The sequence below is a fragment of the Lactococcus nasutitermitis genome (genome assembly GCF_018403765.1).
GTDB classification, from domain to species: Bacteria; Bacillota; Bacilli; order Lactobacillales; family Streptococcaceae; genus Lactococcus; species Lactococcus nasutitermitis.
In genome coordinates, this window is the sequence record NZ_BOVQ01000003.1 from 229,059 (window position 1) to 286,729 (window position 57,671).

Sequence of the window (57,671 nt, forward strand, 5' to 3'; positions counted from 1 at the left end):
ACCATCGGAATCAAAATTCCAAGCGCTGTCAGCAACCCTCCAATAGCGAGATTCTTAGAGGGATTTTTTCTTTTTTGTTCCATATTGTGATATTCCTAACTTATTTATTTCTTAATTATAACAAGTTCCAGTTTCTTAAGCAAGTTCACTTTAGAAAATATTTTTTTATTCCTTTTGAATGTTCGTAATTTCCTAATATTTCCCTTTCTGAATTCCATTTTTATTTAAAATTCAAAAATATATGATTATAAAAACATCAAAAAAGAGAGCAAACCACTCACTCTCTTTCAAATTATTCGATGACATTATTCTGTTTAGTCATTTTTTCTGCCGTTGATCCCCCAACCCAGCAGTAATGATTGGATGGTACTCTTTTGTCTTTGAACGTGCATCCTTCAATAATTTTTGCCATGCCCGCCAAACGCTTGCTTCCGAATACCTCTCTGCTAATTCATAAGAACGCGTAGACATTTCTTGAAGTTTTTTAGGGTTTGTAAAAAGCTCAACCATTTTATCCGCCATCTCTTGAATTCCCTCATAAGGGAGCACATACCCATTTTCTCCATCAATTATTAATTCATTAGGCCCATAGTTCACATCATAAGTTAATCCAACCATACCATGACTGATAGCTTCCATCAATGATAAATTAAAGCCTTCCATAACAGAAGCTAAACCATAAATCTGTGCTTTTTTCTGTACAGCAGCCACATCAGTAGCATAATCATATTGATGAACAGCCTCTTCCATATGATATTCTTTAATTGCAGCATCAATCGCTTTCTGTGCAGCATCATTATCTCTATGATCTACGTAACCATAAAAATCAAGAGTAATATCTGGTACAGTTTCTCTAGCAATTCCAATTGCCCGTATGATATGATCAATCCGTTTTTCTGGAGCAACACGAGCTGTTACAAGCACGCTGTGTGGATCACGCTGTGCCATTGGAATCCGCTCTTCTTCAAATATACTATCAGGAACAATACCAACAGGGATTGTAAATAATTTAGTAGATGGCTTAAAACGTGCTTTTACATCACGTGTCTGTTTTTTTGTTGCTGAAATAACCGCATCATATCCATTTGCATTTGTGAGACTAAATTCATAAAAATTATTCATTACTGAGTGCATTGGATCTTGCGCATCTCCAGCGTGTGAATTATGCAGATGAAGAACTGTATAAGCCGGACGTTCCATATGCAATAAAGCCCAATCTGCCAAATGAGTTCTATCCATAATAAAGATATTGAGCTTATCATCCTGCCAATACTCTTCATTTAGACGATTGAGAAAATGTAAAGTAAGCTCCTCAATATTAGAGAACATGTATACTGTTCCATCTTCTTCAATCAAACGCCAATTCGTTTTTATATATTTTTTATTAGCATCATATCGATTATAGGTTTCAATTACTGGTTTTCCATCAATATCATACCATACTTCTGTACCAATCTTATTATCTGGTGTGTACCATTGTACCAAACTAACAAAGCCACGAAAATCATAAAAATCTACACGATAGAGATTACCAAAACCATCAAAATATTCAATCGCATTCACACGTTCCATACTATCATCTGTAAAATAACGAACACGAGCAATCAACTGTTGTCCTCGTAAAATAATATAACGTCCTTGTGCTGGTTCCTTATTGTAACTCAGATTATCAACTCCAAAATCTAAATCTTCTACATGAATAATCTTTTCTACAACTTTCTGGGTTCTTTGAAAGTAATCAAACATCACAAGTGTCTCATCTTCATTCACACCAACATCTGCTAAGAAGCGATGAATACTAGGACTCCACTCTCGAAAGACCAATTTAAAAGGTTCTTTATATTTACGAAATAATGCAGCACGTTTTAGCTGAGCATGCTCAATTCCTGAATTTTTTTGATTAAATGATGAATTGATGAAAAATAACATATTTTCTCCATTTCTTATTTTTATTTTTAACTCTTACTATTTATCTCTTACAAATAAATTATCAGCAATAACTTTATTATTCAACCAACGTCCCCAAGAACTTTCTTTGCTAAATTCTTGAGCTTTTTCATATGCTCCATGAGAAAGTTCTTTCCATTTTTCTTCTGATTGAATGGTATCAACCAATTTATTTGCAGCCATATCAATAGCTCCATAGGATACTAGATATCCATTTTTCCCTTCATCAATCAATTCTAATGGACCATACTTAACTTTATAAGAAATAATAGGAACTCCATAACTCATCGCTTCCAGCATATTCATTCCAAAAGCTTCCCCCTCTGAAGTATTAATCAAAAAACCAGCATTTGATATTTCAGTAGTCAAATTCTCGTCGGTTTGATAGCCTTTAAAATTCACAGCTTCTTTAACCCCAAGAGTTTCAGTGAGTTTTTCAAGCTCTTTTTGTAACTCATAAGGTGATGCATAACCCAATATTTCTAATTTTAATGTTGGAATTTTTTGATATGCTTTAGCAAAAATTTCAATCACATCAGCTGGTTTTTTTTCGCCAGATATTCTCCCTAGATAAATTATTTTATTACGGTCATGTGTAATTTTTTCTGGAGTTTTTACTTCTTCTGAGAATGTATCAGGAAGTGCTAATATGTGTTTAAACTTAAAATATTTTCCAATTTCAGATTTTTGCTTCTCAGTTGGCACAATAATCCCATCAAATTTATCTTTATATGTTGTAAAAAGGGGTTCCTGGTAATCAACGACTTGTCGTGACCCACCCGCTTGATTATTATTTTTTCCATGTGGATTATGAAGAAATTGCCATTTTCCAACTGCTCCATTGATTGCTGCTACCGCAGGAACAAGCGATGGGCGATCATTGATAAAAATACTAGGTGCTTGCACTGCAAGTTCATTCATAAAGAAAATGAAAAGTTCTTGTTCCGTATTAAAACGATATTTTTTTCCTTTATAATCAAGTAATTTATACATTGTAGGATTCAAAACACCATTAATATTCATATGAGTAATTTCAATTTTAGCTTTTCCTTGATAATCAAAAAATACTTGAGCCCCTAATGTATTATCTGGATGAAAATATTGTGTAGAGGATTTAAAACCCCGACGATCCCAGATATCTTTAGCAACCATTGCTCCCATATCATTATAATAATCCATTGAACCTACTAAACCAACTGTAGCAGAAGCAATATTAACCTTAGCAATCACGCGCCCTGCATGTTTAATTAGAGATTCATTTGCATCAACTCCCTCGATATGATAAGCATTTTTATCAATTACAGAGGTATAGCGAACATCTACATCCTTTTCTTCAGTATTAGTGATTTCTTGGAAATAATTATACATATTGATGATGTCCTTGTGACTTAATCCCACACGTCGTAAATCCCCAGCAAGTTGCGGATTATAATTCCGCGTCAAAATTTTAGCATCAACACCATAATCATGAAACATCTTTAAGCGTTTAATAGCAGAAAATTCTGTTCCTGAATTTAGTGTAAAAATATTTTCATTTACAAAATAGTTCATTATTATTCCTTTTCTTTCTTAATCAGTTAGTTATAACAATTATTAAATAGCACTTTTATGCAGTCGTTAAATGTAAATTTGATTGTTGCAAATCTTTATGCTGTTTTATAATCTTTTCAGGTTCCGATATTGTTTGAATATAAATCTTCTTCTCCTCAATACTTTCAGGAGCTGTAGGTTCTTCATAAACAAAATCATATTTTTCTGGCTCAACTGGTGCATCTATTCCTTTTACCGGACTAATAATGATATTTGTTTCAAGCTCACTTGTCAATGTAGCAAGTGGATGCTCTGGAAACATCATGGCGTTATCACTCTCATCTACAACAAAGTTATTGGCTACACGTACAAATTTCTTCACTTTCTTAATACAATTTATGAGTGACGAATTACCTGTAATGACTGAAAAAATTTGTTTCGTATTTTCTTCTAAAGCTTGCTGAAAATACGTTTTTGCATCATCATCATTTAAAAATGAATTTTCAAAAATAATATTTCTTGTTGAAATTTTTGTTTCTTTCTCTAAAATTAGAAGTTTTTGATTTAATTCTATAATGCTATTATCATAATTCTTCTTTGTATTATGGAAATGTTCAACAAAATCCTCTAAATGTGTATTTATCAAATTTAAAATAGGTTGATAGTACTTTTTCTGAATCAATATTTTTAATTCATCAGCAGTCTTTAACCGAGTAAGTTCTGATTCATCCATTTGTAAAGTATTTGCTAAAAAATTAATATTACGATGTGTGCTACTATAAATATCTGTATAGTCTCCAAACGAATTAATCAAGTCAATCATCATTTGAAGTCCATCTTTTGACTGAGAACTTTCCATAATATCATCGTTCAAAGTTTTAGAGATTGTTAAATATTTCTTATAGCTTTGAATAACTGAAGTAAACACTTTTTCTCGTTTTAGATATTCTTCTTTCCAGTCATTTACTCTTACTGATACTTTTTTGAGAATTTCTTCTACTTCACTTCCTCGATAAGCAATCGTACTATTGCCAAGCTCTGCAATTCTTTTCCCTCCAACTTTAACAAATATAGAAAGTTGGCTTTGATAATCTTTTAGATTTTGATTAAATTCTTTAGCAATTTTTTCTAATTCTTCATACAAAAAATTATACTTTTCCAACCATACAGATAATTCTGCTTTAGAAGTATTTTCTTCTGGTACATTATATTCATCTACAAAGTTATGGCCTGTCGCTTCATTAATGGGGAAAGTCAAAATATCATTTTGAATTAAAAATTCTTTCATTGTCAATATAGCTTTTTCAAATATTTTTTGATTTGCAGAAGCTTTTTCAAACAAAGTTAAAGATTTTTTATAGTCTTCTACTATTTTTCCATAATATTCTTTTTCTACATTGTATTTTGTAAGTTCACTATTGTAAATTGCTTCAATAATTTTGTCAGATTTGACAAGAGTTTGATAGTTAGCGACTAACTCATTATAGAATTTTTGAATACTAAATAATTTTTCTTTTGTATCATCATGCAAAGAACCAAAAGCATCGTAAGTCTGAGAATATCCTTTATAATCTTCTACCCAAACCATGTATTCTCCACTAAGAAAATGATATTCTTCCTGACCTTTCTGAAAAGTGGTTTCAATCTTTTCAAAACTTTCAGTTATTTTTCTCTTACTGACACTCATTTTTTGCATCTGAGTATCTAATTGTGTCTTTGCATCTCTACATGTATCTTCTGCTTTCACCTGCTTTTCCACTGCCACATTTAACCATTCTTGTATATCATCAAGAGCTTCTTTTACAGCTTTTTCTTTTTCCTGAACTTGTTCTAAATTTAATTTAGTAGCCTCATAATCAGCACGTACACTATTGTATTGCTTTGTTTTTTCTTCATACTGCTCTGCTATGGGTCCGTAAGCTTCATCTGCTCCCTCATACATATGCTTAATACGATCATAGCTCACAGTTATTTTTTGATAATTACTTTCAGCTTGTCCTCGCTGTTGGTTAAGCATATTATATTTTGAATTTAATACTTCCAAAACAGCTCTAAGCTTTCTTTGTCCCTCTGCCGAATTATCCAAATATTGATTAGAATTTTTAGCTGCTACTTGATTTTCATCAAAAAGTTTTTTTACAATGTTGTAACTTTCACTGACTTGCTGAAAAACATCTTTCCGAAAATTAAATTTCTCTTCCAAAGGTTTAAACTTTTCATTTAATTTTTCAATTTTACCTTCTGCTTCTTTTAATGCTTTCCCACGGAAATTTAAAATAATTTCATTAGCATCACTTGAGTTTTTAACTTCATCATAGTTTCGTTTTAATTCTATGTATTTAGAGTACTCAGCATCATAAATTACTTTTTCTTTTGTATATGGCTCAGAAATTTCCTGATATTTTTCTTGATGTTCTTGATACTTTTTTGCCATCATTTCAAAACTTGGGTTTATAAAATCAATTAATTCTTTTTGAACTTTTAAGTTACCTTCCAAGCTTGACAGTTGTCCATTTATTGTATTTAATTTCTCTTGTGTTGATGCTTTTGCTAATTTTACTCTACCAAATTCTTTATTTAGCGTTTCCCACTCATTTTTTACAGAATTTGCATAATGATATTTTTGTCGCGTTTCTTCGAGTATTTTTTTCTTTTGAGAAAAACTGTTTTCAAGTAGTTGATATACTGAATTAAATCCCTCAAACTTCTTTTTAGCTTCTTCAAATAATTCTGTATTTTTTTCTAAATCTTGTTTGACTTGAAAATACTCCAGACTTTGAACACCCTCTTTATTTGTAAGTTGTAGTATTTCTTTTTGGTTCTGCTTTAGAATAGTTTCTTTTTCATTAAAAAGTTGCTGAGCTTGCTCCATTTCTTTTACTACTTGAGAATACTCCTCTGAAATTTTTTGATAATCTTTCACATTTTTCAAGTAAGTATTTCTTGTATTTTCAAATGTAGCCATTTTGGAGATATAAAGCTTTTTTTTCTCACTCATCTCTCTTGATAATGATTCAAGTTGCATTTGAGAGGCTAGTAGCTCATCTCTTATTTTTTCATAAGTTGAATATTTCTCTTGATAGCTTTGATATTGTGTACGATACTTTTCAATCGCTTGTTTGTGACTAACTAAATCAACAGGATATACTGTTTGTTCTTCTGCCATATTTTTCTTCTCTACTTCTAATTGTTTTCCTACTATTTCTGAAACTTTCAAAGATTCTTTCTCCGAATTTTTATCGAATAAACCACTCAAGAAATTAAATAGATTGTCTTGCTTTTTAGTCATAACTTACTTAAATCTTTCATAAAATAATCTTTCATTTACCCATACTTTCATATGAATAAATGAAAATAATAATGCCAAGCAAACAAAGTTATAAAATTTTGTTTGCTAAAAAATGTTGCTTCACTCCCTAATTTATCTATTTAATCGAGCTGTAAATCTGAAAGTATGTTATTTTACTTTAAAGAGTAAAAATAAACCATTGATTGATAAGTTATATCAAATACTTATAAAAAAATTTCCCTACAATAATTTCATACTGTAGGGAATTCGCAACTCCCTTTATCAGAAAAGAATCAACTATTCTAATCCACTAAAAGTGAGATTAACTTCTTTTACGACGTTTGATTTCAGTTAATGTCAACGTTCCTACTAATAAACCAAATCCAAGTAAAGCAAGTTCTTCAGATGTGCTATTATCCGTACCTGTCTGTGGTAATGCACTCGCATCCATTCCACTGGCAGTTACTGTACTAGCAGAAGCTGGTGTACCAAGAACTGCTGCTTTCATAGCATTACCTGCCGAAGCAAGTGTCTTAGTTGCAGCATTCGTATTACTCATACCTGTGTTATTCTTGCCAGTATCATGTTTTTCTGTGCTATAAAGAGTATTAGCAATTGTTTGAGCAGCTGTTTCATCAGCAATCGCACGTTTTGCTTCTGCATTTGCAAGGGCTGCATCACTATTTGCTGCAGCAACTTCACTTGCGGCTTTACTTGCATAACTGTTTGCCAAAGAAATATTTCCTGCTGCAATAGCACTACTTGCTAAAGCAGCATCACTCTTAGCGGCTGCGGCTTCACTATTTGCTTTAGCTGCATCACTTGCGGCTGCGCTCTTAGCAGCATTAGCATCACTATTGAGACCTGCCAACGCTGAATTATCAGGATGTTGGTTAGCGATTGAATTCGTTACATTCGCTGCGGAACTTGCTGCGGAAGTGGCACTATTAGCATCAGAAATATCTGTATTTGCCATAGAATTTGCGTTTGAAGCTGTGTTAGAAGCACCAGATGTTGCTGATGATACAATATTTTTAGCTTCATTGGCATCACTTGCAGCACGACTCGCTTCTGATTGTGCGAGACTTGCATTGCTACTTGCTACACTGGCATCAGAACTTGCTGCCGCTGCTTCGCTTGCTGCTTTAGAAGCATAACTGTTAGATTCAGAAGCATTACCTGCGGCGGCTGCACTACTTGCAAGAGAAGCATCACTCTTAGAAGCATTTGCTTCACTGCTGGCCTTAGAGGCTGCACTTGAGGCAATACTTGCATCAGAACTTGCTGCATTTGAAGCTTGTGAAGCATCACTTGCAAGAGAGGCGAGCGAGCTATTATCTGGATTTTGGCTTGCAAGAGAATTTGTAACAGAATGTGCAGAGCTTGCTGTGCTGTTAGCATTATTAGCTTCACTAGCAGCATTACTTGCTTTTGAGCTTGCTCCTGAACCTACAATACTTGTAGCTTCACTTGCGGCATTACTTGCTTCACTTGCTGCGGAGCTTGCCTTACTTGCCTCGCTTGAAGCTTTGCTTGCTTCACTAGATGCTTTACTTGCATCACTTGAAGCAGCTGAACTATCTCCTGCAGCAGCTTCACTAGAAGCTTTATCTGCGTCTGATTGAGCTGCGGAGGCATCAGAACTTGCATTTGAAGCTTCGCTATTGGCAACACTATTCGCACTTGAAGCTTCACTAGCAAGATCAGAAAGAGAAGAATTTCCTGGATCATTACTTGCTAGGCTACTTGTAGCATCATTTGCGCTTGAAGCTGTACTTCCAGATTCACTAGCAGAACTTGATGCATTGCTTGCATTAGAAGATGCATCTGAAGCCACATCTGCTGGGTTGCTACTGCTTGTTGAACCATCTGATCCGTTTGAGCCGCCGGATGTTGAACCGTCTGATCCGTTTGAGCCGCCGGATGTCGAACCGTCTGGTCCATTTGAGCCGCCGGATGTCGAACCGTCTGATCCATTTGAGCCGCCGGATGTCGAACCGTCTGATCCGTTTGAGCCGCCGGATGTCGAACCGTCTGATCCGTTTGAGCCGCCGGATGTCGAGCCGTCTGATCCGTTTGAGCCGCCGGATGTCGAACCGTCTGATCCGTTTGAGCCGCCGGATGTCGAACCATCTGATCCGTTTGAGCCGCCGGATGTCGAACCGTCTGATCCATTTGAGCCGCCGGATGTCGAACCGTCTGATCCGTTTGAAGCATTTGATGAAGCTACATAACTAGATGCAGTTGAAGCATCGGAAGCTGCTTGACTTGCTGCTGAGTTTGCAAGACTAGCATCAGAGCTAGCTATTGCTGCATCGGAACTTGCCGCTGCGGCATCACTTGCTGCTTGACTTGCTAAACTATTAGCAGTTGAATTATCTCCTGTGGCAGCTGCACTACTTGCTTCTGCTGCTTCACTGCTTGATGCGCTCGCTTCGCTACTTGCTTTAGAGGCTGCACTTTCAGCTTCGCTCGCATATGAACTTGCTGCATCAGAAGCTTGTGAAGCATCACTTTCAAGAGAAGCGAGTGAGCTATCATTTGGATATTCACTTGCAAGAGAACTTGTAACAGAATGAGCTGAATTTGCAATACTATTGGCATCATTAGCTTCACTGGCAGCATTGCTTGCTTTCGAGCTTGCTCCTGAACCTACAATGCTTGTAGCTTCACTTGCGGCATTACTTGCTTCACTTGCTGCGGAGCTTGCCTTACTTGCTTCGCTTGAGGCTTGGTCTGCTTCACTTGAGGCTTTACTTGCATCACTTGAAGCGGCTGAACTATCGCCTGCTGCAGCTTCACTTGAAGCTTTATCTGCATCTGATTGAGCTGCTGAAGCATCTGAGCTTGCATTTGATGCTTCACTATTGGCAACACTATTCGCACTTGAAGCTTCACTTGCAAGATCAGAAAGAGAAGAATTGTCTGGATCATTGCTTGCTAAGCTACTTGTAGCATCGTTTGCACTTGAAGCTGTACTTCCAGCCTCGCTGGCAGAACTTGATGCATTGCTTGCATTAGAAGATGCATCTGAGGCAACATCTGCTGGATTTGAGCTTGATGTTGAGCCATCTGAACCTGTTGAGCCGTTGTCAACTGGTGTCCATTGTGCATATAGATAAAGGTTTGTGTAAGTCAGACCTGAAACGGCTTGACCGTCTGTGTATGCTGTACCTGTACCGTCAGCAGCTGTGTTCCAACCAGCAAATGTATAACCAGAATTGCTGAAAGTATTTGAAGCCAGTGTCACATTTCCGCTGCCGTCTGTAACAGTGTAAGCCATACTACCTGCTCCACCATTGGCATCGTATTGAACGATTGCGTAGATTGGAATAACATTACCATCACCTGTACCTGAATCTCCAGTCAATGGGTCTCCAACACTAAAGGTAGAGTAGAGGTATTCTCCAGCATATTGAGAAAGGTCAAGATTTGTAAAGTTAATCTTATTCTTTAGAGAATTTCCGTTAGCATCAACTACTACGTCTTGTTCAACTGTTGCAATCAGAGTCATCGTTGATGTATCTGTGCTTGTTGGGTCTGTTGTTGCGTATAGGTAGAATGTTCCGTCTTGCGTTGTACTAGGTTTATCAGAATTAAAGATTGATAGAACTGCACGAACATTTTGACTTGTGCCTGAGATACCAGCACCTGCGCCACCATCTACCGCATCATTGACATTGACATTGGTAATGTTGTAGTCAGCAGTACCTGTAAATTCTTGGTTGTCCTCACCATTTGCTACATCTGTTGCAGCTTGACTCGCTGCTGAACTTGCTACGTCTGCAGCACTTGATGCAACATCTGCAAGTGAACTTGCTGCTGATGCATCGTTAGAGGCGGCCGTATTTGCGGCTGTTTCTTTGTCACCAGCGCTACTTGCAATTGCTGTGTAGCTGCTTGCTGCTGAAGTATTACCTACTGCAGCAGCTGAGCTTGCTGCTGATGCGGCCGAACTTGCAATCGTTGCGTAAGAGCTTGCTGCTGCAACATCACTTGATGTTGCAGTTGAAGCAGAGTTTGCAGCGTTTGCAGCTGAACTTGCTAATGAAGCAGCACTCGAAGCAACAGACTTATCAGAAGCAACACTCGAATTAGCTGGATTCGCTGATGCAATACTGTTCGCAAGACTTGCTGAACTTGATGCGTTTGAAGCATAACTATTTGCAAGCGATGCAGAGCTTGATGCAGCTGAGTTGTAGTCGCCTTGATATACAAAGCTTACTGTAGCTGTTGTTGGCGTAATTGTTGCCGTATTTGCAGCGGCATTAACGAGCGTGTAACCTGAAATCGTTGGTGCTACTACTGTTTCATCGGCATACTTGCTATAATCGTAAGTACCAATTACTGTACCATCTGAAGTCACAGCGTTAATCACACCTGTAATAGGATTTGTGTTATATTGATAAACAACTGTTGTGTAACCTGTGTTTGTATAACCTTCATTGACACCCTGTGTTGCGTTAAGTGTACCTGTAACTGAGAAAGTTTCTGGAACAAAGGTATTATCTTTTTGACGGTCTGTTGTGAGAGCTACTTGACCTGTATAGTAGTTATTTGCTGTTTGCAGACCTTGAGAAATCTCAGCAGATGGGTCATTGAGTGTTAAACCAAGTGCCATTGTTGCTTGGCCTGTTGCACTATATTTTGTAGCTGATGGGTCTGTAATTGCTGCATAAGCATTTTGCATCGTAGTCTCAATAGAGTTGGTAGCTAACGTACCCGGAACAGTATTGAGAAGTGCTGTATCAGCAGTCAATACTGTACTCAAGTTTTGAATACCTGCATTGATACCTGACATCGGTGTCCCAATAACTGTTGTATTAAGGAATCCGCCATAAACAAGACCTTGACCATTAACGAGTGTATTTTCAGCTTTTTGAACCGAGTTATAAGCTGCTGTTAAAGCGTTTTGCGCTCCTGTTGCTGAAGTATCAAGCCTAGCTGCAGTGAGTAATGATGTTACTTGCGCAACATTCATCTGCGTCAAGTTTAATACTATATAACCTGGTCCCCAATTTTGTTGACTTGTTGAATTTACTCCAAAAAGATTTAACGCCCCAGAAAGTAATTGTGCGGCAGTTCCTGTTCCAACGTAATATTCAACAGTTGGAATATAGTTTTGAACATTCCAAGCTGGTGCTTGAATTGACGTTGTAAAGTTACTGATTGCCGAATTCAAATTGTTGAGATTATTTTGACCGTTACTTTGCAAACCTGTGATGGCATTGTCAACTGTATCAATAAATGCTGTTAAGATATTATTGACATTAGAATCAACGGCGGTCGTAAAGCTATGAGTACCTCCGTTAATCGTGTAAGTACCATCGCCATTATCTGTAACAGGAGCGAGGAAGTTTTCACCAAAGACACCATTGAGTCCTGTGAAACCTTTAGCCGCTGTAGAACCTGCTGTATTGATGGTTGCAGCTGCTGCATTAACATTTTGTTGATAAGCTTGCAATGCAGAAATGACAGCTTGCAATTCACCAATCACTTGATTTGATTCATTTGTAATAACGGGTGCTAATACTTGGGACGGTACTGGATTTGGAATAGCATTTTGTGGTATTAAATCACCAAGTCCAATACTTTCTGTAAATGAATTAACGGCAGAAATTGTTCCGATAAATCCATTTAATGAACTTTCTGCTGCAGATAACGAAGCAACATAAGCATTCAAGGAAGCATTATTTGCTACATTGGATGCTGCCATGCTCTTATCAGCTGCGGTCAGAATCGGATTTGTAGTTGTTGCGACAATCAGGTTAGATGCACCAGCTGCTGCGAGCATTGCATTTTCAGTCAATTGAGCTTCATAGAGTTTTTCATAGAGTGACTCAAGAGCGGAGTTGATATCGTTGTTAATCTTTGTTGCAGGTGCAACTGCTTGACTTGTCAACTGAGCGATGTTCTGCGCTCCATTTGAGCCAGGTGCATATGTTGAATTTGTACCTGATGTGAATGCTGAGTTCAAGAGTGATTGAGCTGCTGAGTTAGCTGTATAGCTTAACTGTACGAGAGCAGCATTACTTGCTTGAGATGTATAGTAACCCTCAACTTGAATACCTAAGTTGTTTGATGCTAAGTCGGCAATCATAACATTGTTATTTTGAATTGCTTGGTAAGCATTTGATACTTGAGCAGCTGTGATGTTGTTGATGAGTTCAGCAGATGATGTTGCTGTGGAATTAACATCAGATACAACAGAATTGACAACTGCGTTTGCACTTGAAGCAACTGCAGAGGCTGATGAAATCGCTGGAACAAGTGAAATCATTGCTGAAACAGCACTTGATGCCATCGCAGAAAGAGAGTTATATGCACTTGAAGCTGCGATATAAGCTGCTGATGATGTTGCACCATAAGCAGCATAAGAAGCTACCAATGATGCTTGAAGTGACATCCCATTTTGTGCATAGATAGCATCTGATGCAGTGGTTGTTGATACATTTGCTAATGAATTGAAAGTACTTGTTGCGCTTGATGCTGTGCTTGCTTCTGCTGAGATATTGGCGATATCTGTTGCTACAGATTCAGCAGATGATGTTGTTTGTGCATCGATATCTGCTGCTGTATTACCTTGTTCATCGAGAGTTGCTGCAATAGAAGCCGTTTCAGTATTTGCTAGAGAAATCAATTTCTGGTAAGCTGTTGCTGCAGCTGAAGCGGCAGCTGTATTGTTTGCAACTGCTGAGCTTTCAAGAACAAGATAAGAATTTTCTGCACTTGCTGCTGTATTATAGACTGCTGTTACAGAAGCAATCTGAGTATTTGTCGTTGTGAGTGCAGCTGAATTTGCATTATAAGTACTTGTTGCGGAACTTGCTGTTGAACTGGCCGTTGCGTAGGCTGCAGCGTAACTCGAGGCAAGCATTGAATAACCTTGCGTATAACCAACAGCACCTGTATAAGCTGCTGAACCTGCATAGTTTCCAATAATACCAACATTTCCATCAGATAAAGCAAAAATGATTTTTCCAAAAAGTGCTGTATTGGAATCAAGTGGACTATTATTTGTTACAACATTATAAGCTGCTGCTGCTGAGCTGGCTGCTTGTGATGCCGTCAGCCAACCAAGATTTTGCAAAAGTTGCATTTCTGTTGCATTAGAAGAAAATTCTGTATAGCCTGATGTGGCAGCTGCATTCCAGTAAGCCTCAGAACCAGTTTGTGCTTGGAATGTTGGGTCAGCAAATCCTGAAGAAGGATTTGTTGGAACTCCAAGAACCGTATTTACTGCGTTATTCCATGCTGTACCTGCTGCTGAACTTGCTACTGAAGCATTTTGTGATGCCACAGCAGACATACTTGAATTGTAAGATTTTCCTGCTGATTGCACTGCTGCTGTACTTGAAGCTGATGTTGCAGTACTTGAAAGTACTGGTAAAGATGCTGCAAGTGATGATGCTGTTGATGACAAGCTAATAAGTGTTGCTTGTGCATTTGATGCGGCAACGGCATAAGAACCTGCAACTGACAAAGCACTCAAAGCAAGAGAATTATTTGAAGACAAAATTGTGCTTGCAGAAGCTACAACAGACCCTACTGATGAAGAAAGGGCACTATAAGGAAGCGCATTGTATGAGCCTCCAGCAATTCCCAAAGCGTTGACTGCGTCAGAATGTGCTGCGTTTGCCACGGAAGCTTCTTGAGAGAGAACATCATCTCCTCCAGCAGATACTAGAACATTTGCAACTGAATAGTAGTTTGAAGTCAAAGAACTATTGACAGATTGAAGTGATGCGATAGATGAAGCATTCGCAGAAGCTGCTGATGAACCAATCGCTGCACCTTGAGAAGTACCAATAAAGTTTGATGATGTCAAGCTTGTATAGTAGCTTGAAGCTCCTTCATTGATTGTTGAGTAAGTCCCCCCAGCTAGTTGAACGTTTGCTGTGTTGCTATTATTTGTATTGCCGTTTGAATCTGCTGAGGCTTGTACCGTAATATTTGCTACGGAGATGCCTGCTTGAGAATTATCAGATGGAGCAGAAACTGTCCATGTGTAAGAGCCACCAGAGATGACATTTACACCATTTGAAGATGTGATTGTTGTTGTTTGTTTGATGTCAACGCTGACTGCACTTGAAACTGCTTGTGATGATGTTGCTGAGCCTGCTTGGATAGCTCCGTTAGAGTTCAAAGCTGTCGTTTCGGTTGTGTTGACAGGTGCAGCATTAGATACTGCATTGTTAGGATCATTGTTGGTCGTGATGTTAACCGCACCAGTCCCATTGGTGTTGTTAGGATTTGCTGTTTCAGCATTTCCTGAAGTTCCAGAATTTCCAGATGTGTTTTGTTTCAACTGGCTTGAGTCGCTGTTTACTGTTGTAGCATCTGTGTAGCTTGATGGATTTGCTGAAATAGCAGAACCTGCGTTTGCAGTTGCAATTGAGTTGGCAGCGGAAACGTTATCAATTCCTGCTGTTGCATCTGAGCCTAGATTTCCTGTTGCTGTGTTATCAGTTCCTGCCGAATTAGCAACATTGGAACCAGCAACTGTCGTCGTGCCGTTTTGTGTCTGAATCTGACTCGCATGAGCACTGATTGAAGACACCATTCCACCACCAGCTACGAGAGCTAGGATAGAAGAAGCATAGAGCCAATGCTTACCAGATTTCCATGTACGAAAATTTTCATGCACTTTGGCATCTTTAGGAATTTTAAAGTTATTTCCCATCCGTTTTTCTCCTTTTTGGATATTTTTTCCTTCCCAATGAGACTATCCACTATAATCTTTTTCATGCCACTTTTCTCTTGGGATTTTATAAAAGTGTCATGCTTTTCAACTTGTTTTTAATCTTGCAAGTAAGACTAAAAATAGGTTGAAAAGGAATACAATCAATGCTAAAAGGCTTGCCTTGTAAGCTTTCTCTTGCGCATATGCGCAAGAGAAAAAGGGAACCTTTTTCAAATTATGAAAATCATTACATTGTATTTTATGGATTACAATTTAATTTTAGTCTATTTCTTTCTAAAAGTCAACAGTCTTTTTCATATTTAATTATTTTTAATTTTCTGATTTTTTTATATAAAAAAGTAGTCACTATTATTATAGTGACTACTTTTTAAAAATAATTTTTTATTTATAGTTCTTTTTGTCCTGCTCTGCTGAAATTGTCAACATCTGCTTGGATTTCTTTGATGAATGTTTCAAGAGGGATAACTTTGGTTTCTTTTGAGCCATAACGACGGATATTTACTGTGCGTTCTGCTGTTTCGCTGTCTCCGATGACAATCTGATAAGGAATTTTATGGGTTTGTGATTGGCGAATCTTGTAGCCCATTTTTTCGTTTGTTTCATCCACTTTGACACGGAATCCTTTATCTTGTAGAGCGTGTTGGATTTCCCAAGCGTAGTCTGCATGAATTTCGTTGTTGACTGGAATGATTGTTGCTTGTGTTGGAGCGAGCCATGTTGGGAAGGCGCCTTTGTAAACTTCGATAAGATAAGCCGTGAAGCGTTCCATTGTTGAGACGATACCTCGGTGTATCATGATAGGGCGATGATTTTGTCCATCTGCGCCAACGTATTCGAGTTCAAATTTTTCTGGAAGAAGGAAATCAAGTTGGATGGTTGAAAGCGTTTCTTCATTGCCAAGTGCTGTTTTAACTTGGACATCAAGTTTAGGTCCGTAAAATGCGGCTTCGCCTTCTGCTTCAAAGTATGGAAGGTCTAGTTCGTCCATTGCTTGCTTGAGTTGAGCTTGTGCTGACTCCCACATCTTGTCGTCTGGATAATATTTTTCTGTATCTTTAGGGTCACGATAGCTCAAGCGGAAACGATAATCTGTGATATTAAAATCAGCATAGACATCTGTCATCAATTTCAATGTCCATTTGAATTCGTCTTTGACTTGGTCTGGTGTGACGAAAGTATGTCCATCATTGAGGGTCATTTCACGAACACGTTGAAGTCCTGAGAGAGCACCTGATTTTTCATAACGGTGCATCATACCGAGTTCGGCGATACGGACTGGTAATTCACGATATGAGCGAATATGATGTTTGTAAATCTGGATATGACTCGGACAGTTCATTGGACGAAGTTCTAATTCTTCTCCTTCACCCATATCCATTGGTGGGAACATATCTTCGCGATAATGGTCCCAGTGACCAGATGTTTTATAGAGGTCAAGATTTGCCATAACTGGTGTGTAAACGTGTTGGAAACCGGCATTGACTTCGCGGTCAACAATATAACGTTCTACAATACGGCGAATCGTTGCGCCGTCTGGCATCCAATAGGCAAGTCCTGAGCCGACTTCTGAATCGGTAAAGAAAAGGTCAAGTTCACGTCCGAGTTTACGGTGGTCGCGTTCTTTTGCTTCTTCACGGAATTTGAGATTGGCAGCAAGGTCTTCTTTTGTGAACCAAGCCGTCCCATAAACACGTTGCATCATTGTGTTATCAGAATTTCCGCGCCAGTAAGCCCCTGCAACATTGAGTAAATGGAAGAATTTTACAAATCCAGTGGATGGTACATGTGGTCCACGGCAAAGGTCAGTGTATTCTCCTTGCGTATAAATCGTCAAACCGCCTTCGTCTTCATTGTGTTCTTCAATGAGTTCGAGTTTATAAGGGTCATTTTTGAAAATTTCTTTTGCTTCTGCTTTGCTGACTTCACGACGAACAGATGGAAAATTTTCTTTGGAAATCTTTTTCATTTCAGCTTCAATAACGGCGAGGTCTTCATTTGTGATTTGTCCTGCTTCATTGTCTGTATCATAGTAAAAACCGTCTTGAATAGCAGGTCCTACTCCTAAATGAATATCTGGGAAATGACGGCGTGCCGCTTGAGCAAATAAATGCGCTGCGGAATGACGCAAAATACCAAGTGCATCCTCATGCTGAGGAGTTACAATCTCAAATGTCGCATCTTCATTGATAGCACGTGTCACATCAAGAATTTTTCCATTGACTTTACCTGCGAGGGCTTTTTTTGCCAAACTTGGAGAGATGGACTTTGCGATATCAAGAGTTGAACTTCCTGCTTCAAATTCTTTTACTGCGCCATCTGGAAATGTAATTTTAATCATGTTGATTACCTTTCTATATTTCATTCTATCTATATGATAGAAAAATTTTGTAAATAAAAAACGCAAACCTTGTCCTAAAAAGGGCGCAAATTTGCGTGTTACCACCTTTGTTTAATTTCTATAAGCCTTAAAATAAATCTTACAAAAATTTTCTCATCGTTGACGTATCGTGTCAGGGACGCTTCTCGTTTCCAAAAAGGATTATTTGAGTAGTATTTTTAGTCGTCCCTTGTGAACTCACACCAGCCGTTCACTCTCTGTAAAGTTATAGCTAAAAACTTGTCTCTGATATTATTTTAAGCTGTTATGCTTTTTTTGTCAAGTTTTTTATGCTGTTCTTATTATCTTATCTTTTTCTTATAATAAAAAATGAGATATAAAAAGAGCGAGAAATTTTACGCTCTTTTATTTTATAATACTTTTTGTTATGTGTTTTAGTGCATAGATTGGGTGATAAATCAACATTCTTGGGCCAGAGAAGCACATGATTTTTTGGATTTTTTCTCGCATATCTTTTCGGTAACAATGCACAGGACATTTTTTACAGGTTGTTTTTTGCTCGCCAAAGCGACAGAATGACAAACGTGTTTGTGCATAATCTGCTAGCGTTTGACAGTCTTCACACAGTTCATTTTTTGTATTATGGTGTTTGCGACAATAGAGCTGTATCATGAGAGATACTGTTGCTTTTTCTTCACGAATTTTTGGACCGTTATTGATTTTCTTAGACATTTTAGTGTCTTTGTTCGATATTTCTTTTTGTTTTATATTCTAGAAAATCTTGGGCAACGGCGGGTTCAAAGTCTTGAAGTTGCTTTACAACTTGATTTTGGATGGTTTCAATCTCAATTTTTTCAAAAGGAAGTTCAGCAATCACTTTTTCGACTACTTTTGTGACGTTATTTGCTATCATGTTGGCATGGAGAGGCTTGTCTGCATATTTTCCAAAGATAGCTGCTTTGAAAACTGCTGTTTGAATACGAAATGAATCCCAATCGACAACGTGTCCATTGCGTTTGATAACTACTTTATTGGCTAATTTTACTTGCATTATGATACCTCTTTCTTATTTTTCTTTAATACTATTATAACAAATTTTTCATTATTTTTAATGAAATATCTGTTTATTTTTTAGATTTAGAAAGTTTCAACTACTAAAACCACATTTAGTATTGTTACAAAGGCGCCAATGAGGAGTAAAAGCCACTTTGTGTACCATACATTTTTGTATTTCCCCATCACTTTTTTTGAACTTGTGAGGTAAATCTGCAAGAAAATTGTGATTGGAAGTTGAATACTGAGAAAAACTTGTGAATATATCAGAATATTGAAAGGTGAAACTAGAAAGCTCAAACCACAAATAGCAACTGTTGCTCCTATGATTGTAATCAAAACGCCCAAACGACTATGTGGGTCTTCGGCATCGTAAGGTTCGCTGAAAAGTCCTGCAAAAATTGAACCTCCTGCCATTCCTGCTGTCACCGATGATGCCACTCCTGCAAATAAGAAGGCAATGGCAAACAAAATAGCGGCGGCTGGTCCAAGTAAAGGAATTAACATTTCCTGCGCTTGATTGATTTCGGTGACGACACGTGGAAAGAATAGCGCAGCGGCAATAATAATGAGGGCGGAATTAATCACCCACCCTAAAAACATTGAAAAGAGTGTATCGAAAAATTCAAATTTTAGTTGACGTTGAATGACTGCTTCATTTTGTAAATTCCACTGCCGACTTTGGATGACTTCGGAATGTAGGAAAAGGTTGTGGGGCATTACTACTGCTCCGAGTGCTGACATAATGATAGGAATGGATTTCCCACTCACAAATGGTACGACCATTCCCTTTACTGCCTCTCCCCAGCTGATATGCGGTATGATAAATATTTCGAGTAAAAGTGCAATACCAATCATACTCACAAAACCAATGATGACTTTTTCAATTTTTGAATATGAATTGCTGAATAAGAGCCAGATGACAAGGACTGCTGTAAGTGGTGAGCCGACGACAATCGGGATGTGGAAAAGCATTTGTAGTGCTAATGCTCCACCAAGGATTTCAGCAACTGCTGTGGAAATGGAAGCAAGTACTGCGGTTCCTAAAATAATACGACTTATTGTTGGACGTAAATGTTCTGTCGCATTTTCTGAAAGACATTTTCCTGTGACTATTCCTAAATGAGCGACATTGTGTTGGAGGAAAGTCAACATTATAGTTGAAAGTGTGATGACCCAAAGTAATTTATAGCCAAATTGTGAACCGGCGGCAAGGTTTGCTGCCCAATTACCAGGGTCTATAAAACCTACTGCTACTATCAGTCCTGGACCGACATAGCGCAAGAAATTAAGTGCTGGATATCGTTTATCCTGAAGAATTTTACTAATTTTCATATTAAGTTTATTATAACACAAGTCAGAAAAAACAGTTTCTTACTAAAAGAAACTGTTTTTTTATTGCTTTATTTAGTCAGCAATGATAAAACGTTCGTCGTCTTCTACGAAAGTTTTATCTCCTGCTGGTGCTTCGATTGAACCAAATACAAGTTGTCCGCGGAGTTTCCAGTTTTCTGGGATATTCCATTCTTTAGCGACTGCTTCGTCAATCAATGGATTGTAATGTTGTAAGTTAGCTCCAAGTCCAATTTCTGAAAGTGCTGTCCAAGCATTAACAGTGATAATTCCTGAACCTTGCTCTGACCAAACTGGGAAGTTTTCAGCGTAAAGTGCAAATTGTTCTTGCAATCCTTTTACAACTGCTTGGTCTTCAAAGAAGAGTGCTGTTCCAAATGCTGCTTTGAAACCTTCAAGTTTTGTTTTTGTACTATCCCAAGCTGATTCAGGCGCTCCTTGTGCTTCCATAGCTGCTTTAAGTTCTGTAGCTACGATTTCTCCCCAAAGTTTGTCTTGAGCTTCTCCTGTTAGAATAAGAACACGTCCTGTTTGTGAATTAAAGGCTGTTGGCGAGAAACGAACGGCTTCTTTGATTGTTGCGATTGCTTTTTCTGCTTCTACATTTTTTCCTAGAGCGTAGATTGTGCGGCGGTTTTCAAGTGTTTTTAAGAATGACATAATAAATCTCCTAAGTATTTTTTTATAGTAGATGAGAAGTTATCCCTCATCGTTTACATTTGTAATTTTAACAAATTTATATTTCTCTGTAAAGAAATTTGATTTCTTTTTTTATTATAAAAAAATAGATTTCTTAAAAGAAATCTATTTTCATTATTATTTTGTTCCAAATAAACGGTCGCCTGCATCACCAAGCCCTGGAACGATATAGCCGTGTTCATTGAGATGGTCATCAAGAGCGGCAGCGTAGATATCAATATCTGGATGTGCTTCTTGGAGGGCTTTCACTCCTTCTGGTGCTGCAACGAGACAGACGAATTTGATATTATTAGCATTGCGTTTTTTCAAACTATCAATCGCTAGAATAGCTGAACCACCTGTGGCGAGCATTGGGTCAACAAGGAAAATCTGACGGTCCGCAATATCTGTAGGTAATTTTACTAAATACTCAACAGGCTTGAGTGTTTCTTCATCACGATACATTCCAATATGTCCAACACGAGCAGCTGGAATGAGTTTCAGAATTCCATCAACCATGCCGATGCCTGCGCGAAGAATTGGGACAATCGCTAGTTTTTTACCTTGAAGTTGCTTCACTGTTGCTTTGGCAACTGGCGTTTCGATTTCAATGTCTTCTAAGGGGAGGTCACGAGAAACTTCGTAAGCCATAAGCATTCCGATTTCATCAACGAGTTCGCGAAATTCTTTGGTTGAGACTTCTTTGCGACGTAGGATTGAGAGTTTGTGTTGAATAAGTGGGTGTTCAACGACTTGAAAATTTGACATTTTGAAAAACCTTTCATATCTATTTACTTTATTTTATCATTTTTGTGGGAAAATGTCTGTGTTTTTTTGATGTTATTTTTTTAAAATAAAAGTACCTTGTTAGGGTACTTTTATGGATAGTGGATTTATTTTTTACATCATGCCACCCATCATTGATGGGTCCATAGCTGGGGCTGCGGGAGCTGCAGGTTCTGGTTTATTGGCTACAACAGCTTCTGTAGTCAAAATCAATCCTGCGACGGAAGCAGCGTTTTGAAGGGCTGAACGCGTAACTTTGGCTGGGTCAACGATACCTGTATCAATCATATTTTCCCATTTGCCTGTAGCAACGTTAAAACCGATTCCTGTTTCACTTGATTTTAATTTGTCAATGATGACAGAGCCTTCGTAGCCACCGTTTGCGGCAATTTGGCGAACGGGCTCTTCAAGGGCTTTGAGGACAATGTTGACACCTGTAGCAATGTCGCCTTCAACTTCAAGTTTTTCAAGACTATGAGACACATTGACAAGAGCTGTACCACCACCAGCAACGATACCTTCTTCAACGGCGGCACGCGTTGCGTTGAGTGCGTCCTCGATACGAAGTTTCATTTCTTTGAGTTCTGTTTCTGTGGCTGCGCCGACTTTTACAACGGCAACGCCGCCAGCGAGTTTTGCGAGACGTTCTTGAAGTTTTTCACGGTCGAAATCGCTCGTTGTTGTTTCGATTTGTGCTTTGATGATAGCTACACGATTGGCAATGGCATCTTTACTACCTACTCCTTCAACAATAGTTGTGTGTTCTTTATCAACCGTTACTTTGCTTGCTTGTCCAAGAGCTTCAAGTGTTGTGTCTTTGAGTTCAAGTCCGAGCTCGTCTGTGATGACTGTGCCACCTGTCAAGATAGCGAGATCTTCAAGTTGGGCTTTACGACGGTCTCCGAAACCTGGTGCTTTGACGGCAACAACATTGAATGTTCCACGAATTTTATTGAGCACGAGAGTTGGGAGGGCTTCGCCATCAACGTCATCAGCGACAATCAAAAGTGGACGGTTTGTTTTCAGGATTTCTTCAAGGAGTGGTAAAATTTCTTGGATATTTGAAATTTTCTTGTCCGTGATAAGAATATATGGATTGTCAAGGTTGGCAACCATTTTTTCATTGTCTGTAACCATGTATTGGCTGAGGTAACCACGGTCAAACTGCATTCCTTCGACGACTTCAAGTTCTGTTTGCATTCCTTTTGATTCTTCAATCGTAATGACGCCGTCATTGCCGACTTTTTCCATTGCATCTGAAATGTATTCACCGATTTTTTCTGAGCGTGATGAAACGGCGGCAACTTGAGCAATTGCCTCTTTGCCAGACACTGGAATAGCGAGTTCTTCGAGCGCTTTGACCGCTGTTTCTGTGGCGAGTTCAATACCGCGACGGATACCGACTGGATTCGCACCAGCGGTCACATTTTTCAAGCCTTCGCGAACAATGGCTTGTGTGAGAACTGTAGCAGTTGTTGTTCCATCTCCTGCGACGTCATTGGTTTTGCTTGCCACTTCGCTGACGAGTTTTGCGCCCATATTTTCAAAATGGTCTTCAAGTTCGATTTCTTTGGCAATCGTAACACCATCATTTGTGATGAGTGGGCTGCCGTATGATTTTTCGAGAACAACGTTGCGTCCTTTTGGTCCAAGGGTTGTTTTTACTGTATCTGCAAGGATGTCAATGCCGCGTACCATGGCGCTGCGGGCATCTGCTGAAAATTTGATTTCTTTTGACATTTTATTTTTCCTTCTATTCCTATATTATTCTACGATTGCTAGAATGTCAGATTCTTTAACGATGAGCACTTCTTCGCCATCAATCTTGACTGTTGTGCCGCCGAATTTTTCAAAGATGACTTGGTCTCCAACTTTGACTGTGGGGGCAATGACTGTGCCATGATTGGTCGTTCTACCTGCTCCTACGGCAATAACTTCTGCAGTTTGTGGTTTTTCTTGAGCTGCAGATGCCAGCACAATCCCACCTATTGATTTTTCTTTTTCTTCTTTGATGCGCAAAACCACGCGATCAGCTAAGGGTTTCAACATGAATTTATCCTCCGTAAGTTAATTTTTTAGTTTCATTAGCACTCTTTGTATTAGAGTGCTAAATTACAATTCTTATTTTACCGCGAAGGTCAAAAATAGTCAAGGAAAAACTTTTATTTTTTTCTCATAAAAAATTCTGCCTGATTTGACAGAATTTATGCTTTAAATTTTTTGACAGTTCTGTCAAAAAGGGAGTTCTTCGGCATCAAGTGTAATTTCTTCTGAATTTGTGTGATTGGCACGACGTGCGATTGTTGCACGGCTTTCGAGCAGGTCATAAGTGAGTCCAAGCACTTCTGTGATGTAACGTTTTTGCTCTTGCTTATCAGTATAACTGCGCGTTCTAATTTCGCCTTCAACAGACACTAAGATTCCTTTTTGCGCATATGTCGCAAACGTTTCTGCGGTTTTCCCCCAGAAAACAACAGAGATGAAGTCGGCTTCGCGTTCCCCATTTTGATTTTTAAATCGTCGGTTGACAGCTACTGTTGTGCGTGTGACGCTTTTATCTGTTGGTGTTTTGACGATTTCAGGTGCGGCAACAACCCGACCAATAAGCATTGTTTTATTCATATTTTTTCCTCCAAAAAGTGTTGCTACTTTTATATACGGAAAAATTTATGATATGTCACAAAAAAATCTTGATAAAATCAAGATTTTTTTATTAGTTGTGCCACATTGTGGTTGGTTCAAAAGCTAGTCCTGCTGTCAAATCATCTGAAAGTTCCATAATTCCGCGGACTTGAGGTGCATTTGGTAATTCTAATTCACGTGCGGAGCAAAGCATTCCAAAACTTGGTACACCACGCAATTCGCCTGGGAAAATCAGCGCACCATCTGGCATCATACTTCCTGGTAATGCCGCAACTGTTTTCAATCCAAGGCTTGCATTTGGCGCACCGCAAACGATTTGTACATTTTCTTCCAAACCAACATTGACCTGGCAAATATGCAAATGGTCACTGTCTGGGTGTTCAACCATTTCAACGATTTCGGCAACGACAAACTTTGGCTGAGCATCGTAAGTCAATTTATCAGCAAAACCTGATTTTTCCAAGGCTGTGTTGAGTTTTTCCACGTCATCAGCACTCAATTTGACTTCACCATTTTTTGACAACTCTGTCAAACTTTTTAAGAGTGATTTTGCTTCAAAAATGTTCCAGCCAACTGTTTCTCCCGTGTCTTCCTGATAAACACGCGCGATATTTTCTTTGCGCTCAAAAGTCACTTTTTTTCCTTCGTCATTTGCCACAACAAGCAGTAAAACGTCGCCCACGTGTGTGTTGTAACTTGCAATCATTTTCTCATTTTTCCTTTATTTTTTGTTCAATTTTTTTTGACAAAACTGTCAAAACTTATTTTGCTGTTGCCAAAAATGCGTTCACTTCTTCTTTTGTCTTGCGCAATTTATTAACCAAACGCGCTGTTTCTTTGCCATTTTCAATCACGACAAAACTTGGAATTCCCATAATCTCCCATTCAACTGCGAGGTCCATGTATTCATCACGGTCCACTTCAACGAATTCAAATTCAGGATTTTCAGCTTCAATTTCAGGCATTTTTGGCTTGATAAATGAACAATCTGGACACCAACCTGCTGTGAAAAAGTACACGCGCTTCCCGTCAGTGCTCACTAAATTCGCCAACTCTTCAATATTTTTTGGAATAATCATCTTAATCTCCTTTTTTTACAAAATCTCGTCAATAGAACTTTCTTCAAACTCAGTCACAACCAGAGTTTTCGCGTCAATTTCAAAGGAAATATTTTTGACAGAACTGTCAGAAATATTTTCATCAGAAACAATCACACCGCCTTTAAAAATTGCTTCAACATCAGGGTCGTCAAAAATCCAGACAGCTTTGATAGACTTGTCAGAAAAATGCGTGCGTACTGCATCCGTCAAATCTCTGCGCAAATTATCCGCCATCTCCTGATAGCCATGATAAACGATATGAGCTGCTCCAGCTGTGGCAATCAGCCCCAAACCAAGTTTCAAATATTTGTTCATAATGAAATTTTACCACAAAATAGGCTATAATAGTAAATAGAATTACCTAAAAATGAGAGGGAACTAAGAAAATGACTTTATTTGACAAAATTAAAGAAATCACAGAACTCCAAGCAGGCAGCGGATTTGAAGCACCTGTACGCAATTATTTAAAAGAAAAAATGCTCAAACTCGGCTACACACCAGAATTTGATGGACTTGGCAGCATTTTTGTTGTCAAAGAAAGTAAAACGCCAAATGCGCCACGTGTGATGATTGCTGCACACATGGACGAAGTCGGCTTTATGGTCAGTAGCATCAAGCCTGACGGTACTTTCCGCGTTGTCACGCTCGGTGGTTGGAATCCGCTTGTCGTCAGCGCACAACGTTTCACACTTTTCACTCAGAAAGGTAATAAAATCCCTGTCGTTACAGGTGGCTTACCACCACATCTGCTCCGTGGAACTGGTGCAACTCCAAGTATTCCAGCGATTTCCGACATCATCTTTGATGCAGGATTTACCGATAAAGCTGAAGCGGAAAATTACGGCATCGCGATTGGTGACGTGATAATCCCTGAAACAGAAACCATTCTCACAGCAAATGGCAAAAACGTCATGAGCAAAGCTTGGGACAATCGTTATGGCTGTCTGATGGTACTTGAACTTCTCGAATTTCTCCAAGACAAAGAACTGCCTGTCACATTGATTATTGGTGCAAATGTCCAAGAAGAAGTCGGTTTGCGCGGTGCAAAAGTCTCCACCACCAAGTTCAATCCTGACCTATTTTTTGCCGTAGATTGCTCACCAGCAAGCGATACTTTTGGCGATGATAATGGCAAACTAGGAGCTGGCGTCACAATGCGCTACTACGACCCCGGCCACATCATGTTGCCCGGTATGAAACAATTTCTCATTGAGACTGCCAAAGAAAATAACATCAAAACGCAAGCCTACATGGCAAAAGGTGGGACTGACGCTGGTGCTGCTCATCTGTCAAATGAAGGCATTCCATCAACAACCATTGGTGTTTGCGCCCGTTATATCCACAGTCACCAAACAATTTCCAGTCTTGACGATTTCGTACAAGCACAAAACTTTATCCGTGCGATTGCCACAAGTCTTAACGCTGAAAAAGTCGCTGACATTAAAAATTACTAAAATAAATGTGCAATAAAAAATCATCTCACTTTATAAAGCGAGATGATTTTTTTAATTTTTACTTGAAGATTTTGAAGTAGAAGAGCTTGATGATGGTGAAGTCTGTAACTTCACACCTGGTAAAATCTTGCTCCAAGCATTTGCTAAATCACTTGTTGAACCACCGATTGCAAAGTTATACTGTGTCGTTGGCGCTCCTGATTTTGTCGCCCAGTAGCTGGTCGTTGTTGCTCCGCCAACTGTCACTCCTTTGAGTGGTCCACTTGTCAGCTTGCCCGGTTTTTCGCCTGTAGAAACCAAAACTTTGCTCTTTGTCACATTAGAATCCGTTGCTGGGTCTGGGAATTTCTGACCTGCTCCAAAAATAGATGGGTCTGCTGCATTGATACTATTTACCAAGTTCGCCATATAAGTACCGTTACTCGAATAAGCAGTATTAGCAGCCATAGCGCTGTTATTATCATGACCAACCCAATCGCCAAGTGTAACAGTTGGTGTTGAAAGCATGAGCCAACCATCTGTGTAAGCATCCGTCGTCCCTGTTTTGCCACACCATTCTACACTCGTTGCCAAACTTGGATTAAGCTGAGAAAGAGCACCATAAAAAGTCGAAGTTTGTTGTCCCACGATGACATTATGCAATAAATATTCCATAATAGTCGAAGTCGCTTCAGAATAGACTTGCGTTGGTTTATTTTCATGCTGATAAATCACGTGTCCTGTATCGTCTTTGATACTTTGAACAACATAATATTTATTATAAATACCACCATTTGCCAAAGTTTGATAACCATTTGTGTGTTGGACAACTGTTGGGTCAACACCGCCACCTAATGGCAAAGATTCTACAGAATAATCTTTGATTTGATAGTCCATTTTTGTCATATAAGGTTCAGCAGATTTACCCGATTTCAAAATATCTTGATAGGTCCAGTAAGCTGGAATATTCCAAGAAACATCAAGTGCTTCTCCCAAATTCATCATCGTATTTGAACCTGTACTACCAACGTGCATGATTGGTTGGCCAGAAGAATAACTGGCAGGATAATTGCTCAGCATCGTCGCAGTTCCCATCATCCCCATATCAATCGCAGGGCCATAAGCCAAAATAGGCTTAATCGAAGAACCAGGTGAGCGTTCTGTATCGAAAGCATGATTGTTTTGATTTTCCGCATAGTTCAATCCGCCGACAAAGCCAAGTACAGCTCCTGTTTTATTATCCATGAGGACATTTCCAGTTTGAACTTCTCCTGTCCCGTCTTGTAAAACGCCACCATAATTTGCTACTGCATCTTGCATGGCATTATAAACACCTTGATTGATGGTTGTTGTGATGGTATAGCCATTATTTTGTAAATCCTGCTCGGCTAAATCTTGATAATGTTGTTTTGTACTATCATTGCCAAGCGCTGTTGCTGAGACTTTATCGGTCTTAATCAGGTAATTATACACATCCGCCACAGCTTCACTATAAACAACATTATATAAATAACCATGTGCTGTTGAATTTACTGGTGCAGGTTGCAAAAATTCTTTAGAAATATCATAGTTTTCGTAGGTTTGATAATCTTTTTTACTGATATATCCACCGCGATAGAGATTAAAAAGAACATCTTGATAACGCGCTAAACCATAGGACATATCTGCTTTTGACTTTAATGAACCATCTGCATTATAGGGCGAATAAACAATCGGACTTTGAGGTAAACCAGCAATAAATGCCGCTTCTGGCACGGTCAACTGACTTGCTTGCTTGCCAAAAATCCCTTGCGCTGCTGATTCAATACCTGCAATATTTTGTCCTTTATTATTTCTACCAAATGGTGACACATTGAGATAATCTGTCAAAATCTGGTCTTTGCTCAGATATTTATTTAATGCACGCGCATAAACAATCTCGCTGGCTTTACGTTGAAAGGTCACACTATCACCGAGAACTTGCTGTTTGATGAGCTGTTGAGTTAAAGTTGAACCTCCTGAACTCATTCCACCACCAACAGAACCTAAAATACCTCGAAAAACGGCTTTGGGAACAACACCGTCATTTGTTTTAAAAGTATCATCTTCCGTAGCAATCAGTGCATTTTTCACATTTTGTGAAATTGCTGCACTTGAAACATTCACACGAATAAGATCACTTGAAATGTCTGAAATTGATTGTCCATTACTGTATTTCATCATGGAAACGCCATGAATATTGTTAATCTCTGAAAGTAATTTCGTCTTATTTGGTACTTTTGTCACTTCAACAAGTCGAGCAAAATAACCTGCTCCAGCGGCAACACCAAAAACACCAGCTATCACAAATATAATAGCAAAAATAACGGTTACACCACGAAATACACTAAATACAGTGGAAAGAACACCTTTTCCTTCTGAATCATCTTCATTTTCTGAAGAATTTTTTGCATTTTTAGAAGAAGAATTTCTACGCTGCGAACGTTTAGAACGAAGTTTTTGCTCCAAACGCGCCCGAGTTTCTTCTTGTAACTGTTCGTCGTCTTTCTTCATAAGGTTTATTATACCAAAATAAGCTTAAAATTTCGCCCACTTTACTAAATTTTTTGATATAATGTTACATAGCGCTGTTTTTTGAATAAAAAGACGGCAAAATCTTATAGAAAGGATTTTTTTATGAACATTTTTGACGAACTAAAAGAACGTGGTTTGGTTTTCCAGACAACTGACGAAGAGCTGCTCCGCAAGGCGCTGACGGAGGGAACTGTTTCCTATTATGGTGGTTTTGACCCAACGGCTGATAGTCTTCATTTGGGAAATCTTGTGTTGATTTTGACAATGAGACGGCTTCAACTGGCTGGTCACAAGCCTTATGCACTCGTTGGTGGCGCAACTGGTTTGATTGGTGACCCTTCATTTAAGGATGCTGAACGCTCATTACAAACCAAGGAAACCGTACAAGAATGGACAGGAAAAATCCGTGCGCAGCTTGAACGTCTCCTTGACTTTGACAATGGCGACAATAAAGCAGAAATGACGAACAATTATAACTGGTTTGAAAATCTGACATTTATTGATTTTTTGCGTGATGTTGGAAAACATTTTACGGTCAACTACATGATGAGTAAGGAATCTGTGAAAAAACGGATGGAAACTGGGATTTCTTATACTGAGTTTGCTTATCAAATCATGCAAGGTTATGATTTTTATGAACTCAATCAACTGCACAATGTTACTTTACAACTTGGTGGGTCTGACCAATGGGGCAATCTGACGGCTGGTGTTGAACTCATTCGTCGTAAAGCAAATCAATCTGCTCACGTTATCACAACGCCGCTGATTACAGATAGCACAGGTAAAAAATTTGGGAAATCTGAGGGAAATGCGATTTGGCTAGATGCTGAAAAAACTTCTCCTTATGAAATGTATCAATTTTGGCTCAATACCAATGATGATGATGCGGTCAAAATGTTGAAAATCTTTACTTTCCTTTCTCTTGAGGAGATTGAAGAAATTCGTGTGAAGTTTGATGAAGCACGTCACGAACGTTTTGCACAAAAAATTCTTGCAAAAGAAGTCGTTACATTGGTTCACGGCGAGAAAGCTTACGCACACGCTGTAAAAATCTCTGATATTCTTTTTGGAAATGGTGATTTGAAGGAACTTAAAGCAGATGAGATTTTGACAGGTTTAAAAGCTGTTCCACGTTATGAAATCAAGTCAACAGATGATTTGGCGCTTGTTGAGTTGTTGATTAGTGCTGGCATTGAAAAATCAAAACGTCAAGCACGTGAAGATATCACAAATGGTGCGATTTATATCAATGGTGAACGTGTCACTGAACTTGATTATGTCTTGAACGATGCTGATAAGATTGATGAAAAATTGACTGTTATCCGTCGTGGAAAGAAAAATAATTTTGTATTGACTTATTAAAAGAACTCTTTTGAGTTCTTTTTTTATAATCTATATAAAAAAATTAACATTTTCGTCTATATTAAGGAAAAAATATGTTATAATATGGCTTATTCAAAATAAATGAGGTTGATTTCGCAATGTCTGAATTAGATTTCAAGGAACAGTTAAAAAAAATGCGTGAACTTTATCTGGAAAACCACCCGATAGATAAAGGAGAAAATGAAGTTTTCACGCCGCTTTCCATTGAAGAAAAAGAAAAAAAATTGTTGGATGCGCTTGAACATTTAACAAGTAAAATTGCTTATATAAAGAATGAGATTGCTAAAAATGATTCTTCTTCAAAATCTCTTGATGATTTGAAGGAACAACTGGAAATCTTTGAAAATAAGCGTGTTTTATTTGAACAAAAACTTGATTTTATCAAAAATGGCGATTATGACGATGCACGTCGCGAAAAGCTCAAACGTCAACTTACAGAGCTTGAACTCAAACGCTGCAAATTAAAACTGAGTCAAAAAGATTGTTCAAAAGTGAACCAAAAAATCAAGCAAAAAAGTGAGCTTTTTAAGAAATTAAAATAAGTTTATTTTTATAATGTTGTTCAAATTTCAAGTTAATCATGGCTTTTTATCTGCTTGAATTCAGTCGTTTATTTTTTATCAGAAAGGAAATTTATGCTCCATTCCATTTTTTATGTCATCATTTTCCTTCTTGCTCTTGTACTTTCTAATGTTATCAATAAAGTGTTCCCAAAAGTTGCTCTGCCTTTAATTCAAGTTATGCTGGGTTTACTTTTGGGTTTTTTGGGCGCTGCGGAGGTTTTAAATGTTGAGCCGGAAGTTTTTCTTGGCTTTATTATTGCTCCACTTCTGTTTCGAGAAAGTGAGGAAGCGGATGTTAAGCACATTTTCAAGCATACAAAAACTATTCTGGTGCTGATTTTACCTCTTGTTTTTATCACGGCACTTGGTTTGGGTTGGCTGGCACATTCGCTTTATTTGACACTTCCTTTGGCCGCTTGTTTCGCGTTAGGAGCGAGTTTAGCGCCAACGGATGCTGTAGCTGTCGGTGCGCTCTCTGAAAATTTTAGTTTTCCTAAGCGGATTACCAGTATTTTAAAAGGTGAAGGATTGCTCAATGATGCTTCTGGTATCATTGCTTTCCAGATTGCAGTTGCGGCGTTGATGACTGGTGAATTTTCTTTACCCCATGCGACGGTTGATTTAGTGATTTCAGCTTTTGGTGGTGCAGCGATTGGTTTATTTCTTGTCTGGGCGAAAACTTTGGCGATTCGTTTGTTGGAAGATGTTGATGCAAAAGATATTACTGGTTATTTGATTTTAGATTTGATGATTCCTTTGGCTGCCTTTTTGATTGCTGATTTGTTTAATGTTTCGACAATTATTGCGGTGGTAGTGGCTGGTGTGATGCAGGCAAATGGTCTGAAACGGACAACGCTTTTTGATGCACAAGTCACTAAAGTGAAAGAGACAATTTGGGATATGCTGATGTTTATTCTAAATTCTGTGGTCTTTCTGTTCTTGGGAATTGAGTTGTACCAGCTTGTTTTACCACTTCTGACTAGTCCTGATTATTCGGATACTTGGCTTTTGTTCATGGTTATTTCGCTCACGATTGGTCTGTTTTTACTTCGTTTTATTGTGTTGTTACTTTATTATTGGATAACTTCGATTGTGAAAAAACAGAGTTTTCAGTTGTATTGGAATGACATTTTACTGTTGACTTTTGCAGGTTCTAAGGGAACTGTTTCTATTGCGACGATTTTGTTGATTCCTCGGACTGCCGGATTGGCACATAGTTTGCTGATTTTCCTTGTGGCTTCGGTGACAGCGCTGAGTTTTCTTGTGGGAATGTTTATCTTGCCTTTCTTTGCGGCGAAAAAACTTGATGTCATCAACAATATGGCGAAAATTTCTATTCTGACGGAAGTTGTTGCTGAACTTAGAAAAGATATGGAAGTGGCAAAATCGCGTGAGGGTTATAATGTTGCGATTGACAATTATCAGGAGCGAATTCAACGTTTAATTATTGAGCAGGAAAGTTCCAATACTTCTGTTGATTTTAATGAATTGCAGTTATTGATTATTCGTCTTGAGGCTGAGGGGCTTGAAAATGCGCGAAAAAATGATGAGATTTCTATGAGAACTTATCGGACTTATCAGCGTTACATCCATTCTTTGGAACAATCGGTCGTACATGATGTAGTGTCAAGTATTCAGTTTGTCTCAGTTGTTGCCTTTCGTGTGCTGCATCTTCTTGTGTCTCGTATTTTGCATATTGATTTGACGTTGAGAAAGGTTCAGGCGAATGTGGATTTGCGTCGTGATGAGATTACACATTTGTATTTTAAGAATACTGAGTTGATTTTGCAGGCTTTGGAAAATCTGGAGAGTGTTTATGATGCTCAGTTGATTGATTTCTTGCAGGCAGAACGTTTGCGCTCGGCGGAATATGTGGCTCAGGGCGATTATATTGCGCGCTTACTTCATCGGACGCAGCCAAATAATTTGCGGGAAATGATGCGGGCTTATTATTTGGAACGCAAAGTCATTTTTGAATATGAGTCAGCTGGTGAAATCACGGCACGCGAAGCGCGATTGCTCCGGCAGAATGTGAATGTGCTGGAGGATTATTCGATGGCAAATGACCATCGGACACTTCTCTTTGACTTCTTGGAAAAACGTAAAAAATAATCATTTTGAGCTGAAAAAAGTTTTTGACAGTTTTGTCAAAAACTTTTTATATATAGAAAAACAGCTCTATCAGATTTGACAGAGCTGTCAGTTATTATTTCTTATTTTTTAGAACTTTGTGTTCTAGTTTTGTTGCCCAGAAACTTGATGTTTCAAAGAGATTTGACGGAACATAAGCTGTTTCAGATGAAAATTCATTTCCCATTTGATTGGTACGAACTACTTTGACGATACGTACGATACAAAGCACGAGCAATAAAGCGACACAGGCAAGAAAGACTACTGATAAACTGCCTTGTATCAGAGAATTGCGTACTGTTGCTTCAGCATTTGTCAATGCAACACCACTTAAAGTTCCACTATTAACTGCTTTTTGAGCTGTTGAATAAGCAGCAAAATAGCCAATATTAACGTTGCTAGAAAAAATCTTTTCCCAAGAAGCTGTGAAAGTTACCAGCACATCCCAAACGAGCGGAACGGCAGGAATCCAGAGCCATTTGAGATAACCTTTTCTCACCACCATCACACAGACAATCGCAAGCGCAGCGGCTGCTATCAGCTGATTGGAAATACCGAACAATGGATACATAATCCGAATACCGCCATTCGGGTCAGAAACGCCCATGAGGAGCAGAGCCCCCCAAACACCGACAATCACGGCAGTTGTCACGATTTTTCCTGGCAACCAGTTTTCATTACCAAAACGTTGAATTGCTTTACGTTTGGAGTTCGACAAGGCATCTGTCAAAAGATAACGTGTGGATTTTGTTGCTGCAGAAACTGCCGACAAGATAAAGAGTGCTTCAAACATAACAGCAAAGTGATACCAAAAGCCCATCATACCAGCTCCACCAATGATTGGCACACGTTTCAAGATATTTGACATCGAAACTGCCAGAGTTGGCGCACCACCTGTACGAGAAACGACAGAAATTTCACCGACGTCTTTTGCCACTTGACGCAATGCTGCTTGACCAGTTGTTCCTTCCCAGTCAATCGTCATTGGTTTTCCGTTTGGATTCATGGCGATTTTTGGAATAGCGAGTGCTGCGTTGCCTTCGGCTGCTGTCGCTGCTGCTTTGACATTTGTGGTACTTGTTGCTGTTGAATTATAAGCTTTTCCAACGAGTTTTTGCATGGAAGCTTGTGGTGTGTTCATGGAGTAATAGACACCTGGATTGAGCGAAATTGCTGCAACTAAAGCCATAATTGCTACAAAACTTTCAAAGAGCATCCCACCGTAACCAATCATACGAGTTTGTGATTCTTTTTTGATTAAATGTGGTGTTGTACCAGAACTCATCATGACGTGGAAACCTGATAAAGCTCCGCAGGCAATAGTGATGAATAAGAATGGGAAAAGAGAGCCTGCAAAGACTGGGCCGTTGGTATTGCCAGCAAAGTTTGTTAAAGCAGGAATCGTTACATCAGGACGTACACCAATCACAGCAACTGCCAAAATCAAAATTGTCCCGATTTTCATGAACATTGACAAATAATCACGCGGTGTCAAGAGAATCCAAGCTGGAATAATCGCGGCGATAAAGGTATAGCCCATTACCCACCAGACCAAAGTGCTTTGTGAGAGTGTAAAAATGTGAGCAACAACTGGATTTTCAGAAACCCAACGTCCACCAAAAATAGCAACTAATAAGAGTGCAAAACCAATTGCCGAGACTTCATTGACGCGACCCGGACGGATGAATTTGAGGTAAATGCCCATTATCAGGGCAATCGGAATGGTCATCCCAATCGAGAAAACTGCCCAAGGTGAGCCAGCCATTGCTGTGATACAGATGAGTGCTAGGACAGCAAGGACAATCATTGTCATGATAAAAACGATAAAACTCGTCAGACCGCCTGCAAATTTGCCGACTTCGTCGCGTGCCATCGCACCAATAGAGCGTGCATCACGCCGGTGTGAATACCAAAGCACGAGCATATCTTGTACGCCACCGGCAAAGATAACACCGAAAATAATCCAAACGGTGCCAGGTAAATAGCCCATTTGCGCAGCGAGGATTGGCCCTACTAAAGGACCTGCACCAGCAATAGAGGCAAAATGGTGTCCAAAGAGCACGACACGATTAGTGGGGTCAAATTCCTGACCGTCGTTGTGTACTTCAGATGGTGTGGCACGACTGTCATCAGGTTGCATGATTTTGCGTTGAATGTAAAGGGCATAAAAACGATAAGCAATGATATAAGAGCAGACCGCCGCAATCACAAACCAAATCGCATTGATAGTTTCCCCTCGTGAAACAGCAATGATGCTCCATGCGGTCGCACCAAGCAGTGCAATAACAATCCAAATGATGATAGAGAGTGGTTTCATTTTCGGCAAATGAGATTTCCAATCTTTCATCGTCGCCTGAAAATTTGCTTGTCTCAGGTCTTTGATTCCAACAACTTTTCCGTCTTTATTGCGTAGTAGAAAGAGTTCTTCCTCCGTAGTAAAGTCGGAATTTTCGTTATGATTTTTTTCTGTCATAACTTCCTCCTTTATTTATAATCAGCAAATTACTTTTTGGTAAGCGTTTGCATTTTATACGAATAAAACGTAGTTCTAGCTCATGAAGATGGTTTTGACAGAATTGTCAAAACCTGATATGAGCATTATATCAGCGTTTTTCGCGCTTTTTTGTTTTTGACAGTTCTGTCAAAAAATTAAAAAGCCCTGTCAAGTGCTGACAGAGCTGTAAAAATTAAATTTTTCTTATTTTTTATTACCAATCAATCGAACCAAGCCCAAAATCCAAGTCACAATGACCAGAACAAGACTGACGAAGAAAGCGATGTGCAAGCCGTCCAAAAAGAGTTGTGGACGATTGGCAACGTAAGTCGTAATATGTTGTCCAGCAATCGTTGACATAGCAAGAAAGAGCGAAATCGTGGCGAGTGATGTGCCGAGAGCAAAGGCAATGTTTCGCCCGAGAGAGTTTACTGAACCAGCAATTCCCAGATATTTTCGCTCAACTGTGGACATGACCAGCGCATTATTTGGCGATTGGAAAACGCCAGCTGCGCCACCGTGAACTGCGAGAGCAATGATGACAAAGAGAATACTTGTTCCGTCGCCAATGAAAAGGTAGCAAATCATTGCCACGATAATCCCAGAAATCCCAACAAAAGTAATGAGTTCTTTGTCATATTTATCCGACAAAACACCTGCAATCGGGCTGGTAATCAGCATTGCCGCAGGATAAGCCATCATGATAATCCCAGCCAAACCAGGCGAAATCACACGGAAATCTTGCAGATAGAAGGGCATTAAGATGGACACAAACATTCCAGCTGTAAAGTTGAGCAGAGCCGTGATAATCGACATTGAAAAGAGTTTCGTCTTAAAAATGTTCAAATCCAACATCGGTTTTTCTTTGTGATTTTCGGTGCGAATAAAACTAATCAGCAAGAGAATACCAATAATCGCGCCGCCCAATATCCACGGACTTGTCCAGCCCAAAGTTGAGCCAAAATTCAAGGAAAGGAACAGCACCGTAATGACTGCTGCCATCTGCGCACCGCCAAAAAGGTCAACATCGCGCACATTTCCTTGCCCTTTTTCAGTAGGCAACACGCGACTTCCGAGCAGATAGGCGATAATTCCGACTGGAACATTGAGCCAGAAAATGTAATTCCAACTTGCCACTTGCAAAATCAAACCGCCAAGCGCTGGTCCTGCGATAGAACCGACAGAGACAAACATTGAGTTAATCGACAAAGCACGCGCACGCGTTTCTGGTGGAAAAATCGTTGCAACAATCCCGAAGCTCGTTGCCATCATCATCGACGCACCAAGCGCTTGAATAACCCGCGCCACAAGCAAAAATGCCAATCCCATGCCAAAGTTGAGACCCGCCAAAAACGAACCGATTGTAAATATAATCAAACCAATCTTGAAAATCCGTGTTTTTCCGATAAGGTCTGACAATCTCCCAAAAATCAGAATAACTGCCGAGATGACAATCAGATAAACTGTCACAACCCAAGTAATCTGGCTGGTTGATGCGTGCAATTCGCGCGCCATTGTCGGCAGAGCGATATTAACGATTGAGCCGTCAAGCGTTGACATCAAAATACTGATACCAACTGCAATGAGAGCTTTTATTTGTTTTGAATTTCCCATAATTTTTTCTTTCTATAACTTGATAGTGTTCATGCAAAAATCGTTTAATCTTTGTGAATTTCTTCTATCATACTTTTTTCTGTCTGAATCACTTCTTTCAAAAACCGAAGAATGATTGATTTTTCCTTATCATCATAGTGTGCAAACAGTTTTCTATCTCGATAATCCTGCCTCGCATCGTGCATTTGATTGTGCGCCAACGCTACTTCGCGCCCTTTGTCTGTCAAATGATAAAAAATCTTTTTTTTATTTTTTATGACTTGATAAGTCTCAACCATCTGATACTGGAGCAAGGTTCGCACTGCACGCGTAATCGCGCTTCGTGTCACATCAAGTCGGGCAGCAAGGACAATTCCCAACTCATCGCCCGCCATCAGTTCCGCCAAAATATGAAATCCTACAATCGACAAATTTGCGACTTCTTTTTTGAGTGTTTCACCTTCTAAACGCTCAATAATCCAGCGCTGCTCAGTCGAAAGATTTCCTCCTTGAACCTTTATTTTATGGAGTTCTGCAGATATTTCAAAATTTTGTTCCTTTTCATCCATTTTTATCTCCCTTCAACTTGTTGCCAAGCAACATTATAATCTCAATTTTTAACTTTGTCAATTATTTGTGTTGAAAAAAGTGATTTTGAATGAAAAATATTTTTGACAGAACTGTCAAAAATATTTTTATCGGTTTTTTATCTATTTTCAGATGATTTTTCTATCAAAGAAAATCTGAAAATTCATCGACTTCTTCTTCTGCCCAATTTTCACCAGAAATTTTAGTGAGCATAATCCCATTTACTGCACGCTCTACTAGCCCTTCAACGTCAAAACGTTTTTCATACTGGAGGACATTTTCAAGTTTTGGATTTGTTTTCGGAGCAGCTGGCGCAAACACTGTACAGCAATCTTCAAATGGCAAAATTGACAAATTAAATGTATCAATCTTCTCTGCAATCTCAATGATTTCAATCTTGTCCATCGTGACAACAGGACGAATGACGGGCGTATTTGTCACTTCATTGATAACTGACATTGAGCCAAGCGTCTGACTTGCCACCTGTCCAAGACTTTCACCGTTGATGATGACTTTCCCATGACGATTTTCACGAATGCGGTCAACCACACGCATCATGAAACGGCGTGTCAAGGTCATCAAGTAAGCTTCCGGTACTTTTTCCTTGATTTCCTCTTGAATTTCCGTAAATGGCACTTCGATAAATTGAATTGCCCCACCAAATGCAGTCAATTTTGCAGCCAAATCTTTCGCCTTTTTCAGCGCACCCGGGCTGGTAAATGGTGGACTTGCAAAGTGAACCGTCTCAATCTCCACACCACGTTTCAGCGCCAGATAACCTGCCACAGGCGAATCAATCCCGCCAGAGAGCATCAAATGTCCACGTCCAGCCGTGCCGACCGGCATTCCACCCGCACCTTTGAGCGTTTCATAGGAAAGGTAAATCGCATCCACTCGAACCTCCACACGCAAGGTAATATCAGGTCTTTTCATTTGCACTGAAGCAAACTCAAAGTTATCAAAAATCGTATCTCCCAGCGCCAGATTAAGCTCCGTTGAGTCCAATTCAAAACTGTGGTCCGCACGTTTTGTCGCGATTTTAAAAGTCATTCCCTCATGATAAATTTCGGAAAACAACTTCACGACCGCCTCTTTTAAAGCAGGCATCGTTTTTTCCACCTTGATAGACGGCGAAAAATTCTGAATACCAAACACCTTCTGCAAACGTCTGGAAACCTCTGCATAATCCGCACCATTAAGCACAATATGCGCCCTATCGCGCACCGCTGTCAGTTTCAATTCTGGCAAATCAACCAGCACTTCTTGGATATTTTTCGCCAAACGATTGATGAAAAAACCACGATTTTTTCCCTTTGTAGAAAGTTCGCCGTAGCGCACCATTATTTCATCATAAACAACCATTATTTTCCTCTTTTTTCTTATAAATATTTTTGACAAGATGGTCAAAACTTATTTTTCACTCTATTTATTTTTGACAGTTCTGTCAAAACATACTAGCATATTCGTAAGCAAGCAAAGCTTGCAACGACTATCCTATGTCAAAACATACTAGCATATTCGTATCTCCGCTTCGCTACGCTGTCCTATGTCAAAAAATTTCCTAAGTCATTTTAACAAAAATTCAATCAAAATGACAGCCACAATCACTTGAAACACAACTGTTGACAATCCATAAAGCAATAATTTTTTACCAGCTTTGACAAATTCTAGCAAGTTCAAGCGCAAGCCAATCGCCGCCAGCGCCGTTGTTTCACACCAAGTTGAAAGAAAATGTGCCAGCCCAGAAACCTGCGGTACAAAATGGACAAAAGTATCCAGCGTACATAAAATCACAAAACCAATCACATACCAAGGTAAAAATGAATGACGTTGAATTTTAATCTCTTTCTCATCATTCTCATTTTTCAAAGCTTTTCTATGAGAATATCCAAAATATAAAACAACAAAAACCAGCATAATAATCCGCATGATTTTAAACAAGGTCGCAAGTGTCGTCGTCCCAGTATTTACCATTGTCGCCGAAGCTACAACTTGTCCAACAGACTGTACCGTTCCACCAATCAACGCCCCACGCAATAAATCAGAATGTCCAAAAATAAACGTTCCCAATGCCGGCAAACTCAACATCAACAACGTTCCCATGATATTTACCATCGTAATCGCTGTTCGTTTTTCTTTATCCTCAGCAGTAATCACTGGCGCTACCGCTGCAATCGCAGACGAACCACAAACTGCATTCCCAGCCGCCATTAACTGAGCGACATTTTTAGAAAATCCTAATCTTTTTCCTATAAAAAGTACAAAAACAATCGTCAAAAGCATCTGAACAATGATAAAAAATACACCATTCCAGCCCAATTTTTCAATCGTTTGAAAAGTCACCGTCGCACCGAGAAACATTACCGAAAATTCCAGCAACTTCTTCTCCGACCAAGCTGTCCCATCAAACAGTACAGCTTGCTTAAAATAAATATTTCCCAGTAAAATCCCCAGTAAAATCGCAATCGTAGCTGCGCCCAGAGTTTTGAAAACAAAAACATTCAGCGCATAACTCACCAGCGCAATCACAAAACTCAGCAAAAAACCCGGCGCTATCTTTTTAATCAACATGAAAACTATTATATCAGACTTTCCCCGATTTTTGCAGAAAAAATCTATCATCTTCCAAATAAAAATAGAATTTCCAAAGAAATCCTATTTCCATTCTTATTAACGTTTCAAATGATAGTTATAACTAGCCAAAATAATATCCTCATGTGAGTTCAGATAGTAGCGCAAACGCAGCCCTGTCTGATTGTGGAACATATTTTGCCAAGGTTTCGACGGAATAAATGTCGGTATCAACACTGTTGTCGTATAATCATGTTTCTTCGCATTTTTTGCCGCCAAATTGATATAACGCACAGCAGGCGTGATAATTGATCGATAGCTCGTGCGAATGACCGTCAAATGTAAATCTGGGAAAGCACGTTCAAAATCATGTTCAATTTCTTGCTCTTTCGCCGTATTTTCATTGGTCGAAACGTGTAGAGCAATGATATAATCCCCGATTGAACGCGCGTAATTTATCGCACCAAAATCGACATTCGTCACATTTCCCACGAGAACAATCACCGTATTTCCCTTGTATTTATGCTCAGGTTCTCCCTCGCGCAAACGAAGTTGCTGTGCCACATTCACATAGTGACTATGGATGCGAATGAAACCAATAATTAAAATCGGCAAAACAATGAAGAATGGCCAGATTTCACCCGTTCTAAACAAAAGCAAAATCATAACAACAGAAAACGAAATCACCGCACCAATCATATTTGGAATAGAATGCAACCAGAAATTGCCCTCTTTATGTCGGCGCCAATGTACAACCATCCCAACTTGCGCCAAGGTAAATGGCGTAAACACACCGATTGCATAAAGTGGAATCAAACGGTCTGTCTGTCCATTGAAAATGAGCAACAATACCACAGCACCAGCTGCCAAACTGATAATCCCATTTGAAAAGCTCAATCTGTCGCCACGTGCGGTAAACATATGAGGCATATATTTATTCTTCGCCATATTAAAGGCAAGTACAGGAAATGCTGAATACCCAGTATTTGCAGCCACAGCCAGAATTAACGCCGTCGCAAACTGGAAGATGAAGAAAACAACGTGCCCAACTGGTCCTGTTCCCAAAATTCCCGTCGCCATTTGCGCAATGACAGTTACCGTAGGTTTAGGTGTAATTCCCATCCAATAAGCAAAGAACACAACGCCAGCAAAGAAGAAAGCAAGGATTGAGCCCATCATTACAAGCGTCATTGAAGCATTATGCTCTTTCGGACGTTTGAAAAATGGTACCGCATTTGAGATAGCTTCCACACCTGTCAATGATGAAGAACCCGTAGAAAATGCCTTTAATAACAAGATTAACGACACTCCCGTTACGGTCGTTCCCACGTGCGCTGTCGCATGATAAGGCAAACTTCCAGACATAATCCGGAAAATCCCCACAGCCAACAAAACAAAAGTTGTCGTGATAAAGGTATAAACCGGCACCATCAAGAATGAAGCCGACTCACGCAAGCCACGCAAATTCATCAGCATCAAAAGCAAAGCAAGGATAATCGCAATCAGCAAATTATACTTATAAAGCTCAGGAATAGCCGAGGTAATTGCATCTGCGCCAGAAGATGTCGAAACCGCCACCGTCAACATATAGTCAACCAAAAGCGAACCACCAGAGATAAGTCCAGGAATTGTGCCTAGATTTTCAGTGGAAACAAGGTAAGCACCACCACCCGAAGGATAAGCATGAATAACCTGCGTATAACTCGTAATGAGCGCAAACAGTAATACCAAGATAATCAAGGCAAGAGGTAGAGAGTACCAAGTCGCCATACTGCCCACCGTCACCAGCACAATAATAATCTGCTCAGGACCGTAAGCAATCGAAGACAAAGCATCACTTGACAACATAGCAAGCGCCTGAAGTTTCGTCAACAAATGCGATTCATCATTCGTTGACTTCAGCGGCTTACCAATCAAAATTTCTTTAAATTTTTTCAAAATAAAGCTCCTATGAATAATAACCAAACTATTATAGCACTTTTTCTTTATTTCTACACTTATTTTCTAAAAAATTGGCAAAAAAATTTTTTTGTTAAAATCAAAGCCCTTTCAATGTGATGAAAACTGTAAAATTCTATAGAAATATGATAAAATAAGCAAGAATATAAGTAAAAGTAAGGAGCTAAAATTTTGGCTGAAATTGAAGAATTAAATGACCAAATGAAAGTCCGTCGCGAGAAAATGGAAACATTGCGCGAAGCTGGCATTGACCCATTTGGACATAAATTTACCCGCACACACACCTCTGAAACACTCCACAGCGAGTTTGATAAAGATACAAAAGAAGAACTTGCCGAAAAAAATCTCACAGCAACGATTGCTGGTCGAATGATGACAAAACGTGGTAAAGGAAAAGTTGGCTTCGCCCATCTTCAAGACCGCGAAGGTCAAATTCAGATTTATGTGCGTAAAGATGAAGTCGGCGAAGAAAATTATCAAATCTTCAAAACAGCTGATTTGGGTGATTTTCTCGGTGTTGACGGTGAAATCATGAAAACTGATACTGGCGAAGTCACCATTAAAGCTAGTCATATCACATTTTTGAGCAAAGCTTTGCGTCCGCTTCCTGAAAAATGGCACGGTCTGCAAGATACAGAAACACGTTATCGTAAACGTTATTTGGATTTGATTTCCAATCGTGAAAGCTTTGACCGTTTCATCACACGTAGCCACATCATCAGCGAAATTCGCCGTTATATGGACGGTCGTGGCTATCTTGAAGTAGAAACTCCTGTTCTTCACAATGAAGCAGGTGGAGCTGCTGCGAAGCCTTTCTACACACATCACAATGCTCTCGACTTTGACATGGCACTCCGTATCGCGCTTGAACTTTATCTCAAACGCTTGATTGTTGGTGGTATGGAAAAAGTTTACGAAATCGGTCGTGTTTTCCGTAATGAAGGAATGGACGCCACGCATAATCCTGAATTTACCATGCTTGAAAGTTACGAAGCTTACGCTGATTTCAATGATATCATGGACTTGACCGAGGGAATTTTCCAACATGTTGCTAAAAATATCGTTGGCAAGGAAATTATCGAATATAACGGCAAAGATATCAATGTTGGCGGTAAATACAAACGCGTCCACATGGTTGATGCTATCAAAGAAGCAACTGGTATTGACTTCTGGCAAGAAATGACACTTGAAGAAGCGACAAAACTTGCCGAAGAACACGGCATTCATGTCGAGCGTCATTTTACCGTTGGTCATATTATCAATGAATTCTTTGAAAAATATATTGAAGAAACTCTGATTCAACCAACCTTTGTTTTTGGTCATCCAAAAGAAATTTCTCCTTTGGCAAAAATGAATAAAGAAGACCCACGTTTCACAGACCGTTTTGAGTTTTTCATTGACGGACATGAATTCGCCAACGCATTCTCAGAATTAAACGATCCTATCGACCAGCTCGAACGTTTTGAAGCTCAAGCACGCGACAAAGAATTGGGTGACGATGAAGCAACTGGTGTCGACTACGACTACGTAGAAGCCCTCGAACACGGTATGCCACCAACAGGTGGACTCGGTATCGGAATTGACCGTTTGGTAATGCTCTTTACAGGCACAACATCCATTCGCGATGTCCTTCTTTTCCCAACAATGAAATAAAATAAAAGAACAAGGGTTAGCAATACCTCTTGTTCTTTTTACTATTTACTCTAATTTTGAAGCGCTGGTGGCCTTCCCAATCCGACTAATACCTGGTACTTAATCCCTTTATTTTACTTCTTTTATAAATCAAATTAAATATCCATCTGCCCAAAATTATCCAGAAAATAGTTTGAGCTATCAATAACATAAATTGCATCAGAGAAAAAGGCCGTTGAATTAAGTTTAACCCAAAATTCATCGGTAAAATATAAACCAAAACTTTAAAGAAAAAGGGAAGGCGTTCAACAGGAATGAGCGCACCAGAAGCAAATAAAAGCAAATAACCAATAATCGCTAGAAATGACGCTGTTTTGGTAAATAGTAATGTGAGAGCAGAAAAAATCATAGAAAACCCGATAATTCCAAAAAAGTTGACTATTAAGACTAGTAAGGCTACCCACGTTACATTAAGCTTTATAGAAAAAATAGCACATAATACAATCGTAGCAAAAACCACTTGTAACAAATTAAAAATTCCCCAAATGATTGATTTAATAAAAAGAATTTTTATTAATGATATAGGCTTTAAAATAAGCTGTTCAAGGGTTCCTCTTTGTTTTTCATACGATATCGATATTGAAGCTTCTGAAACAACACCACTTAATAGAAACCAAAAAGCATACCCCATATAATTTCTGCTTGCTACTGCTCCCCCAAGAACCATAAACATACAAAACAACAGAATTGTCATAAAAAAATTTGACAAAAGATCTGGATAAAAATTTAAACTCTCTCGTAAATTTCGTTTCAATTCAGCCTTGAACATGATTTTCTCCTTCATAATAACTGATTAAAATCTCATCTATTGATTTTTCTTTTTCAATAAATGAGATTATTTTTTGTTTTTCCGTTATCAATACTTCTAATTTTTGTTCAGCAGCTTCTTGATTTTCAAAATCATATTTTTCCTTTTCTGTTTGTATTTCATATATAGTTAGACTATTTTCTCGGATAAAATTCTCATAACTTCCTAAGTAAGAAATTTTCCCCTTATCAAGTAAAAGTATATTATCTGCCAATATTGAAACTACCTCAGCCTGATGACTTGTCAAAATAACTGTTTTTCCCCTCTCAGTAGTCATCATTTTTATCATTGCCAGAAGTTCTTTATTGGCTTTAAAATCTAGTCCAAGTGTTGGTTCATCAAGAAACAAAATATCTGCATCATTCAGTAAACTACAAATAATAGATAATTTCTGCTTCATCCCCCTAGAAAAATAAGAAACTTTGGTCCTCTCAGCATTTTGCAAATCAAAATTTTGCAACAGTTGAGAAATTTTTTCATTCGTAATTTTTTTACCATATAGAGCTGCAAAATATTTAATATTTTCACGTGCCGTCAAATAACCATAAGTATTTTCTGCGTTTTCAAGTACGGCTGAAACCAACTTATAAAAATTTTGTCCATAAGCACTTATAGGTTTTCCTTTATAATAAATCGCCCCCTATCTGCCGCTAAAATATCTAACAACATTTTTATTAAAGTTGTTTTTCCTGCACCATTTTTTCCTAAAATTGTAAAAACCTTACCCGCTGGAACAGCAAAAGACAGATTATCAATTATTTTATTATCTCCAAAAGTTTTTGATAAATTTGAAACAGTGATTATATCAGACATTTTGAACCTCAAATATTTCTTTAAGTATTGGAACATCATTTTTTTGTAGTTTTTCTTTCAGACAATTAAAATCATCATACTTCGCCTATAATAACACCCTCCATCACAATGAGGTAGGAACTCACAACTATTACATCTTTTTGAAGAGTATTTAACATCCTGAGTTTGTGAACGAATAATATCGAACATCGCTGTTCCATAATCCGATGTATGGCATTGCCTAAACTCATTCATTCCCACTGCTTCGATACATGAAAAGAGAAAACCATCTGCACCAATAATATAATAATTTGCGATATTCCTACTACAGGCTAAGTCTATTTCTCGTGTATATGGTTTATAATGATAACCTCTATCTATTGCCGCTTTATGAGCGTCATACCATGAAGTTTCACCGTCTTTTATCGTACCATTAAACTTTGAAGCCGCCGTATCAATAACCTCACTAAATACTACTGGGTATAACACGTCTTGCTGTATCAGATAATCTAACAGTTCAGGAACTTTTCTTTTATTTTCTTCATTAAGATTTGAATTTATTAAAACTTTTATTTCTGGAAATTTTTCTTGCATTTTTTTAATATTTTTAATTATAGTTGAAAAAGATCCCCTTCCGTTTTGATACTTTCTATATCTATCATGTTCCGATTCCAGTCCATCAAGTGTGATAAAATACTCTTTTAAGCCTAAATCAGCCAGTTCATTTAATTGTGAAGTATTCCCAAAGGTTCCATTTGAAACAGCACTAAAATTAAAGTTCTTACTCATTTTATTGCATGCCTGCATGATTCTTTTTATTTTATCAACATGAAGCATCGGCTCTCCTCCAATAAAGTTCAAATCAATATATTCAGGATTTTTATCCTCTACAAGTTTATCTATAAATTGTATCACTGCTCTTTCAGTGTCCCCAGACATTACCATTTTATTAGATATCACATTTTGGTAGCAATAACTACACTTGAGATTACAATCATAGTTTAAATGTACAACGATATGCAGAGTAGCTGTTGAATATCTACACATATTTCTTATAGGAACAAATAATCTTTCTTTTTCATCAAAATTATCATTTACTAAAAAATATTCTTTCACTAATTTATTCTTCAAACTTTTAGGTAGTTTTTTCTGTGAAATTGCTGATAAAAGTAACTCTTGAGGCATTACTTCAAAATGATATGCTGTTTTGTTAATTGATTATATAATAATAAATCTCCATTTTTTAGGTTTAATAAATTTACATACTTATTAATTCTCATACTGCCGTCTCCTTAATATTTTTTAGAATAAGGGCAAATTTTTCAGTAAATATTTTTTCTGCATTACAATAACATTTGATTTTCCCATCCATAAAACCGTCTAAATCTTCTTCTTTTCTATATGACTGAAATACATAGTCAGGTAGAAATATAACTGAGGACACCATCAATAACTCATGTTGCGTTAATTCACACTCTTTTGTAAATAATTGATAATATCCCCTACGTTGAATATAAATTCGATCATTTACTACTATTACTGAGATTCTTTTTTTGTTTCTTACATCTATATCTGCCATACTATAGTTTTTCGGAAATTTTAAAATAATTTGTACGGTACTCGGCAGTTTTTGAATAAATTTTTTTATATTTTCAATTTCTGATGGCTCAAAAGTAAGAAAAATTCTATTTCCAAATAATGATGATAAGAATAAATGTTTCAAATAAAGAGTTTCATCAATCTCATCTGATAACATTATGCCATTAACGTATAACTGATATTCTTCTTTTTTCATAACTTTTTTATGCGTTAAACTATGAATATATTGATTACCACTTTCCAAAACTAATATTGATTTTTTTGCCATTTTATCTCCTTTTAAAAAAGCAAGAACGTAAAAAATTACGACCTTGCTTTTTTTAATTTTTAGCCTTTAATCATTTCTCTGCGTATTAGGGAAAGGGTTAAACATCTTCTTCACAGTTTCATTGACTGATTTAGTTTTTGAAGAATCTTTAATCACAACTTTTAAATAGTCCATAATTTTCCCTCTATTCTTTATATTTATATTATACATTATGTTTCTCTATAATTGTTCAGTCAATACAATTTTTTGCTTTTAATTATTTTTTATTCACATTGAAATCGTTCATTATCATTGTAATCTTTAAGTGATTTCATGCACTTAATAAAAGTCCAAAAACAGCTACTATTCTCATATAGATAACAAAAAATCCCCACAAACCGGATACCCAATCCAATCTGTAGGGAGTAATAACGCTCGTCATTTCATTGTTTTATCACAAGGAGATGTGAATGAATTCTTAAATGCTATTAACAACTGCCAGAATTCTTTGCAGTTCTGCATGAGTTTCATAATTCACTGAATCAGAATACAGAGCCGAAGATAATTGACGAGCGGTATAACCTGCTTTATCACACACATCATCTATTTGAAGGTGTTTTTCTTTCATTTTGTACAAGATAGCTTCTTTAAAATTATTCGTAATTTCTTCTTGTTCAAATTGTGAAAGATTATTATAATCACTACTACTATAACTAGTTAGATTATCTAAAGACATTTTAAAACTCCTTTTTCCTCTTATTTGGTAAAGTCGATAACCATACGTCCCTCGATTTTACCTGCTTTCATTTCGTCAATGATATCATTAACTTCGGAGAGTTTACGTGTTGCTACGATTGGTGTTACTTTACCCTCAGCGCCAAACTGGAAGGCTTCTTTCAAATCTTCACGCGTTCCAACGAGTGAACCTGCAACTTTCACACCATCAAAAACGGTTGTAGGCACTGATAAAGTCATATCTGTATTAGGAAGAGCGACAGCAACCATTTGTCCCATTGGTTTCAAGCAAGCAACGGCTTGTTCAAAGGCAACACGCGCAACAGCACAGACAACTGAGGCTTCAGTACCTAAACCACCTGTCAATTTCTTGATTTCATCCACTGGATTCACTTCGCCAGAATTGATAATGATGTCTGCACCGATTGTTTTTGCAAGGTTGAGCTTATCTTGGTTGATGTCAACTGCGATAACTTTTGCATTGAAAACATTCTTTGCATATTGGATTGCCAAGTTTCCAAGTCCACCAGCACCGAAAACAACAAGCCACTGACCTGGTTTAATACCTGAAACTTTGATGGCTTTATAAGTCGTCACACCTGCACAGGTAATTGAACTTGCTTCGATAGGATCAAGGCCTTCTGGTACTTTTACGGCATAATCTGCTGTCACAATCGCTTGTTCTGCCATACCGCCATCGACGTTGTAACCAGCATTTTTTACTTCACGACAGAAAGTTTCGTTCCCAGAGACACAGTATTCACAATGTCCACAACCTTCAAAGAACCAAGCGACAGACACACGATCACCGATTTTGAGTGACGTTACATCTGCGCCGATTTCTTTGACAATCCCAATTCCTTCATGTCCAAGAACCGTTCCTGCCATATTTCCATAATCGCCTGCTGCCACGTGGAGGTCTGTGTGACAGACACCACAATACTCCATATCTAGCAAAGCTTCATTTGACTTGATTGGACGTAATTCTTTTTCTACAATATCAGCATATCCATCTGGATTCTGACGTACAACTGCTGCTTTCATTCTTCTTCCAACTTTCATTTGTATTTCTGGATAAGGTTTCTGTGTTACTAAGTAACACAGAAAAAGGGTACCCTTTTTCCAAATTGTGACAACAATCACAATTTTATTCTACCACTTTGAAAAAAATATACAAGGGCTATTTTAGCTTTTAACAAATTTGTTAGTTTTTTCACATTTATCATAATAAATAAGCACTAAATCAGTAAAAAATATATGAAAAATTTAAGTAAGAAATAATTTGTTAAATATTGAACAAAAAAAGAGCAAGCGCTCTTTTAATCTTTATCTCGGCTCAAATCTACTTCTTCAAGTGGAATGAGTTTTGTATTATATTTCCATTTATAGCCAAGATACAAAAAGATGAAAATCGGTATAGCGGCGTAAATACTGAGTGCTTCTCCCCAACGGCTACTGAAAAGTTGTGTTGGATCAAGATTTAAGGCAATCGCTGCGGTCATAAGAAGCGCAACGAGTGGTCCAAATGGGAACCATTTTGCTGTGTAAGGTAAATCTTCAAGTTTTTTCCCTTGTGCGATATAAGCGCGGCGGAAACGAATGTGACTGATAGAAATTCCAAGCCAAGCGAGAAATCCTGTAAGACTTGATACGTCAACAAGGAAAAGATAGATTTGAGTTCCAAAAATACCTGTTAAAAATGTGATGAAACAGATGATTGATGTAGCAAGCAGAGCATAAAAAGGAATGCCATTTTTTGCTGTGCGCCCAAAGAATTTTGGCGCACCATTTTCACGACCTAATGAGTAGAGAATACGCGTTGAAGCATACATGACGGAGTTTGCTGAGGAAATAACGGAAGTCAAAATGACCGCATTCATAACGCTCGCAGCAACTGCAAAGCCAATATTTTTAAAGACGATTGTGAAAGGACTCATGACGGCTGTTGAGTTCGGATTGAGCAGTCGAGGGTCTTTGAAGTTGATGATTGCTGCGATAACAATAATCGTGAAAATATAAAACAAGAGAATACGCCAGAAAATTGAATTCATTGCTTTAGGAATAGATTTTTCAGGATTTTCAGATTCGCCTGCTGTGACACCTAAAAGCTCTGTTCCTTGGAAACTAAATCCTGCAATGAGAAGGACTCCGACAAAACCACCAATTCCACCAACAAAGCCGTGATGACCTGCTGTGAGATTTTTTGCAACATCTACATTTCCTTGACCTAAAACGCCCACAATCGTGAGGACACCGATGATGAGGAAAATGATAATTGTGATAACTTTAATCGTTGATAGCCAATATTCTGTCTCGCCAAATGCACGAACGGCGAGAATATTGATGATGAAGATAAGGACTGTCGCAATCCCCGAAAAAATCCAAGCGTGAATATGAGGAAACCAAAATTGGGTAATCAGTCCGGCAGTTGTCAAATCGACAGCGATTGTAATCGCACCATTGAGCCAGTAATTCCAACCTAACGCAAATCCAAAGGCGGGGTCAACATAGCGACCACCATAATCTGCAAAAGAACCTGATGTCGGAAGATAAGTTGCCATTTCGCCAAGTGAGGTCATCACGAAATAAACCATAATTCCAATAAAGATATAAGCAAGGATTGAACCAAAAGGTCCTGCTTGACTAATTGTTGCGCCTGATGTCAGGAAAAGTCCTGTTCCAATTGTTCCGCCAAGCGCAATCATTGTAATGTGACGTTGTTTGAGATTTCGCTTGACCTTATTTTTATTTTCCATTTTTTTTACTCTTTCTTTTTTTATAGTCTGATTTTTCAAAAGAAAAAGCCGAATAGTGAGGACTATCCGGCTGTTTTTTGAAAATCACCGGCATAGATACAGTTTAGTGTACGCTAAAGTTGCATCTATACCTTTTTGTATGATACAACTTTTACCTATGCAGATGATGATGGACTGTTGGTAAAATGCTAAACATTGTGATTCTCCTTCTTTATTTTTTCTATATTATATTCTTTTCTGAAAAATTTTGCAAGCATCAGATAAAAATTTCTTGAAAAATATTTATAAATATTTAATTTTATGATAAAATATTCAATATGAATAAGAAAACTAAAATAATTATTGCAGCAATCGCTGCTGTGGTGGTGGTCGTTGTTGCTGGCTTGTTAATCTTTTTCTTAACGCGCTCAAACAGTTCTAATGATAGTTCTAGTAGCTCACCAGATAGGACGACTGAAAGTAGTACGATGAGTCAGGCGGATTTGAATAAATTGGATTTGCCACAATTATCAAATACGGTGGCTTCTGATGAAGCTGAGGTACGCTTGGAAACGACTGCGGGAAATATTGACATCAAACTTTTCCCTAAACTTGCTCCCTTGGCAGTTCAAAATTTCTTGACTTTGGCAAAACAAGGTTATTATAAAGATAATGAATTTTTCCGAGTCATCAATAATTTTATGATACAGACTGGTGACCCGTCAAATACGGGAACAGGTAGTACTTCTGTTGTCAATGATAATCAGCCTTTTAGCACGGAAATTTCTAATCGTCTTTACAATATACGTGGCGCTGTTTCTTTAGCAAATACTGGTCAACCTGACTCAAGTAGCTCACAGTTTTTCATTGTGCAAAATTCACAAAATATGACTGGTCAGATTTCTGATACGAGTAAATATCCACAGAAGATTTTGGATGCTTATGCGCACGGTGGTTATCCAAGTCTTGATGGTGGTTATACGGTGTTTGGTCAGGTGATTTCTGGAATGGATATTGTTGATAAGATTGCATCAGCACAGGTGCAGACAAATTCACAGTCTGGCGAAGCTTCTTCTCCTGTACATCCTGAGAAAATCACGGGTGTGACGATTTTGAAAGATTGGAAATTTAAAAAGTGATAAAAAAACGCTTTGACAAGTCTGTCAGAGCTTTTTTATTTTTGACATAGGGAGGCCGTTGTGAGCTTGCTTGCCATTTTGCCTTGTAATTTTAGTCACTTAGGACAAGCCTTTTTGTCCATTGCTTTAGCAATGATGACAAAACGGACACCTGTGGTATGGACAACGTAACGAAGTGGAGATACGGATACCCTAATATGTTTATCAAGTCTGTCAAAAACTTTTTTCTGTGTCAATAAGTTGTTTCATGTCATCTGGCAAGTCCAAATCAATTTTGACAGTTTTGTCAGTAAATGGATGATGAAATTCTAAATAATGGCAGTGCAAAGCTTGGCGTGTCATCAAGTCATGATTGCCTCCATAAAGTTCGTCGCCAACGAGTGGATAGCCAAGATGGGATAAATGGACACGAATTTGATGTGTCCGTCCTGTGTGAAGTGTGAGGTCAAGCAGGGCAAGTTTATTGACTTTTTTGACAGTTCTGTAAGTTGTCCGAGCTTCTTTTGCAGCACCGTCCAATCGCACTTGTCTCAATATAATCGAGTCATCTCGTCGTCCAATCGGCAAATTTATCTCGTCCGTGTCTGGGAGCTTACCGTCGTCATTGACAAGAGCAAAATAGCGTTTTTCAATTGTTTCATGATACTTGGATTCTGGCGACATCAGCGCGTGTGCGTAACGATGTTTGGCAAAAAACATGATGCCACTTGTGTCCCTGTCCAGTCGCGTGATAATATGCACGGTTTGATTTTCATAATGCTGGCGCAAAATGTAACCTTTCACAGCATTTGACATCGCACCTGTTGGGTGAAGTGATCCAGTGATTGACGGCATTCCCGCAGGTTTTGCCACTACAAGATAATGAGCATCTTCAAATAAAATATTCAAAGGAATTTCTGTCGGAATCAGCGCTTCATTATCCGGCTCATTTGGCACGGTAATAGTGACAACATCTCCGATTTTCATGCGAAAAATGGCATTTTGCTCAAGACCATTAACATAGATTTTGCCACCGTCAAATTTAATCTTGGCAAGCAAACGGCGCGAAACGCTGTGCCGGTGCAAAAGTGCTTTGACCATACTTCCATCATTATCATTGGTAAAACTAAACTGCATTATTTAACCTCACCAATAAATGAATTGCGCACGCGCTCCCAAAAGCTTGTATGGGCACAATTTGCAAAAGCAATCGTTGTACCATCAAGGCTGAACTCAATCGACTTGAGATTTTTGTACTCAAAAGTCAGCTGGTCAAAAGTCAAGCTGTAATCATCTTCTTTGGCTGGACAAACGGTAATCGTGTCTTTTTTGGCGACAATCATCGGCGCACCAAGCGTACGATAGACAATATTGTTCAAACTGGCAACTTCTGCCATCTGCATTGCTTCTACACGTGGGTGCATGACTGCGCCACCAATAGATTTATTGTAAGCGGTTGAACCTGTCGGCGTTGAAATTGACAGACCATCTCCACGAAATGTTTCAAATAAACTCCCAGAAATTTTCACATCACAAACCATCGTTTTTGATGCACGGCGAATTGTAGATTCATTAAGCACATGACGTTCCACCTGATAACCATCATCAAAGCGCACAACAACTTTCATCAGCGGATAATGCACTGCTTCTGCTGGATTTTCATTTTTTAGCGCCTCAACAACTTTAGGCAATTCGCTCTCAACAAAATCTGTGTAAAAGCCCAAGTGACCCGTATGCACACCAACAAAACGCACGCGCTCCAGCTGATACTCGTACATGTGCATGGCGCGCAAAAGTGTGCCATCTCCGCCAACCGAGATGACAATTTCTGGATTTAAGTCGTCCAAAATAAATTTTTCTGCCTGCAACATTTTTGACAGTTTTGTCAAAGTTTTTTGCGACTTTTCACTAGAATTTCCAATCAACCAAACTTTTTTACCAGCGCTCATCATCTTCCCCATGTTCCTTTTTCAAATCCGTTCGGGCTTGTGGCCCATCAAAAAGCAGTTGTGCATCCTGAATTTCCTCACGAATGGATGACATCTCCAAATCCATTTGTGCCGCTTCACGCGCCGCATTTGACAGACGTGTTTTGACTTTTTCTGGAATCAATCCATCATATTTATAATTCAGCGAATGTTCAATCGTCGCCCAAAAATTCATCGCCAATGTCCGAATCTGAATCTCCGCATTGACCACCTTATGTCCCTCAATCGTATCAATCGGATACTCAACAATCACATGATAACTGCGATATCCTGATGCTTTCTGATGATTGATATAATCACGTTCCTCAACGATTTTTATATCCTGTCGCTTGCGCAATAAATCCAAAACATCCCAGACATCCTCAGAAAATTGCACCATAATCCGAATGCCAGCAATATCTTCCATTTCCGCCAAAGTGTCTCGCGTATAACCGCGCATCCGCGACTTTTTCATAATCGAATCGCGCCGCTTCACGCGCCCAGTCACAAATTCAATCGGCGAGTACAATCCCTTTTTCAAATACTGTTTGCGCACACCACGCAGTTTAATCTTTAGCTCTCCCACCGTCTGCACATACGGATCGAGAAATTCTTCCCAGTCAAATGCCATATTTTTCATCAGACGACGCACCGCGCCCTCATTTTCCTTTCACAATCATTTTCTTACCTTAAATTATACCATATCCCGCACACATTCTCCCACAATCCTCCCAATTTTTTTGACAGAACTGTCAAAAAGCTTTTTTTTACAGAAAATAACTCATAAAAATTTTGACAGAACCGTCAAAAAAAATCTCCATTCCAAGAACAGAGATTTTCCATATTATTTTTGATTATCAACAGCCGCCTTGATAAATGCTTGATAAAGCTCCTCAGGACGATTGGGACGTGATTGCAATTCAGGGTGATATTGGCAAGCCACAAAGAATTTATGGTCTGTCAATTCCACGATTTCGACCAAACGATTGTCTGGCGACACACCAGAGAAAGTAAATCCAGCAGCCTCAAAATCTTCACGATATTTATTGTTAAATTCATAACGATGACGATGACGACGTTGGACCACTTCCGCACCATTGTATGCTGCACAGGCTTGTGAATTTGCCTTCAGCTTCGCAGGATACAAGCCCAAACGCAACGTTCCACCCATATCTTCCACATCCACCTGGTCACGCATCAAGTCAATCACAGGGTATTCCGTTTTCGGATCCAATTCACTCGAATTTGCCCCAGCCATATTCAAGACATGACGCGCATATTCCACACAAACCATCTGCATTCCCAGACAAATTCCCAAGAAAGGCACATCATTTTCACGCGCATATTTAATTGCCGAAACTTTCCCTTCCGTACCACGAGCACCAAATCCACCAGGCACGATAATCCCATCAGCACTAGCAAGCAAACCAGCAACATTTTCATCCGTCACATCATTCGCATTGACCCAACGCAAATCCAGCTCACTATCCGCTGCATAACCACCATGTTTCAAGGCTTCAACCACTGACAAATAAGCATCTGGCAATTCAACATATTTACCAACCAGAGCAATCGTCACTTTTTTCTTCAAATTCATGACATGGTCAACCATCGCTGACCATTCCGTCATATCCGCCTTTGGCGCATCCAATTTCAAATGGTCACAAACAATCTGGTCCATATTTTGCGCCTGCAAATTCAAAGGAATTTGATACAAATGTTCCACGTCCAAGGATTGAATAACCGCCTCAGGAGCCACATCACAGAACATCGCCACCTTATCACGCATCTCCTGCGTAATCGGCACTTCCGTCCGCAATACGAGCATATTCGCCTGAATACCATATTCACGCAAGGTTTTCGTCGCATTTTGTGCAATTTTCGTTTTCAACTCGCCAGCCGCCCGCAAATGCAAAATAGGCACTGTGTGAATATACATCACATTATCAGCCCCAACTTCTGACTTCATCTGACGTAAGGCCTCGATAAATGGCAAAGATTCCATATCGCCAACCGTTCCACCAACTTCTGTGATAATCACATCCGCATCCGTCGTCGTTGCCGCACGTTTAATCTTCTCCTTGAGCATATTTGTCACGTGCGGTACCATTTGCACCGTCGCACCCAGATATTCTCCCTTACGCTCTTTCCGCAAAATCTCAGAATACACTTTCCCAGAAGTCACATTAGAATATTTGTTCAGATTGATATCAATAAAACGCTCATAATGTCCAAGATCAAGGTCGGTCTCAGCCCCATCATCTGTGACAAATACTTCCCCATGCTGATAAGGACTCATCGTCCCAGGGTCGATATTCAAGTAAGGGTCAAATTTTTGTACCGTGATTTTCAATCCCCGATTTTTTAGCAAACGTCCCAAAGAAGCCGCTACAATCCCTTTACCCATTGATGATGTCCCACCACCTGTGACGAAAATATACTTAGTTGCCATGAAATCTCCTCATTCTTTTTGTCAAATAAAACTGGGAAAATAAAAAAATATGCTCCCACAACTGGGAGCATCTGTAACCGCAAAAGCGGTGCCCGAACATTATTATACCAAATTTTCGAAATTTAGCAAGTAGCAACATTCAGAAGTATGTATCAGTATTTTAATTTTTACCCTTCATACTATTATTAAAACGTTGTTCCGAACGAGCATAACGACTGATACGACGATGATTAGCGTGCGCATCAACCTCATCATCCACCACTTCATAATCCGCTAAATCTACATTTTCAGGCATCCGATTAAAAAGCTCGACCAAAGAATGATTTTGTTCTTTTTTTGTCATATGATTTTCTCCATTCTTTCATGATAACGTCATTATCTCATGATTTACTCATTTTACAAAACGAAATCATTTTCAGAAAAAATCACTCATTCTACCGCATAACGCGCTCGTTCCCCACCAATCAACTTAGGACGAGATTTCAGCGCCGTCACGTGCGCCCCACCAAGTTCACGCAAACTTGGACGAATAGGTATTTGCACATGCTTTACGTGCATTCCAATGCTCGTATCGCCAATATCCAGCCCAGCAAAAGCTGTGATATGTTCCACTTCCACCGGATTTTCAAACAGCTGATAAGCGGCAACTTGCCCGCTTCCACCAGCATGAAGTTGCGGTACAACAGAAACAACTTCCAAATCCTTTTTCTCAGCCAATTCTGCCTCAACCAACAAAGCACGATTAAGATGTTCACAAGCCTGAACTGCCAGATAAATTCCCTTATCATGCAACGTTTGATAAATCACACCAACAATCGTTTCGCCAATCTCAGCCGAA

The 57,671-nt window shown here is 38.7% G+C and carries 43 protein-coding genes and 1 pseudogene (2 of these 44 cut by a window edge); 6 read left to right on the top strand and 38 right to left on the bottom strand.

The annotated features are described in order from the left end of the window. From KJS36_RS03855 to KJS36_RS03935, 17 genes are all read right to left on the bottom strand, one after another. A protein-coding gene (locus tag KJS36_RS03855; RefSeq protein WP_213534513.1) for a hypothetical protein crosses the window boundary here: on the bottom strand, window positions 1-83 show its 5' portion. 505 nt of this gene lie to the left of the window's left edge; the window shows 83 of its 588 coding nt (coding positions 1-83); its start codon is at window positions 81-83; its stop codon lies off the left edge, out of view. Between the two features lie 235 nt (window positions 84-318). Next, window positions 319-1,929: a glycosyltransferase family 4 protein gene (locus KJS36_RS03860; protein ID WP_213534516.1), complete on the bottom strand. Its 1,611-nt coding sequence runs from the start codon at window positions 1,927-1,929 to the stop codon at window positions 319-321. Between the two features lie 36 nt (window positions 1,930-1,965). After that, window positions 1,966-3,498: an accessory Sec system glycosyltransferase Asp1 gene (gene asp1 / locus KJS36_RS03865; protein WP_213534518.1), complete on the bottom strand. Its 1,533-nt coding sequence runs from the start codon at window positions 3,496-3,498 to the stop codon at window positions 1,966-1,968. A 55-nt stretch (window positions 3,499-3,553) separates the two neighbouring features. Continuing rightward, window positions 3,554-6,766: a coiled-coil domain-containing protein gene (locus KJS36_RS03870; protein WP_213534520.1), complete on the bottom strand. Its 3,213-nt coding sequence runs from the start codon at window positions 6,764-6,766 to the stop codon at window positions 3,554-3,556. 322 nt (window positions 6,767-7,088) lie between these two features. Further along, complete coding sequence (locus tag KJS36_RS03875; RefSeq protein ID WP_213534522.1) at window positions 7,089-15,449, bottom strand: beta strand repeat-containing protein; 8,361 nt, start codon at window positions 15,447-15,449, stop codon at window positions 7,089-7,091. A 406-nt stretch (window positions 15,450-15,855) separates the two neighbouring features. Further along, window positions 15,856-17,808, bottom strand: coding sequence for a threonine--tRNA ligase (gene thrS / locus KJS36_RS03880; RefSeq protein WP_213534524.1), 1,953 nt, complete (start codon window positions 17,806-17,808; stop codon window positions 15,856-15,858). 405 nt (window positions 17,809-18,213) lie between these two features. Beyond that, on the bottom strand, window positions 18,214-18,540 hold the full coding sequence (locus tag KJS36_RS03885) for a nitrous oxide-stimulated promoter family protein (RefSeq protein ID WP_213534526.1): 327 nt from the start codon (window positions 18,538-18,540) through the stop codon (window positions 18,214-18,216). Window position 18,541: 1 nt separating this feature from the next. Continuing rightward, window positions 18,542-18,859, bottom strand: a complete 318-nt coding sequence (locus KJS36_RS03890) for an ATP cone domain-containing protein (RefSeq protein WP_213534528.1) — start codon at window positions 18,857-18,859, stop codon at window positions 18,542-18,544. A gap of 86 nt (window positions 18,860-18,945) precedes the next feature. Continuing rightward, complete coding sequence (locus tag KJS36_RS03895) at window positions 18,946-20,196, bottom strand: Nramp family divalent metal transporter (protein ID WP_213534530.1); 1,251 nt, start codon at window positions 20,194-20,196, stop codon at window positions 18,946-18,948. Between the two features lie 72 nt (window positions 20,197-20,268). Beyond that, window positions 20,269-20,874 (bottom strand): nitroreductase family protein, encoded by a 606-nt coding sequence (locus KJS36_RS03900; protein WP_213534532.1) that lies wholly within the window; start codon window positions 20,872-20,874, stop codon window positions 20,269-20,271. 156 nt (window positions 20,875-21,030) lie between these two features. Continuing rightward, window positions 21,031-21,660, bottom strand: a complete 630-nt coding sequence (upp, locus tag KJS36_RS03905) for a uracil phosphoribosyltransferase (RefSeq protein ID WP_213534534.1) — start codon at window positions 21,658-21,660, stop codon at window positions 21,031-21,033. 132 nt (window positions 21,661-21,792) lie between these two features. Beyond that, window positions 21,793-23,418, bottom strand: coding sequence for a chaperonin GroEL (groL, locus tag KJS36_RS03910; RefSeq protein WP_213534536.1), 1,626 nt, complete (start codon window positions 23,416-23,418; stop codon window positions 21,793-21,795). Between the two features lie 24 nt (window positions 23,419-23,442). Then, window positions 23,443-23,727: a co-chaperone GroES gene (gene groES, locus KJS36_RS03915; protein WP_213534539.1), complete on the bottom strand. Its 285-nt coding sequence runs from the start codon at window positions 23,725-23,727 to the stop codon at window positions 23,443-23,445. Between the two features lie 183 nt (window positions 23,728-23,910). Beyond that, complete coding sequence (locus KJS36_RS03920) at window positions 23,911-24,300, bottom strand: single-stranded DNA-binding protein (protein ID WP_213534540.1); 390 nt, start codon at window positions 24,298-24,300, stop codon at window positions 23,911-23,913. A 91-nt stretch (window positions 24,301-24,391) separates the two neighbouring features. Then, window positions 24,392-25,027, bottom strand: a complete 636-nt coding sequence (gene ytpR, locus KJS36_RS03925; protein WP_213534543.1) for a YtpR family tRNA-binding protein — start codon at window positions 25,025-25,027, stop codon at window positions 24,392-24,394. Between the two features lie 55 nt (window positions 25,028-25,082). After that, complete coding sequence (locus KJS36_RS03930) at window positions 25,083-25,400, bottom strand: thioredoxin family protein (protein ID WP_213534545.1); 318 nt, start codon at window positions 25,398-25,400, stop codon at window positions 25,083-25,085. A 15-nt stretch (window positions 25,401-25,415) separates the two neighbouring features. Beyond that, the gene (locus tag KJS36_RS03935; RefSeq protein ID WP_213534547.1) at window positions 25,416-25,736 is read right to left on the bottom strand and encodes a hypothetical protein; all 321 of its coding nucleotides are present in this window, start codon (window positions 25,734-25,736) and stop codon (window positions 25,416-25,418) included. A 71-nt stretch (window positions 25,737-25,807) separates the two neighbouring features. Between KJS36_RS03935 and pepA the strand changes: the two genes are divergently transcribed. After that, window positions 25,808-26,875 (top strand): glutamyl aminopeptidase, encoded by a 1,068-nt coding sequence (pepA, locus tag KJS36_RS03940; RefSeq protein WP_213534549.1) that lies wholly within the window; start codon window positions 25,808-25,810, stop codon window positions 26,873-26,875. A 51-nt stretch (window positions 26,876-26,926) separates the two neighbouring features. Here pepA and KJS36_RS03945 read toward each other — a convergent pair whose 3' ends face one another. Continuing rightward, a complete protein-coding gene (locus KJS36_RS03945) occupies window positions 26,927-29,386 on the bottom strand; it encodes a transglycosylase domain-containing protein (protein WP_213534551.1) in 2,460 nt (819 codons plus the stop codon). A 123-nt stretch (window positions 29,387-29,509) separates the two neighbouring features. On the opposite strand from KJS36_RS03945, the gene tyrS reads away from it, so the two are divergent. From tyrS to KJS36_RS03960, 3 genes are all read left to right on the top strand, one after another. Beyond that, window positions 29,510-30,769 carry a tyrosine--tRNA ligase gene (gene tyrS / locus KJS36_RS03950; RefSeq protein ID WP_213534553.1) on the top strand — a complete coding sequence of 420 codons (1,260 nt, stop codon included), beginning with the start codon at window positions 29,510-29,512 and terminating at the stop codon, window positions 30,767-30,769. Between the two features lie 119 nt (window positions 30,770-30,888). Further along, the gene (locus KJS36_RS03955; RefSeq protein ID WP_213534555.1) at window positions 30,889-31,332 is read left to right on the top strand and encodes a hypothetical protein; all 444 of its coding nucleotides are present in this window, start codon (window positions 30,889-30,891) and stop codon (window positions 31,330-31,332) included. A gap of 93 nt (window positions 31,333-31,425) precedes the next feature. Continuing rightward, complete coding sequence (locus tag KJS36_RS03960; protein WP_213534557.1) at window positions 31,426-33,465, top strand: cation:proton antiporter; 2,040 nt, start codon at window positions 31,426-31,428, stop codon at window positions 33,463-33,465. A 94-nt stretch (window positions 33,466-33,559) separates the two neighbouring features. On the opposite strand, the gene KJS36_RS03965 is transcribed toward KJS36_RS03960, so the two are convergent. The 6 genes from KJS36_RS03965 to kimA form a co-directional block, all read right to left on the bottom strand. After that, window positions 33,560-35,956 (bottom strand): carbon starvation CstA family protein, encoded by a 2,397-nt coding sequence (locus tag KJS36_RS03965; RefSeq protein ID WP_213534560.1) that lies wholly within the window; start codon window positions 35,954-35,956, stop codon window positions 33,560-33,562. Window positions 35,957-36,181: 225 nt separating this feature from the next. Further along, window positions 36,182-37,591, bottom strand: a complete 1,410-nt coding sequence (locus tag KJS36_RS03970; RefSeq protein WP_213534562.1) for an MFS transporter — start codon at window positions 37,589-37,591, stop codon at window positions 36,182-36,184. A 44-nt stretch (window positions 37,592-37,635) separates the two neighbouring features. Further along, complete coding sequence (locus tag KJS36_RS03975; protein ID WP_213534564.1) at window positions 37,636-38,139, bottom strand: MarR family winged helix-turn-helix transcriptional regulator; 504 nt, start codon at window positions 38,137-38,139, stop codon at window positions 37,636-37,638. A gap of 163 nt (window positions 38,140-38,302) precedes the next feature. Further along, entirely contained in the window at window positions 38,303-39,520 is a 1,218-nt protein-coding gene (gene thiI / locus KJS36_RS03980; protein WP_213534567.1) for a tRNA uracil 4-sulfurtransferase ThiI, read from the bottom strand. A 204-nt stretch (window positions 39,521-39,724) separates the two neighbouring features. Beyond that, on the bottom strand, window positions 39,725-40,729 hold the full coding sequence (locus KJS36_RS03985) for a YeiH family protein (protein ID WP_213534570.1): 1,005 nt from the start codon (window positions 40,727-40,729) through the stop codon (window positions 39,725-39,727). Between the two features lie 99 nt (window positions 40,730-40,828). Continuing rightward, entirely contained in the window at window positions 40,829-42,667 is a 1,839-nt protein-coding gene (gene kimA / locus KJS36_RS03990) for a potassium transporter KimA (RefSeq protein ID WP_213534571.1), read from the bottom strand. A gap of 222 nt (window positions 42,668-42,889) precedes the next feature. On the opposite strand from kimA, the gene lysS reads away from it, so the two are divergent. Continuing rightward, complete coding sequence (gene lysS, locus KJS36_RS03995; RefSeq protein WP_213534721.1) at window positions 42,890-44,341, top strand: lysine--tRNA ligase; 1,452 nt, start codon at window positions 42,890-42,892, stop codon at window positions 44,339-44,341. Between the two features lie 85 nt (window positions 44,342-44,426). On the opposite strand, the gene KJS36_RS04000 is transcribed toward lysS, so the two are convergent. The 8 genes and pseudogenes from KJS36_RS04000 to KJS36_RS04030 form a co-directional block, all read right to left on the bottom strand. Next, window positions 44,427-45,149 (bottom strand): ABC transporter permease, encoded by a 723-nt coding sequence (locus KJS36_RS04000; RefSeq protein WP_213534572.1) that lies wholly within the window; start codon window positions 45,147-45,149, stop codon window positions 44,427-44,429. Then, on the bottom strand, window positions 45,136-45,588 hold the full coding sequence (locus tag KJS36_RS04005; RefSeq protein WP_373306159.1) for an AAA family ATPase: 453 nt from the start codon (window positions 45,586-45,588) through the stop codon (window positions 45,136-45,138). The genes KJS36_RS04000 and KJS36_RS04005 overlap by 14 nt, the downstream gene beginning before the upstream one ends. After that, window positions 45,577-46,040 (bottom strand): annotated as a pseudogene (locus KJS36_RS10935) (ATP-binding cassette domain-containing protein); the annotation flags it as partial. The gene KJS36_RS04005 and the pseudogene KJS36_RS10935, both read right to left, overlap by 12 nt. 18 nt (window positions 46,041-46,058) lie before the next feature. Next, window positions 46,059-47,165 (bottom strand): radical SAM/SPASM domain-containing protein, encoded by a 1,107-nt coding sequence (locus KJS36_RS04010; protein WP_244842624.1) that lies wholly within the window; start codon window positions 47,163-47,165, stop codon window positions 46,059-46,061. Window positions 47,166-47,256: 91 nt separating this feature from the next. Then, the gene (locus KJS36_RS04015) at window positions 47,257-47,847 is read right to left on the bottom strand and encodes a hypothetical protein (RefSeq protein WP_213534573.1); all 591 of its coding nucleotides are present in this window, start codon (window positions 47,845-47,847) and stop codon (window positions 47,257-47,259) included. Between the two features lie 457 nt (window positions 47,848-48,304). Next, window positions 48,305-48,562, bottom strand: a complete 258-nt coding sequence (locus KJS36_RS04020; RefSeq protein ID WP_213534574.1) for a hypothetical protein — start codon at window positions 48,560-48,562, stop codon at window positions 48,305-48,307. A 20-nt stretch (window positions 48,563-48,582) separates the two neighbouring features. Further along, window positions 48,583-49,605 carry an alcohol dehydrogenase AdhP gene (gene adhP / locus KJS36_RS04025; protein WP_213534575.1) on the bottom strand — a complete coding sequence of 341 codons (1,023 nt, stop codon included), beginning with the start codon at window positions 49,603-49,605 and terminating at the stop codon, window positions 48,583-48,585. A gap of 275 nt (window positions 49,606-49,880) precedes the next feature. Then, the gene (locus KJS36_RS04030; RefSeq protein WP_213534576.1) at window positions 49,881-51,317 is read right to left on the bottom strand and encodes an amino acid permease; all 1,437 of its coding nucleotides are present in this window, start codon (window positions 51,315-51,317) and stop codon (window positions 49,881-49,883) included. A 317-nt stretch (window positions 51,318-51,634) separates the two neighbouring features. On the opposite strand from KJS36_RS04030, the gene KJS36_RS04035 reads away from it, so the two are divergent. After that, a complete protein-coding gene (locus tag KJS36_RS04035; protein WP_213534578.1) occupies window positions 51,635-52,435 on the top strand; it encodes a peptidylprolyl isomerase in 801 nt (266 codons plus the stop codon). 213 nt (window positions 52,436-52,648) lie between these two features. Here the strand turns inward: KJS36_RS04035 and KJS36_RS04040 are convergent, their stop codons facing one another. From KJS36_RS04040 to KJS36_RS04065, 6 genes are all read right to left on the bottom strand, one after another. Continuing rightward, entirely contained in the window at window positions 52,649-53,551 is a 903-nt protein-coding gene (locus KJS36_RS04040) for an RluA family pseudouridine synthase (protein ID WP_213534581.1), read from the bottom strand. Beyond that, window positions 53,551-54,363 carry an NAD kinase gene (locus KJS36_RS04045; RefSeq protein ID WP_213534723.1) on the bottom strand — a complete coding sequence of 271 codons (813 nt, stop codon included), beginning with the start codon at window positions 54,361-54,363 and terminating at the stop codon, window positions 53,551-53,553. The genes KJS36_RS04040 and KJS36_RS04045 overlap by 1 nt, the downstream gene beginning before the upstream one ends. Continuing rightward, window positions 54,350-55,012, bottom strand: coding sequence for a GTP pyrophosphokinase (locus KJS36_RS04050; protein WP_213534725.1), 663 nt, complete (start codon window positions 55,010-55,012; stop codon window positions 54,350-54,352). The genes KJS36_RS04045 and KJS36_RS04050 overlap by 14 nt, the downstream gene beginning before the upstream one ends. Before the next feature lie 213 nt (window positions 55,013-55,225). Then, window positions 55,226-56,833, bottom strand: a complete 1,608-nt coding sequence (gene pyrG / locus KJS36_RS04055; protein WP_213534583.1) for a CTP synthase — start codon at window positions 56,831-56,833, stop codon at window positions 55,226-55,228. A 160-nt stretch (window positions 56,834-56,993) separates the two neighbouring features. Continuing rightward, entirely contained in the window at window positions 56,994-57,176 is a 183-nt protein-coding gene (locus KJS36_RS04060; RefSeq protein ID WP_213534585.1) for a hypothetical protein, read from the bottom strand. An 86-nt stretch (window positions 57,177-57,262) separates the two neighbouring features. Beyond that, window positions 57,263-57,671, bottom strand: partial view of a TIGR01440 family protein gene (locus KJS36_RS04065; RefSeq protein WP_213534587.1) — the 3' portion only. It continues 140 nt past the right edge of the window; 409 of the gene's 549 nt are visible here — the last part of the coding sequence; its start codon lies off the right edge, out of view — the gene reads right to left on this strand; its stop codon occupies window positions 57,263-57,265.

Coding starts and splice junctions, on each gene's coding strand:
- KJS36_RS03860 (WP_213534516.1), bottom strand. CDS start 1,929: ATGTTATTTTTCATCAATTCATCATTTAATCAAAAAAATTCAGGAATT.
- asp1 (WP_213534518.1), bottom strand. CDS start 3,498: ATGAACTATTTTGTAAATGAAAATATTTTTACACTAAATTCAGGAACA.
- KJS36_RS03870 (WP_213534520.1), bottom strand. CDS start 6,766: ATGACTAAAAAGCAAGACAATCTATTTAATTTCTTGAGTGGTTTATTC.
- KJS36_RS03875 (WP_213534522.1), bottom strand. CDS start 15,449: ATGGGAAATAACTTTAAAATTCCTAAAGATGCCAAAGTGCATGAAAAT.
- thrS (WP_213534524.1), bottom strand. CDS start 17,808: ATGATTAAAATTACATTTCCAGATGGCGCAGTAAAAGAATTTGAAGCA.
- KJS36_RS03885 (WP_213534526.1), bottom strand. CDS start 18,540: ATGTCTAAGAAAATCAATAACGGTCCAAAAATTCGTGAAGAAAAAGCA.
- KJS36_RS03890 (WP_213534528.1), bottom strand. CDS start 18,859: ATGCAAGTAAAATTAGCCAATAAAGTAGTTATCAAACGCAATGGACAC.
- KJS36_RS03895 (WP_213534530.1), bottom strand. CDS start 20,196: ATGAAAATTAGTAAAATTCTTCAGGATAAACGATATCCAGCACTTAAT.
- KJS36_RS03900 (WP_213534532.1), bottom strand. CDS start 20,874: ATGTCATTCTTAAAAACACTTGAAAACCGCCGCACAATCTACGCTCTA.
- upp (WP_213534534.1), bottom strand. CDS start 21,660: ATGTCAAATTTTCAAGTCGTTGAACACCCACTTATTCAACACAAACTC.
- groL (WP_213534536.1), bottom strand. CDS start 23,418: ATGTCAAAAGAAATCAAATTTTCAGCAGATGCCCGCAGCGCCATGGTA.
- groES (WP_213534539.1), bottom strand. CDS start 23,727: ATGTTGAAACCCTTAGCTGATCGCGTGGTTTTGCGCATCAAAGAAGAA.
- KJS36_RS03920 (WP_213534540.1), bottom strand. CDS start 24,300: ATGAATAAAACAATGCTTATTGGTCGGGTTGTTGCCGCACCTGAAATC.
- ytpR (WP_213534543.1), bottom strand. CDS start 25,027: ATGATTGCAAGTTACAACACACACGTGGGCGACGTTTTACTGCTTGTT.
- KJS36_RS03930 (WP_213534545.1), bottom strand. CDS start 25,400: ATGATTATTCCAAAAAATATTGAAGAGTTGGCGAATTTAGTGAGCACT.
- KJS36_RS03935 (WP_213534547.1), bottom strand. CDS start 25,736: ATGAACAAATATTTGAAACTTGGTTTGGGGCTGATTGCCACAGCTGGA.
- pepA (WP_213534549.1), top strand. CDS start 25,808: ATGACTTTATTTGACAAAATTAAAGAAATCACAGAACTCCAAGCAGGC.
- KJS36_RS03945 (WP_213534551.1), bottom strand. CDS start 29,386: ATGAAGAAAGACGACGAACAGTTACAAGAAGAAACTCGGGCGCGTTTG.
- tyrS (WP_213534553.1), top strand. CDS start 29,510: ATGAACATTTTTGACGAACTAAAAGAACGTGGTTTGGTTTTCCAGACA.
- KJS36_RS03955 (WP_213534555.1), top strand. CDS start 30,889: ATGTCTGAATTAGATTTCAAGGAACAGTTAAAAAAAATGCGTGAACTT.
- KJS36_RS03960 (WP_213534557.1), top strand. CDS start 31,426: ATGCTCCATTCCATTTTTTATGTCATCATTTTCCTTCTTGCTCTTGTA.
- KJS36_RS03965 (WP_213534560.1), bottom strand. CDS start 35,956: ATGACAGAAAAAAATCATAACGAAAATTCCGACTTTACTACGGAGGAA.
- KJS36_RS03970 (WP_213534562.1), bottom strand. CDS start 37,591: ATGGGAAATTCAAAACAAATAAAAGCTCTCATTGCAGTTGGTATCAGT.
- KJS36_RS03975 (WP_213534564.1), bottom strand. CDS start 38,139: ATGGATGAAAAGGAACAAAATTTTGAAATATCTGCAGAACTCCATAAA.
- thiI (WP_213534567.1), bottom strand. CDS start 39,520: ATGGTTGTTTATGATGAAATAATGGTGCGCTACGGCGAACTTTCTACA.
- KJS36_RS03985 (WP_213534570.1), bottom strand. CDS start 40,729: ATGTTGATTAAAAAGATAGCGCCGGGTTTTTTGCTGAGTTTTGTGATT.
- lysS (WP_213534721.1), top strand. CDS start 42,890: ATGAAAGTCCGTCGCGAGAAAATGGAAACATTGCGCGAAGCTGGCATT.
- KJS36_RS04000 (WP_213534572.1), bottom strand. CDS start 45,149: ATGTTCAAGGCTGAATTGAAACGAAATTTACGAGAGAGTTTAAATTTT.
- KJS36_RS04005 (WP_373306159.1), bottom strand. CDS start 45,588: ATGAAGCAGAAATTATCTATTATTTGTAGTTTACTGAATGATGCAGAT.
- KJS36_RS04010 (WP_244842624.1), bottom strand. CDS start 47,165: ATGCCTCAAGAGTTACTTTTATCAGCAATTTCACAGAAAAAACTACCT.
- KJS36_RS04015 (WP_213534573.1), bottom strand. CDS start 47,847: ATGGCAAAAAAATCAATATTAGTTTTGGAAAGTGGTAATCAATATATT.
- KJS36_RS04020 (WP_213534574.1), bottom strand. CDS start 48,562: ATGTCTTTAGATAATCTAACTAGTTATAGTAGTAGTGATTATAATAAT.
- adhP (WP_213534575.1), bottom strand. CDS start 49,605: ATGAAAGCAGCAGTTGTACGTCAGAATCCAGATGGATATGCTGATATT.
- KJS36_RS04030 (WP_213534576.1), bottom strand. CDS start 51,317: ATGGAAAATAAAAATAAGGTCAAGCGAAATCTCAAACAACGTCACATT.
- KJS36_RS04035 (WP_213534578.1), top strand. CDS start 51,635: ATGAATAAGAAAACTAAAATAATTATTGCAGCAATCGCTGCTGTGGTG.
- KJS36_RS04040 (WP_213534581.1), bottom strand. CDS start 53,551: ATGCAGTTTAGTTTTACCAATGATAATGATGGAAGTATGGTCAAAGCA.
- KJS36_RS04045 (WP_213534723.1), bottom strand. CDS start 54,363: ATGAGCGCTGGTAAAAAAGTTTGGTTGATTGGAAATTCTAGTGAAAAG.
- KJS36_RS04050 (WP_213534725.1), bottom strand. CDS start 55,012: ATGGCATTTGACTGGGAAGAATTTCTCGATCCGTATGTGCAGACGGTG.
- pyrG (WP_213534583.1), bottom strand. CDS start 56,833: ATGGCAACTAAGTATATTTTCGTCACAGGTGGTGGGACATCATCAATG.
- KJS36_RS04060 (WP_213534585.1), bottom strand. CDS start 57,176: ATGACAAAAAAAGAACAAAATCATTCTTTGGTCGAGCTTTTTAATCGG.